Annotated in this window: 59 protein-coding genes (2 of these 59 only partly in view); 38 read left to right on the forward strand and 21 right to left on the reverse strand. The window is 69.8% G+C overall.

From position 1 onward, the window contains the following. From ABD333_RS28725 to ABD333_RS28760, 9 genes are all read left to right on the forward strand, one after another. Positions 1–109: the 3' portion of an LmeA family phospholipid-binding protein gene (locus ABD333_RS28725; protein WP_344545631.1), read on the forward strand. 587 nt of this gene lie to the left of the window's left edge; the window shows 109 of its 696 coding nt (coding positions 588–696); its start codon lies beyond the left edge, outside the window; the stop codon is at positions 107–109. Between the two features lie 120 nt (positions 110–229). Next, positions 230–718 carry a sigma-70 family RNA polymerase sigma factor gene (locus ABD333_RS28730; protein WP_425546944.1) on the forward strand — a complete coding sequence of 163 codons (489 nt, stop codon included), beginning with the start codon at positions 230–232 and terminating at the stop codon, positions 716–718. Beyond that, positions 715–1,449 (forward strand): anti-sigma factor family protein, encoded by a 735-nt coding sequence (locus ABD333_RS28735; protein ID WP_344545633.1) that lies wholly within the window; start codon positions 715–717, stop codon positions 1,447–1,449. Before ABD333_RS28730 ends, ABD333_RS28735 begins: the two co-directional genes overlap by 4 nt. A gap of 86 nt (positions 1,450–1,535) precedes the next feature. Beyond that, on the forward strand, positions 1,536–1,979 hold the full coding sequence (locus ABD333_RS28740; RefSeq protein ID WP_344545634.1) for a TlpA family protein disulfide reductase: 444 nt from the start codon (positions 1,536–1,538) through the stop codon (positions 1,977–1,979). Between the two features lie 116 nt (positions 1,980–2,095). After that, positions 2,096–2,161, forward strand: coding sequence for a putative leader peptide (locus ABD333_RS47615; RefSeq protein WP_360610734.1), 66 nt, complete (start codon positions 2,096–2,098; stop codon positions 2,159–2,161). A 76-nt stretch (positions 2,162–2,237) separates the two neighbouring features. Next, positions 2,238–2,675: a DUF4395 domain-containing protein gene (locus ABD333_RS28745; protein ID WP_344545635.1), complete on the forward strand. Its 438-nt coding sequence runs from the start codon at positions 2,238–2,240 to the stop codon at positions 2,673–2,675. Beyond that, positions 2,672–3,511, forward strand: a complete 840-nt coding sequence (locus ABD333_RS28750; RefSeq protein ID WP_344545636.1) for a sulfurtransferase — start codon at positions 2,672–2,674, stop codon at positions 3,509–3,511. The genes ABD333_RS28745 and ABD333_RS28750 overlap by 4 nt, the downstream gene beginning before the upstream one ends. Before the next feature lie 58 nt (positions 3,512–3,569). Further along, positions 3,570–3,878, forward strand: a complete 309-nt coding sequence (locus tag ABD333_RS28755) for a DUF1416 domain-containing protein (protein WP_344545637.1) — start codon at positions 3,570–3,572, stop codon at positions 3,876–3,878. 136 nt (positions 3,879–4,014) lie between these two features. Further along, positions 4,015–5,322: a hypothetical protein gene (locus ABD333_RS28760; RefSeq protein WP_344545638.1), complete on the forward strand. Its 1,308-nt coding sequence runs from the start codon at positions 4,015–4,017 to the stop codon at positions 5,320–5,322. Here ABD333_RS28760 and ABD333_RS28765 read toward each other — a convergent pair. Genes ABD333_RS28765 through ABD333_RS28780 form a run of 4 tightly spaced genes read right to left on the reverse strand, consistent with a single transcriptional unit; the run spans position 5,204 to position 8,359 of the window. After that, the gene (locus ABD333_RS28765; protein ID WP_344545639.1) at positions 5,204–5,932 is read right to left on the reverse strand and encodes a hypothetical protein; all 729 of its coding nucleotides are present in this window, start codon (positions 5,930–5,932) and stop codon (positions 5,204–5,206) included. The genes ABD333_RS28760 and ABD333_RS28765 overlap by 119 nt on opposite strands. After that, entirely contained in the window at positions 5,929–6,534 is a 606-nt protein-coding gene (locus tag ABD333_RS28770) for a hypothetical protein (RefSeq protein WP_344545640.1), read from the reverse strand. Before ABD333_RS28770 ends, ABD333_RS28765 begins: the two co-directional genes overlap by 4 nt. After that, positions 6,531–7,160, reverse strand: a complete 630-nt coding sequence (locus ABD333_RS28775; RefSeq protein ID WP_344545641.1) for a hypothetical protein — start codon at positions 7,158–7,160, stop codon at positions 6,531–6,533. Before ABD333_RS28775 ends, ABD333_RS28770 begins: the two co-directional genes overlap by 4 nt. A gap of 50 nt (positions 7,161–7,210) precedes the next feature. Continuing rightward, entirely contained in the window at positions 7,211–8,359 is a 1,149-nt protein-coding gene (locus ABD333_RS28780) for a S8 family serine peptidase (RefSeq protein ID WP_344545642.1), read from the reverse strand. Positions 8,360–8,560: 201 nt separating this feature from the next. Between ABD333_RS28780 and ABD333_RS28785 the strand changes: the two genes are divergently transcribed. The 8 genes from ABD333_RS28785 (at position 8,561) to ABD333_RS28820 (ending at position 14,186) form a co-directional block, all read left to right on the forward strand. Further along, positions 8,561–8,926, forward strand: a complete 366-nt coding sequence (locus tag ABD333_RS28785; RefSeq protein WP_410557557.1) for a hypothetical protein — start codon at positions 8,561–8,563, stop codon at positions 8,924–8,926. Between the two features lie 31 nt (positions 8,927–8,957). Continuing rightward, entirely contained in the window at positions 8,958–10,268 is a 1,311-nt protein-coding gene (locus ABD333_RS28790) for a hypothetical protein (RefSeq protein WP_344545643.1), read from the forward strand. Further along, a complete protein-coding gene (locus ABD333_RS28795; RefSeq protein ID WP_344545644.1) occupies positions 10,265–10,960 on the forward strand; it encodes a hypothetical protein in 696 nt (231 codons plus the stop codon). Before ABD333_RS28790 ends, ABD333_RS28795 begins: the two co-directional genes overlap by 4 nt. Positions 10,961–10,962: 2 nt before the next feature. Continuing rightward, positions 10,963–11,247, forward strand: coding sequence for a hypothetical protein (locus ABD333_RS28800; RefSeq protein ID WP_344545645.1), 285 nt, complete (start codon positions 10,963–10,965; stop codon positions 11,245–11,247). Positions 11,248–11,285: 38 nt separating this feature from the next. Beyond that, positions 11,286–11,900 (forward strand): hypothetical protein, encoded by a 615-nt coding sequence (locus ABD333_RS28805; RefSeq protein WP_344545646.1) that lies wholly within the window; start codon positions 11,286–11,288, stop codon positions 11,898–11,900. 2 nt (positions 11,901–11,902) lie between these two features. Continuing rightward, entirely contained in the window at positions 11,903–12,520 is a 618-nt protein-coding gene (locus ABD333_RS28810; RefSeq protein ID WP_344545647.1) for a hypothetical protein, read from the forward strand. A gap of 161 nt (positions 12,521–12,681) precedes the next feature. Continuing rightward, positions 12,682–12,975, forward strand: coding sequence for a hypothetical protein (locus tag ABD333_RS28815; protein ID WP_344545648.1), 294 nt, complete (start codon positions 12,682–12,684; stop codon positions 12,973–12,975). Next, entirely contained in the window at positions 12,975–14,186 is a 1,212-nt protein-coding gene (locus tag ABD333_RS28820; protein ID WP_344545649.1) for a hypothetical protein, read from the forward strand. Before ABD333_RS28815 ends, ABD333_RS28820 begins: the two co-directional genes overlap by 1 nt. 56 nt (positions 14,187–14,242) lie before the next feature. Here the strand turns inward: ABD333_RS28820 and ABD333_RS28825 are convergent, their stop codons facing one another. After that, entirely contained in the window at positions 14,243–14,725 is a 483-nt protein-coding gene (locus ABD333_RS28825) for a YbaB/EbfC family nucleoid-associated protein (protein ID WP_344545650.1), read from the reverse strand. Positions 14,726–14,766: 41 nt separating this feature from the next. Next, complete coding sequence (gene eccCa, locus ABD333_RS28830; protein WP_344545651.1) at positions 14,767–18,726, reverse strand: type VII secretion protein EccCa; 3,960 nt, start codon at positions 18,724–18,726, stop codon at positions 14,767–14,769. A gap of 414 nt (positions 18,727–19,140) precedes the next feature. Here eccCa and eccD point away from each other — a divergent pair, with 414 nt between their 5' ends. The 10 genes from eccD to ABD333_RS28880 all read left to right on the forward strand — a co-directional run bounded on the left by eccD (position 19,141) and on the right by ABD333_RS28880 (position 27,775). Then, positions 19,141–20,538 (forward strand): type VII secretion integral membrane protein EccD, encoded by a 1,398-nt coding sequence (gene eccD / locus ABD333_RS28835; protein WP_344545652.1) that lies wholly within the window; start codon positions 19,141–19,143, stop codon positions 20,536–20,538. 12 nt (positions 20,539–20,550) lie between these two features. Next, the gene (gene eccB, locus ABD333_RS28840) at positions 20,551–21,978 is read left to right on the forward strand and encodes a type VII secretion protein EccB (protein ID WP_344545653.1); all 1,428 of its coding nucleotides are present in this window, start codon (positions 20,551–20,553) and stop codon (positions 21,976–21,978) included. A 239-nt stretch (positions 21,979–22,217) separates the two neighbouring features. Then, positions 22,218–22,508: a WXG100 family type VII secretion target gene (locus ABD333_RS28845; protein WP_344545654.1), complete on the forward strand. Its 291-nt coding sequence runs from the start codon at positions 22,218–22,220 to the stop codon at positions 22,506–22,508. A 231-nt stretch (positions 22,509–22,739) separates the two neighbouring features. Next, on the forward strand, positions 22,740–23,054 hold the full coding sequence (locus tag ABD333_RS28850) for a WXG100 family type VII secretion target (RefSeq protein WP_344545655.1): 315 nt from the start codon (positions 22,740–22,742) through the stop codon (positions 23,052–23,054). 46 nt (positions 23,055–23,100) lie between these two features. Then, on the forward strand, positions 23,101–23,391 hold the full coding sequence (locus ABD333_RS28855) for a WXG100 family type VII secretion target (protein WP_344545656.1): 291 nt from the start codon (positions 23,101–23,103) through the stop codon (positions 23,389–23,391). 140 nt (positions 23,392–23,531) lie between these two features. After that, positions 23,532–23,975: a hypothetical protein gene (locus ABD333_RS28860; RefSeq protein ID WP_344545657.1), complete on the forward strand. Its 444-nt coding sequence runs from the start codon at positions 23,532–23,534 to the stop codon at positions 23,973–23,975. A 61-nt stretch (positions 23,976–24,036) separates the two neighbouring features. Next, positions 24,037–25,320 carry a WXG100 family type VII secretion target gene (locus ABD333_RS28865; RefSeq protein WP_344545658.1) on the forward strand — a complete coding sequence of 428 codons (1,284 nt, stop codon included), beginning with the start codon at positions 24,037–24,039 and terminating at the stop codon, positions 25,318–25,320. 107 nt (positions 25,321–25,427) lie between these two features. Then, positions 25,428–26,759 (forward strand): S8 family serine peptidase, encoded by a 1,332-nt coding sequence (locus ABD333_RS28870; protein ID WP_344545659.1) that lies wholly within the window; start codon positions 25,428–25,430, stop codon positions 26,757–26,759. Positions 26,760–26,832: 73 nt separating this feature from the next. Continuing rightward, positions 26,833–27,228 (forward strand): hypothetical protein, encoded by a 396-nt coding sequence (locus ABD333_RS28875; RefSeq protein WP_344545660.1) that lies wholly within the window; start codon positions 26,833–26,835, stop codon positions 27,226–27,228. A 79-nt stretch (positions 27,229–27,307) separates the two neighbouring features. Further along, a complete protein-coding gene (locus tag ABD333_RS28880; RefSeq protein WP_344545661.1) occupies positions 27,308–27,775 on the forward strand; it encodes a hypothetical protein in 468 nt (155 codons plus the stop codon). 7 nt (positions 27,776–27,782) lie between these two features. Here the strand turns inward: ABD333_RS28880 and ABD333_RS28885 are convergent, their stop codons facing one another. The 7 genes from ABD333_RS28885 to ABD333_RS28915 are packed head-to-tail and all read right to left on the reverse strand — an operon-like array spanning position 27,783 to position 31,165. Next, positions 27,783–28,307: an SUKH-4 family immunity protein gene (locus ABD333_RS28885; protein WP_344545662.1), complete on the reverse strand. Its 525-nt coding sequence runs from the start codon at positions 28,305–28,307 to the stop codon at positions 27,783–27,785. 1 nt (position 28,308) lies between these two features. After that, positions 28,309–28,824: a hypothetical protein gene (locus tag ABD333_RS28890; protein WP_344545663.1), complete on the reverse strand. Its 516-nt coding sequence runs from the start codon at positions 28,822–28,824 to the stop codon at positions 28,309–28,311. After that, positions 28,821–29,414, reverse strand: coding sequence for a hypothetical protein (locus tag ABD333_RS28895; RefSeq protein ID WP_344545664.1), 594 nt, complete (start codon positions 29,412–29,414; stop codon positions 28,821–28,823). The genes ABD333_RS28890 and ABD333_RS28895 overlap by 4 nt, the downstream gene beginning before the upstream one ends. 19 nt (positions 29,415–29,433) lie before the next feature. After that, entirely contained in the window at positions 29,434–29,928 is a 495-nt protein-coding gene (locus ABD333_RS28900; protein ID WP_344545665.1) for a WXG100-like domain-containing protein, read from the reverse strand. Further along, on the reverse strand, positions 29,928–30,257 hold the full coding sequence (locus ABD333_RS28905; protein ID WP_344545666.1) for a hypothetical protein: 330 nt from the start codon (positions 30,255–30,257) through the stop codon (positions 29,928–29,930). The genes ABD333_RS28900 and ABD333_RS28905 overlap by 1 nt, the downstream gene beginning before the upstream one ends. A gap of 24 nt (positions 30,258–30,281) precedes the next feature. Next, entirely contained in the window at positions 30,282–30,704 is a 423-nt protein-coding gene (locus tag ABD333_RS28910) for a YbaB/EbfC family nucleoid-associated protein (protein ID WP_344545667.1), read from the reverse strand. Next, a complete protein-coding gene (locus ABD333_RS28915) occupies positions 30,701–31,165 on the reverse strand; it encodes a YbaB/EbfC family DNA-binding protein (protein WP_344545668.1) in 465 nt (154 codons plus the stop codon). The genes ABD333_RS28910 and ABD333_RS28915 overlap by 4 nt, the downstream gene beginning before the upstream one ends. 255 nt (positions 31,166–31,420) lie before the next feature. Here ABD333_RS28915 and ABD333_RS28920 point away from each other — a divergent pair, with 255 nt between their 5' ends. Further along, the gene (locus tag ABD333_RS28920; protein WP_344545669.1) at positions 31,421–32,272 is read left to right on the forward strand and encodes a hypothetical protein; all 852 of its coding nucleotides are present in this window, start codon (positions 31,421–31,423) and stop codon (positions 32,270–32,272) included. A gap of 37 nt (positions 32,273–32,309) precedes the next feature. Here ABD333_RS28920 and ABD333_RS28925 read toward each other — a convergent pair whose 3' ends face one another. Next, entirely contained in the window at positions 32,310–32,780 is a 471-nt protein-coding gene (locus tag ABD333_RS28925) for a YbaB/EbfC family nucleoid-associated protein (RefSeq protein WP_344545670.1), read from the reverse strand. Positions 32,781–32,962: 182 nt separating this feature from the next. Between ABD333_RS28925 and ABD333_RS28930 the strand changes: the two genes are divergently transcribed. Together ABD333_RS28930 and ABD333_RS28935 are read left to right on the forward strand one after the other, a co-directional pair. Next, complete coding sequence (locus tag ABD333_RS28930) at positions 32,963–34,597, forward strand: MinD/ParA family ATP-binding protein (RefSeq protein WP_344545671.1); 1,635 nt, start codon at positions 32,963–32,965, stop codon at positions 34,595–34,597. After that, positions 34,594–35,034, forward strand: coding sequence for a hypothetical protein (locus ABD333_RS28935; RefSeq protein ID WP_344545672.1), 441 nt, complete (start codon positions 34,594–34,596; stop codon positions 35,032–35,034). Before ABD333_RS28930 ends, ABD333_RS28935 begins: the two co-directional genes overlap by 4 nt. 61 nt (positions 35,035–35,095) lie before the next feature. On the opposite strand, the gene ABD333_RS28940 is transcribed toward ABD333_RS28935, so the two are convergent. From ABD333_RS28940 to ABD333_RS28950, 3 genes are all read right to left on the reverse strand, one after another. Next, positions 35,096–35,539: a MarR family winged helix-turn-helix transcriptional regulator gene (locus tag ABD333_RS28940; RefSeq protein ID WP_344545673.1), complete on the reverse strand. Its 444-nt coding sequence runs from the start codon at positions 35,537–35,539 to the stop codon at positions 35,096–35,098. A 121-nt stretch (positions 35,540–35,660) separates the two neighbouring features. Further along, entirely contained in the window at positions 35,661–36,482 is an 822-nt protein-coding gene (locus ABD333_RS28945; RefSeq protein ID WP_344545674.1) for a hypothetical protein, read from the reverse strand. 393 nt (positions 36,483–36,875) lie between these two features. Continuing rightward, positions 36,876–37,826, reverse strand: a complete 951-nt coding sequence (locus ABD333_RS28950) for a DUF6177 family protein (RefSeq protein ID WP_344545675.1) — start codon at positions 37,824–37,826, stop codon at positions 36,876–36,878. A gap of 184 nt (positions 37,827–38,010) precedes the next feature. Here ABD333_RS28950 and ABD333_RS28955 point away from each other — a divergent pair, with 184 nt between their 5' ends. Together ABD333_RS28955 and ABD333_RS28960 are read left to right on the forward strand one after the other, a co-directional pair. Beyond that, complete coding sequence (locus ABD333_RS28955; RefSeq protein ID WP_344545676.1) at positions 38,011–39,381, forward strand: LCP family protein; 1,371 nt, start codon at positions 38,011–38,013, stop codon at positions 39,379–39,381. Positions 39,382–39,639: 258 nt separating this feature from the next. After that, the gene (locus ABD333_RS28960; protein ID WP_344545677.1) at positions 39,640–40,572 is read left to right on the forward strand and encodes a glycosyltransferase; all 933 of its coding nucleotides are present in this window, start codon (positions 39,640–39,642) and stop codon (positions 40,570–40,572) included. Between the two features lie 459 nt (positions 40,573–41,031). Here ABD333_RS28960 and ABD333_RS28965 read toward each other — a convergent pair whose 3' ends face one another. Beyond that, entirely contained in the window at positions 41,032–43,938 is a 2,907-nt protein-coding gene (locus ABD333_RS28965; protein ID WP_344545678.1) for a beta propeller repeat protein, read from the reverse strand. A 100-nt stretch (positions 43,939–44,038) separates the two neighbouring features. Continuing rightward, positions 44,039–45,169 (reverse strand): alpha/beta hydrolase, encoded by a 1,131-nt coding sequence (locus tag ABD333_RS28970; protein ID WP_344545679.1) that lies wholly within the window; start codon positions 45,167–45,169, stop codon positions 44,039–44,041. A gap of 127 nt (positions 45,170–45,296) precedes the next feature. On the opposite strand from ABD333_RS28970, the gene ABD333_RS28975 reads away from it, so the two are divergent. Further along, positions 45,297–46,760: a family 43 glycosylhydrolase gene (locus ABD333_RS28975; RefSeq protein ID WP_344545680.1), complete on the forward strand. Its 1,464-nt coding sequence runs from the start codon at positions 45,297–45,299 to the stop codon at positions 46,758–46,760. Here ABD333_RS28975 and ABD333_RS28980 read toward each other — a convergent pair. Both ABD333_RS28980 and ABD333_RS28985 read right to left on the reverse strand, forming a co-directional pair. Then, the gene (locus ABD333_RS28980; protein ID WP_344545681.1) at positions 46,708–47,685 is read right to left on the reverse strand and encodes a glycosyltransferase; all 978 of its coding nucleotides are present in this window, start codon (positions 47,683–47,685) and stop codon (positions 46,708–46,710) included. The two genes, ABD333_RS28975 and ABD333_RS28980, sit on opposite strands and share 53 nt — an antisense overlap. Further along, positions 47,682–48,962, reverse strand: a complete 1,281-nt coding sequence (locus tag ABD333_RS28985) for a sulfotransferase family protein (RefSeq protein ID WP_344545682.1) — start codon at positions 48,960–48,962, stop codon at positions 47,682–47,684. Before ABD333_RS28985 ends, ABD333_RS28980 begins: the two co-directional genes overlap by 4 nt. A gap of 163 nt (positions 48,963–49,125) precedes the next feature. On the opposite strand from ABD333_RS28985, the gene glf reads away from it, so the two are divergent. The 5 genes from glf to ABD333_RS29010 form a co-directional block, all read left to right on the forward strand. Further along, positions 49,126–50,292 carry a UDP-galactopyranose mutase gene (glf, locus tag ABD333_RS28990; protein ID WP_344545683.1) on the forward strand — a complete coding sequence of 389 codons (1,167 nt, stop codon included), beginning with the start codon at positions 49,126–49,128 and terminating at the stop codon, positions 50,290–50,292. Further along, positions 50,289–52,373, forward strand: coding sequence for a glycosyltransferase (locus ABD333_RS28995; RefSeq protein ID WP_344545684.1), 2,085 nt, complete (start codon positions 50,289–50,291; stop codon positions 52,371–52,373). Before glf ends, ABD333_RS28995 begins: the two co-directional genes overlap by 4 nt. Continuing rightward, the gene (locus tag ABD333_RS29000) at positions 52,370–53,239 is read left to right on the forward strand and encodes an ABC transporter permease (RefSeq protein ID WP_344545685.1); all 870 of its coding nucleotides are present in this window, start codon (positions 52,370–52,372) and stop codon (positions 53,237–53,239) included. The genes ABD333_RS28995 and ABD333_RS29000 overlap by 4 nt, the downstream gene beginning before the upstream one ends. 3 nt (positions 53,240–53,242) lie before the next feature. After that, positions 53,243–54,007: an ABC transporter ATP-binding protein gene (locus ABD333_RS29005; protein WP_344545686.1), complete on the forward strand. Its 765-nt coding sequence runs from the start codon at positions 53,243–53,245 to the stop codon at positions 54,005–54,007. A 172-nt stretch (positions 54,008–54,179) separates the two neighbouring features. Continuing rightward, positions 54,180–56,138, forward strand: the 5' portion of a protein-coding gene (locus ABD333_RS29010) for an HAD family hydrolase (RefSeq protein WP_344545687.1). 678 nt of this gene lie beyond the right edge of the window; only the first 1,959 of its 2,637 coding nucleotides appear in the window; its start codon is at positions 54,180–54,182; its stop codon lies off the right edge, out of view.

A 56,138-nucleotide genomic window follows, 5' to 3' on the forward strand; every position in this document is an offset into this window, starting at 1 on the left:
CAACCTGCCGGTCGGCTCCCGGATCAGCGAGATCCAGCCGACCCCCGACGGCCTGCGGGTCTCCGCGACCGCCAACGACGTGCGATTGAACGATCTTCCGAACGCGTGATCGGCGTTTCGCGGCGCCACGGGGAAATTCGCCGCACAACAGGGAAAAAGACCGAGCGCTTGTGAACCCGGCGCGATCGGCGTACGTGTCTGTGGTGTGGGTCCAACCGCGGATGAAGGGTTGCTGCGCGCCCTGTACAGCGAGCACGGCGGTCCTCTCCTCGGTTACGTCCTGAGGTTGACCGGGGGCGACAAGCCGCAGGCCGAGGACGTCGTCCAGGAGACGCTGCTGCGCGCCTGGCGACATCCCGAGGCCCTGTCCGGGCGCCCGGTGCGGCCGTGGTTGTTCACGGTGGCCCGCAACCTCGTGGTCGACGCGCACCGGGCACGGCGGGCACGGCCGCCCGAGACCGGCATCGACGACCAGATCACGCAGACCGCCGGGGTGGACGACATCGACCGGGCGCTGGAGTCGTGGACGGTCGCCGAGGCGCTGGCCGATCTCAGCGCGCCGCATCGGGCGGTGCTGGTGGAGACCTACTACCGGGGCCGTTCGGTGGCGGAGACGGCCAAGGCGCTCGGCATCCCGCCCGGCACGGTCAAGTCGCGGACCTACTACGCGCTGCGGGCGCTGAAACTCGCATTGGAGGAGCGGGGGTTGGCGCCATGACGGGGTGCGGTGAGCTGCGGGCGGCGCTCGGGGTGTACGTCATCGGCGCGATCGATCCCGCCGAACGCGGCCGGCTGGAGGCCCATCTGGAGTCGTGCCCGTCGTGCCGGGACGAGCTGGCCGGGCTGGCCGGGCTGCCTGCGCTGCTCGGCCGGGTGAACGAGGCGCAGATCGCCCAGGTCGCGGGTCCTCCGGAAGAGCTCCTCGACGGCCTGCTCGCGCGGGCGGCGGCGGAGCGGAAAGGCACGTGGGGCCGGCTGTTCGGCGGGGGAGTGACGCGCTGGGTGCCGCTCGCTGCCGCCGCCGCGGTGCTGCTGGCGGCCGGGACGCTGATCGGCGTACAGCTGGCCGGCGGGCCGGACGGCGGGTCGCGGCGGCCCACGGCGGAACGGACGGTCACGCCACCGCCCCCACCGCCGACCAAGCCCCCGAAGGCGGAGGAGATCACCGCCAGCTCGCCGGACCGAAAGCTCAGCGCGCACGTGATGCTGATCAAGAAGCGATGGGGCACCAGCGTGGAGCTCTACCTGCGCGGGGCGCCGTACGGGGCGAGCTGCCGCCTGGTCGCCGTCGCCAAGGACGGCCGCCGTGACGCGCTCGGCAGCTGGCACGTCGCGTACCGCCGGGGTTATGGCGCCTACCACGGCTCCACGATGTTCCAGCGGGACCAGCTGTACTCGTTCGAGGTCGTCACCGTGGACGGCCAGCCGCTCCTCACGATCCCCGCCTGACCGCGTCATGCCGCGTCCTGCCGCCCGAGCCGAGTGGGTCAGGGCGGCGGGGAATCTTTCGCCGGCCGGGGTACTTTCATTGAACGATGGAGGGTGCACTCGTCGCGATCGCGGTACTGGCGGCGGCCACGGTCTTCGGGGTCGTCCGGCGGCGCCGTGACGGCGTGCTGCGCCGGGAACGGGCGGCTGGAGCGCGTGGCGTGAACGGAGCGGACGAGCGGCTGAGCGCCGCCGATCTCGGTGGCGGGGAACTCGGGGAGCGCGCCACCCTCGTGCAGTTCTCCAGCGCGTTCTGCGCGCCCTGCCGTGCGACCCGGCGCGTCCTCGGCGAGGTGGCCGAGCTGGTGGACGGTGTCTCACATGTCGAGATCGACGCCGAGCGGCATCTCGACCTCGTCCGCCGCCTGAATGTGATCCGTACCCCGACCGTCCTCGTGCTGGACGGCGCGGGGCGGGTCGTGCGCAGAGCCGCTGGACAGCCGCGGAAGGCCGATGTGATCGCGGCTCTGGGCGAGGCGATCGGCCAGTGAACGGCGGCCCGGTGACCTGCGCGAAAAGCGGCACCGGTGTCTCGAAAGCCGAGACAGATGTGACAGCCCCGCGGTAGTCGGCTTACCATCGACCCGTGCGTTACTGGACAGAGCAGATGCTCACGAAGCGCCGCGCGGTCGATTTCTGCCGCCTGGCCGCTTCGCTCTGTCGCATGGCCTGAGGCATCGAGCCCGTTTTAGCCCCTGAGCATTTCTGATCTTGCTCGTACGCACTTTCCTCCGCACAGGAGCATCCCGATGCAGGTTGACCCGAGAGGGCAGCGCTTCGCCGCGGCCGTCACGACCGTCGTCCTGATCGGTGTCCTGGTGCAGGGGAGCTGGGTGATGCTGGCCTGCCAGGCGCTGGTGTTCGCACTCGGCACCTTCTTCGGCCTGCGGTACGCCCCGTACGGGATGATCTTCAAACTGCTGATCCGGCCCCGCCTCGCCCCGCCCAAGGACACCGAAGACGCCGCCCCGCCCCGGTTCGCCCAGGGGGTCGGGCTGGTCTTCGCCCTGGTGGGAACGGTCGGTTACGCCTTGGGGATCGAATGGCTCGGCATCGGTGCCACCGCCTTCGCGCTGGGGGCGGCGTTCCTGAACGCGGCGTTCGGGTTCTGCCTCGGCTGCGAGATGTATCTGCTGATCCGCCGCATTTCTCCGAAGAAGCATTCCGACTGGGAGGTTCCCGCATGAGCCGCTCCGATGTCCTGGTGGACGCCGAATGGGTCGAGTCCAACCTGGACGCCCCCGGCCTTGTCCTCGTCGAGGTCGACGAGGACGTCTCCGCGTACGACAAGGGCCACATCCGTGGCGCCGTGAAGATCGACTGGAAGACCGAGCTGCAGGACCCGGTCCGCCGCGACTTCGTCGACAAGACCGGGTTCGAGCAGCTGCTGTCGGCCAAGGGCATCGCCAACGACGACCTGGTGATCCTCTACGGCGGTAACAACAACTGGTTCGCGGCCTACGCGTACTGGTACTTCAAGCTCTACGGCCACGACCAGGTCAAGCTGCTCGACGGCGGCCGCAAGAAGTGGGAGCTCGACTCCCGCGAGCTGGTCACCGACGTGCCGAGCCGGCCGGCCACCGACTACAAGGCCAAGGACCAGGACCTGTCCATCCGGGCCTTCCGCGACGAGGTCGTCGACGCCATCGGCACCAAGAACCTCATCGACGTGCGTTCCCCCGACGAGTTCAGCGGCAAGCTGCTCGCCCCCGCCCACCTGCCGCAGGAGCAGGCGCAGCGGGCCGGCCACGTGCCGACCGCGCGCAGCATCCCGTGGTCCAAGGCGGCCAACGACGACGGCACGTTCAAGTCCGACGACGAGCTGCGCCAGATCTACGGCGAGGCCGGCGTCGACCTGAGCAAGTCGACCATCGCCTACTGCCGCATCGGCGAGCGGTCGTCGCACACGTGGTTCGCGCTGCGTGAGCTCCTCGGGCTTGAGGACGTGAAGAACTACGACGGCTCGTGGACCGAGTACGGCTCGCTGGTCGGCGTCCCGATCGAGCTCGGCGAGGCCCGGTAAGGCAGTCCGTCTCCCAGCGGAGTCGATCACCCCGCCTCGCGGCGGAGAAGGAGGAGAAATGACCCAGGGCTGCGCAGCGCCCGCGCAGACGGCGCACCTTCCGGCGACCGTCGACCTCAACAACGAAGCCGTCATCCAGGGCACGGTCACCCGCGACGGTGCCCCGGTGTCCAGCGCCTACGCCCGGCTGCTCGACTCGACCGGTGAGTTCACCGCCGAGGTCGTCACCGGCGACGAGGGCGTGTTCCGGTTCTTCGCCGCCGACGGCGACTGGACCGTCCGCGTGCTCGCCGCCGGCGGCGTGAGCGTGGACAACACCGTCACCGCCAAGGTCGGCGAGGTCGCCGCGCTTGAGGTCGCCATCTGAGCCGATCCGGCCGGCCCGTCCGGCGGGTCGTCAGGTCCATCGCCGAACCCCGTTCCCCGCGTCCCGCGGGCGGCGGGGTTCGTCGTGTTCATGGTTGTTCGTCCCCTTGTCGCGGCTGCTCGGTACCATCTCCGGAATGTTCGAACTGTCGGCGCGCTCTCCGCTCGTCCTGCCGTGGGCCACGCTCAAGCTCGCGGCACGCTTCGCGCTGCCGCTCGCCATGTGGTTCACCGTCGGCGAGCTGCTGCGGTACGGGGCGATGTACGGCGGATACAAGGCCGGGCAGATGAAGGGCGTCGTCGCGACGGTCACGCCCCTGCTCACCATCGGCGTGCTGGTGATGCTCAGCCTCGCCATCACCGTGGCGATGGTGCACTGCGTGCGCGAGGGCCTGGACGTGGTGCACGCCCGCGAGGCCGGCGGCGACCTGACCTCCTGGGCGGTCGGCAACGACGAGTCGGCGATCGACGCCCTCAACCGCGCCGTCCTGCCGTTCGTGATCTTCTATCTCGCGTGGGGGATGATGCGCGACGACGCCCTCGACTTCGCCGAGGCGGCGGTGAGCCGCGGCTTCGCCGAGGGCGGCGTCCAGGGTGCCACCAAGGGCCTCGGGCTCGCCATCGAGGTGGGCGAGCACATGGAGCTGGCGATCGGGCTCACGGTCGGCTTCATCGTGCTCAAGATCCTTGGTGAGTGGCTGCTACGGGACCGGCTGCGGCGGGTGTCGGGTGTGCTCCTGGCGTTCATCGAGATCAACTTCGCGCTGGCGGCGCTGTTCACGATCGAGCACCTGCGCGGCAAGGTCGGCGACTGGATCACCCAGCGCGAGGTCTGGCGATGGATCAACGAGGTCGCCGGCGACGTCCTGGCGTTGTGGCCGTCGTTCAAGCACGCGGTGCTGGGCGGCCTGATCTGGCTCGTGATCGCCGGTGTGATCCTCGGCCTGGACGCGTCCGACGAGCAGGTCGTGCTCGGCCGCAGCCGGGCCGCCCGGCGGCTGGCGCGGGCCAGCGGCCTGGAGCGCACCAACAGTTTCCGCGAGCTGGTCACCCGCGGTTTCCGCGAGATGTGGCTGCCCGCGTGGTACGGGCTCCGGCTGGTCAGGCGGTCCGGCCTGGTCCCGTTCGCGACGTTCGCCGCGATGTTCACGGGCCTGAACGTGGTGGAGGTCATGACCCGGCGGGCGATCTATGAGCTGCTGGGACCCCACGACGCGGCCTGGTGGGCGGTGACCCTTCCGTTCGTCGGATTCGGTGCCGGCCTCGTCTTCGAGGTGCTGCGGATCTGCCTGCTGGCCGCCGCGTTCAACCTCGTCGTGACCAGGGTCATGGTGCAAACCGCAGCAAAGGCCGGGGCGCCCCCCGCTGCTTCAGATCTCGCGGAGCCTGTACCTCAAGTGACAGCGAGCCCGCCTTGGAGCGGGGCACCGTCGCCCGGACGGTGATCTGGTACGGCGCGTTCGGCCGCGCCATGCCCGCCGCGTCCCACACGCGGTCGTCGGGGTCACGGAGCCGGTAGCCGATCCCGAAACCCTTGATCGTCTTCATTCCGGCGGGGCCCAGCGGCCGTGCTATCAGCGTCAGCCGCAGCTCGGCGACCTCGGGGTCCTTCCCGCCGAGCGCCTGCCCCACCGTCCGGTTCGTCACGCGCCACTCGATGTCGGCCAGCACCCCCGAGCCCCCGCCGGCCACAGAGGTCACCTTGTCGGGGGGCTCGAACGCCTTGCGGACGGTGTCCTGCGACTCCACCCACCGGAGGCTGAGCAGCAGCGAGGCCAGGCAGACCAGCACGATCACCTCGATGAACCGCCGCTCGCCGCCGCGCAGCCACTCCCGCCGTGGCGAGGTCTGCTCACCCTGGTCGCCCTCGTCCTGCCGAGGATCGGGCCTGGTCTCCTCGTACGGATCTCGCTCCGTTCGCCAGTCCTGCGGCTGTGGCGCCCTGTGCGCGCCGGTCCGTGCTCCGTAGTGCCCGCCTTGGGGTGGGGCATTCCCCGGCTGGCGATGCCTGCCGGGCGGCGGTGGCTCAGACGGCCAGGGAGGCTGCGAGGTCATGAGCGTCTCCCCGAGAGGTCATAGTTCTGGGCGGCGCCGCGGATCATCTCCTCCGCCCGTGCCCCGCTGATGCCGAGGTCGACCTCGGTCGCGGCGTCCGGGGCGAGGAACAGGCCGCTCCGGCCGACCACGACGCGGGCCCCGGCCAGGCGGTCCTTCGGTATCTCGAAGTAGAAGTCGAGCTTGTTCCAGAGCAGCGGCGGGAAGTCCGACGGGCCGAGACCGCCGTAGACGCCGGGACGCTGTGCCTTCTTGTACGTATAGCCGTCGCGGGTCTCCAGGATCGCCGTGTTGAGGCTCAGCGGTTCCTTCTGGCTCATCGCGCGGCCCGACACCACGACGAAGACGCCCTCGGTGCCGACCGGTGCCTGGGTGCTGCTGGAGATGCCCTGCTTGAGCGAACGGGCCACGACCACCCGTTCGATCTGGAGCTTGAAGTCGGGGTTGGAGATCACCTTCCCGACCTTGCCGGAGGCGCGGATCGGATCGAGCACGTCCGCCTCCAGCCTGGGCTTCAGCGAGTGGAACCACATGGCCGCCGCGAGCAACGCGCAGCCGACCACTCCGGCGCCGCCCCGGACGAGCACGGCCTGCGCCCTCATGGCCCCGCCACCGGGAGCGTCACGAGGCCCGCGAGCCGGTCTTCCGCCTTGTCGACCACGCGCCACTTGTACTCGTTGTCGGTGAAGCCGGTGCCGTACTCCCAGTTGAGCACTCCCACGGTGAACCGCGTGGGCGAGTCGGCCGGCCCCATCCGCCACTTGGCCGACGCCTCGACGGGCAGCCCCGGCTCGATGGCGCCAATCTTGCCGCCGGACGCGGTCCCGTCGACGTCGTCCGGAGGAAGCCACTTGCCGGTCTTGGTCCGGGCCGCGAGACCCTCCTTGAGACCGCCCGCTCCCAGCGAGGCGGTCGACTTGTCGTTGTTGGCCACGCGGACGCGCACCACGACGTACCGTTCCGGCTTCGTGTCGAAGATGGTCTTCGCCGTCTCGACGCGTGCCTCCCGCACCGTGACGGTGAACTTGCCCGCGTTCACCGCCTCACCCGCCGCCCGCTCCGGCTGCTGCGGCGTGCGGTCGAGCCCGCCGGTCAGCCACAACGCGGGAAGCAGCAGGGAGACCGCCCCGGCCACGGCCGCGGGCACCACGAAGCGCCGCCGCGCGGGTTCGTCGGCAGCCTGTTCGGAAGCCGGGGGGAGCGGCGCAACCGGAGGAGAGGGCTGCATGCCGCCAGATGGTAACGCCTGCCGGCGACACCGGTGCCACGGTGAGCGGGTCAGCGGACGCGGCGCGTGGGGGTGGGAGCCTCGCCGGAGAAGTCGGCGCGGCCCGGCTTCCAGCCGCGGCGGCGGCCCGCGGGGATCACCATGCCGGCGGCCACGACCAGTCCCGCCAGCGCGAGGGCGCCGCCGCCGATGCCGAGCGCGACGTTGCGGGTGACCGGGTCGACCTTCTCGCGCCTCGGCAGGGTCAGCGAGCCCGGCTCCTGGAGCGGGGCGGCGGGCGCGTTCACATCGACGACATCGGTGACGGCCGCCAGCGGATTGATCTGCCCCGCGCCGCTGCCCGGGCCCTTGTTGCCCAGGGCGGTCTCCTCGATGCGCCTCTTGATCTGCGCGGCGGTCAGCTTCGGATGGGCCTGCTTGACCAGGGCCGCGACCCCGGCGACGAACGGCGCGGCGAAGCTCGTCCCCTCGCCTTTGACGATGTAGCCGCCGTCGGGCGCGATGGTGATGATGTCCTTGCCGGGGGCGATGACCGAGACGCGGGTCTGCGCGTTGGAGAACTGGGTGACCTGGCCGTCCTGGCCGAACGCGCCGACGGAGATGACGCCGGGGTACTGGGCCGGGAACGCGGGCGTCGGGCGGCCCTTGCGCTCGGGGTCGATGTTGCCCGCCGCGGCGACGACCACGATGTCGCGCGACAGCGCCTCGTTGATGACGGCCCGCAACTGCGGATTGTTGCCGTGGGTCTCGGACGAGATGTTGATGATGTCGGCGCGGGCGTTGATCGCCGCCCGGACGCCCTTGATGAGGAGGCCGTCCTCGTTCTTGGTCGCGCTCGCCGCGTACTTGATCGGGATGATCGTGGCGTCGGGCGCGACGCCGACGAAGAGGCTGTGGCCCTTCTTGGCGCCGATGATGGCGGCGACCTCGGTGCCGTGCCCCACGCAGTCGGCCTTGCCGGTCTTGGTGACATCGATGGTCGGGGCGAACTTGAGCTGGGGGTTCCTGGCGTCGGCGCCGCTGTCGATCACGGCCACCCGGACGCCGCGGCCGGTGGCGTGCTCATGCGCCTGCGCGATGGGCATCCGGTCCTGCGGCCAGGGCTCCTGAGTGATCTGGTTCTTCGGCAGGTTGCCGCGTTCGGGCTCGCACCGTTCGGGCGCCGCCTGCGCCGCCGCCGGCATGGCCAGTTGTGACATAAGACACACGGCCACGGCCGGGACCGCCGTCCACCTCATGTCCAGCCTCCGCATCAGAACCCTGTCGATCCCAGAAGACTCTAAGGGATCGGGGCCGTGAATCGCGGTGTAGGCCCCGGAAGAGACGTATTCGGCAGGCGCGTGAACATTTGATCACTCTCGTGAAGGATCGGCACGCCATGCCATATCCTGCCTGGTGCATTGGAAGTGATCTTCCGCGGCCCGGGGACGCGGTCGGCGCACGGACGCAGTGAGGGGTACGGGGTGGGCGGCGAACTACAGATCGACTCGCAGCGGATCGCGCAGCACGGCAAGGATCTGAAGGAGACGTTCGTCCCCGCGCTGGAGAAGATCGGCGAGGACATGAGCAAGGACGGCGTCTTCAATCTCGAAGGCGGCGCGTTCAGCGTCACGTGCACGATGGCGTCGGTGACCTACCCGGGCGCCATCCAGTTCCTCTTCGAGGACCTCAAGACCCACATCGAGATGCTGGGCGGCTACGCCGCCAACATCGAGACGACGGCGAAGAACTACCAGGGCGCCGAAGACGGCAGCAAGGTCGTCTGACCCGGACCACAGCACGGAGGAGACTGAAGCCATGGGAGCCGGGAGAGCGCTCGGAGCCGTCGAGACCATGATGGACACGGCCACCACCGAGGCGGGGACGGCGGCGTTCGTGCTCCCGCCGGCCGCGCTGATCACGTTCGAGTTCAAGATCTCCACCGGGGACGCGCCCGCGCTGGACGTCGCGGGCCAGGCCTGGCGCGACGCCTCGGCGGCGATCCAGAAGCTGATCTCCGAGCTGCCGCAGAGCGTGCAGGCCATCGCGGCGGACGCCTGGACCGACACCGCCCGGCCGCAGTACGAGGCGAAGATCCAGGAGTTCTGCTCCCAGCTGGAGGCACTGGAGGCCTACTGCCAGGCCGTCGGCATCGCGCTGACGACGGTGGCCTACGCGCTCTTCACCTACGCCATCTTCGCGATCGCCATGGGAACGTTCCTGGCGGGCCTCGCGGTCGCGGTGATCGCGGCGGCCGCGTCGGTCGTCGGCTCCCCGGCCATCGCCGGCATGCAGGCCATGGCCGCCACCTGCCTCACCGTCACCCACGTCGCCACCGCCATCCTCGCGATGTGCGGGCAGATCGTCGCCGCCGTCCTGGCCGGCGGCGCGCTGCTCACCGCCCTCACCGAGAAGGGCCGCGGCAACGACCAGGCCCTCGGCGACTTCTTCCAGGCGCAGGCGACCGGCGCGGCGGGCGCCGCGGCCAACCTCGCCCAGAACGCCGCGAACGCGGGCCTGTCGTTCGTCAACCGCTACCAGGACGCGCTCGTGCCGAAGGGCAAGAAGCTTCCGGCGGGCATGAAGGGCACACCGCTGCAGGAGGTCGACTTCGACGCCGACCGCAGCTTCGACAAGACCTGGAACGTCGGCGCGGGCGCGACCATCGAGACCGGCGCCGGCGGCACGCATGAGGTCGGCGTCAACGGCAAGAAGGGCGACGGCCAGGCCTGGGGCGTCGGCGGCGAGTACAAGTACGAGGGGCCGCTCGGCAACTCCGGCGAGGTCAAGGGCGGCTACGAGCAGGACAAGGAAGGCAAGCCGACCTGGAAAGTCGAAGGCCAGGGCCAGAACAAGGTGGGCGTCGGCGGCAGCGCCGGATACGAGCACGACGACAAGGGCCACGACAAGGTCAAGGGCGGCGTGAGCGTCGAAGATCCCACGGGCAGCGTCAAGGGCGGCGTCGAGGGCAACGTCAACGCCGACACCGGAGAGTGGGGCGGCAAGGCCAACGGCCAGTACGCTCCCGGTGGGGCCCAGGTCGCCCAGGGTTCCGGTGAGGTGTCCGGTCAGGGCTGGAACGTGAACGACACCAAGGGCGACTTCCAGCCGCCTTGGGAAGTGCAATGACAGACCTCTACAACTCGCCCGCCCTGCGGGTCGAGCAGCCGGAGGACGAGAACGGCTACGTCATCACCGACCCGGAGGGCGGACTGCTCGGCCGCGGCACCCGGGTGATGGGCGAGCAACCCAAGAAGAGCTGGCTGCGACGCAACTTCGAGGGCCCGCAGGCCCTGGCCCGCGCGGTCGTACGGGTCGAGGGCCCGGACGGCGCGCCGCTCTTCTTCGCCGACCGGGCGGCGGAGTCGAACGACCCGACGGACTTCCAGGGCCCGCCGTGCGCCGTCGTCGCACCGGACGGCACGCTGGTCGGCCGGTTCGAGTTCAACCTCCAGGTCATGGCGAGCAGCCTCCAGGAGGGACGCAGCGGCCTGCCGGGCGGTGGCGGCACCTACACCGACGCGCACCGGATCTTCGACGCGAACGGGCAGCTGATCTGTGACGTGGTCTGGGAGGAGACCACGTACGGCGCCGTCCAGACCCGCTTCATCTACGAAGATCTCGAACGGCCCATGGGCGGCCGGTTCTGCACGTTCTACGACCGGGACAGGACGGCGCTGGCCCGGCTCGACAGCCACACGCCGACGTGGTCGAACAAGGACCGGTACGACCTGCAGATCAACTACCGGCTTCCCGAGCCGCTGCGGACCCTGATCCTCGCGGCCCCGATCGCGCTCGACCTGCTGCGCAGCTCGGAGTGACCATGGGCACCCCACCCGGCACCCCGCCCCAGGAGCCCTACCCCGGCTTCACCGACAACGTCCACGCCCAGTACGACCAACAGGTTCAGCGACGCGAGCAGCAGGCCGCGGCTCAGGCAGGCCGGCCCGTCCAGCGCGTCACACCGATGGATCTGGTGCGCGGCGACCTGCCAGGACACACCGCCCACGCCCAGGGCAAGCTCAGGCAGAAATTCGTCCTCCTGGGCGTCTTCTTCGGCATCCTCCTGCTCATCGGCGTCGCCGCCCTGATCGGCATGCTGATCTGACCCTCGTCCACGCCTGACCGCCCGTAGGGTGACGTGTCATGACCGATCTGTACGGTTCCCCCGTCCTGAAGATCGAGCAGCGGTCGTCGCAGCTGGAGTACCAGATCGCCGACGCGAACGACCAGGTCGTCGCCGTGGCCGGGCAGGTGTCCGGCCCCAAACCGCGCAAGGGCCTGCGTGCGCTGCTCGGCTCGGGCCTCGGGAACGCCCGCGTCGTCGTCCAGGTCAGCGGAGCGGGTGGAGCGCCGCTCTTCTACGTCGACCACCAGACCGGTGCGCCGGTCGCCATCGTCGCTCCCGACGGAACCCTCATCGGCCGATACGATCACCAACCGGCCGCCGAGGCGCACCAGATCGCCGCCGCGCGCCTGACCGGCCAGGTGCCCACCATGACCCACCGTCTCGTCGACGCGCATGACCGCCCGGTGTGCGAGATCGCCTGGACATTGAGACTCGGCGGCGGTGAATACCAGGCGTGGGCGCCGGTCGCCTGCGACTTCACCGACCTCGGAGGCCGGCGCGTCGCCCATGTCGACGTCCACGCCGCCACGTTCAAGGACCGCTACGACCTCCAAGTGATGTTCCAGCTCGACGAGCCCCTCCGCACGCTCGTCATCGCCGCCCCGCTCGCCTACGACCTGACGAGGAGCTGAGCATGGCGCACCTCTACGAGGCCCTCACCTGGACCATCGACGAACCCGACCGCCCGTTGGAGTTCGTCTTCCATAACGACGGCGAAGTCCTCGCCAAGGCTGCTCCGGTGGCGCCCCGCCCTAACGATTCAGCGGGACTGCCCTATGCGAATCCGCACGCGGCTCAACCGGACTCTCCGCGAACGCTTCTGTGCGTGGCCGGGCCTGATGGCGCTCCCTATTTCTATGTCGAGCATTGGCGCAGCACGGCGAGCTACAACGATCCGTCCGTCGTGGCTGCGAACGGCCAGCGGCTGGGCTCGATCGTCGCCAAGAGTGAAGGAGGCCTGAAGGGCATGTTCAGGTTGCGCTCCGGTCGTCAGCAGTTCCGTTATCTGCTGCGGGACGAGGGCGGGGCGACGATCGTGGTCATGAGGCCTCCACCGATGGAGCAGCCGTTCGGCGAAGGCACGCTGACCGGCGCCGAGGGCGACGAGATCGGGCGCTTCCGTACGGACCGGTCCCCGCACGGCGATCGCCGGCGCCGTCACTCGATAAGCCTGACCAGGCCACTCGCCGAGCCGGCCCGGACCTTGACCCTCGCCTCGATGCTCGGCCTGGAGATCGTCATACCGAGGTGACGCGCCGGGCCGGCACACCAGAGACGGCACCAACGAGGCGGAAGGGACGACTTGGAGACGCCTTGCCCCTATGCTTCCGGACCACAGTTCCAAAGCAGGCATCTCCGGCCCTGTCGCTCCCTGCCGACCTGTGCTGATGAAGCTCCGGAAGGACCCTCTTCATGACCCTTGAGATCAACACGAAAGTGATCGCCGATCACGCCAAGGACCTGGAGACCGACGTCAAGACGCACGTCAAGAAGGCCGGGGACGAACTCGGCAAGGACGGCGTCTTCAACCTCGAAGGCGGTGACTTCAGCATCACGTGCACGATGGCCGCCATGGCCTACCCGGGCGGGATCCAGTTCGCCTTCGAGGACCTGAAGACCCACCTGGGCATGCTTGAGGACTTCGTCACGAACGTGAACGCCACGGCCAAGAGGTATGCCGCGGCCGAGCAGAACAACAAGATCTGATGGGCGAGTTCAGCGCGCTGGGCGCCGCGGAGAGCCTGATGACCGCGGCCGTTCCCATGGCCGCGGTGGCGGGTCTGGTGCTCCCCCCGGCCCTGATCATCTCCTTTGAGTTCAAGCTGAGCTCCGGCAAGCCCGCCAACCTGGACTCGGCCGGCCAGACGTGGCGCAAGGCGGCACAGGAACTGCAGGAGGCCAGCACCAAGATCAAGCAGCTCGCCGCGGGAGTGCCGAAGCAGGCGTGGTCGTCCACCGACCGACCCGCCTACGAGAAGAAGGTCCAGGAATGGGCCTCGCAGATCGACGTTCTCGAGACGTACTGCCAGGCGGCGGGCATCACCTTGACGGCGCTCGCCTACGCGCTCATGGTGTACGCGGTCTTCGCCATGGGCATGGCGGTCTTTCTGGACGGCCTCGCGATCGCGGCGGCGGCCGCACTCGCCGGGGTGGTCTCCGCACCGGCCTATGCGGGCATGCTGGCCACCGCCGGGACCGCCGCCACCGTGACCCATGTCGCGACCGGCATCCTCGCCGCCGGTGGCAGCATCGCGGCAGCGGTCATCGGCGGGGGCACCCTCGTCAGCGCCCTCGCGGAGAGGTCACGCGGCAACGAGAAGGCGCTGGGCGACTTCATGAAGGCGCAGGCCACCGGCGCGGCGGGCGCGGCGGCCAACCTGACCCAGAACGCGGCGAACGCGGGTCTCGCCTGGATCAACCGGTTCGACCCCTCGGGTTACCTCCCGACTGGGCACAAGGGCAGCCCGCTGAAGGAGATCGACCTGGACGCCGACCGGGGGATCGACAACACCTGGAACGTCGGTGCCGGGGCGAAGTTCCAGACGGGGCCCGCCACTCCCGAGCACGAGGTCGGCATCCGTGGCAAGTACGGAGACCAGGGCTTCCAGGGGATCGAGGGCGAGTACAACCAGAAACGCAACCTGCCGGGTGCGGCGGGGGCCGCCGGAGGACAGGGCACGTTCGGCGGAAAGATCGGCTGGGAGCGGGACGAGGACGGCAGCGGCGGGGACTTCTACGCCGGCGGCAAGGCCGGCGCCGAGCACGCGCCCACGGGGAGCAAGGGAAACGTGGAAGGCCAGATCAACGACGACGGTGACTGGAAGGGCAAGGGCGAAGGGACGACCTGGGGCGGCCAGGGCAAGTGGCAGGGCGGCAAGAAGGACGAGACGCCGCCCTGGGACAGCGACGGCAACTGAACCCTGACAAACCGAAAGGCCCCGGAACGCGCGTTCCGGGGCCTTCGTCGCGTGGGTCAGCTGTAGTTGCCGGGGTGGCCGGGACCCCGGTAGTTGTCCATGGCCTCCTTGGCGCGCTGCTGCTGGAGGCCGAGCTCGCGGGCCAGATCCTTCATCTGGCCGGCGAAACCGTTGGCGATCTTGTCGAGGGAGGCGAGGGCCGCGGAGGGGTCCATGGCCTTCTGCGGGTCGTCCGACATCGTGAACATCGACTCGCTGGCCTCCCGGACCTTGGTCTGGAAGTCGGCGGAGGCGGCGTTGACGGCGGCCTTGATCTGCTCGGTCAGCTCGAACGACGGCAGCCGCATCGCGCGCGGGTCGATGTCCAGGCGGGTGAGACCGCCCTTGGCCGTGAACTCCGCCTGGATCCGGCCGTCGGCCGCCTCGCCCTTGCCCACGGCCGCGTCGATGCGCTCCTTCATCTTGGTGAAGTCGCCCATGTTCTGTTCCATGTCGCGCTGGAACTGCTCGAAGCCGTTGCCGAGGCTGAAATCGGCCATCTGACCAAACCTTTCTAGGGGAGCGTGCGGAAGATGTCGGATCACTCTTGGTGGACGGTCTGCACGAGGCGGGTGCCGCCGCGGCGGTCGATGAAGTAGCCGCGGCCCGGCGGCAGCGCGTGGGCCTTGATGTTGCCGAGGACCACGCCCTCGTCCTTGTTGCCGGACATGAGCAGGCCCGGCGAGCCCATCTCCTTGATGCGCTGCATGATCGGGTCGTACATGCCACGGCCGGCACCGCCGAACGCGCGGGACACGATCACATGCAGGCCGATGTCGCGCGCCTGCGGGAGCAGCTCGGCGAGCTGGGTGACCGGGTTGTTGGACGTGGCCACCAGGTCGTAGTCGTCGATGACCAGGTAGAGGTCCGGGCCGCTCCACCACGACCGGTCCCGGAGCTGGTCGGGGGTGAGGTCGGCCGGTGGGAGCCGGTTCTTGAGGGCGCCGACGATGTCCTTGACCAGCGACGCCGCGGCGGTCGAGGACGCGGCGTACCCGATGCGGTGCTCGGTGTTGGCGTGGTCCAGCAACGACCGGCGGTAGTCCAGGAAGATCATCCGGGCCTGCTCCGGCGTGTACCGGTCGACGATGCCCTGGACGATCGTCTTGAGCATGTTGGACTTGCCGCTCTCGGTGTCGCCGATGACGAGGAAGTGCGACTCCTGCGAGAAGTCCAGGTAGACCGGCGACAGCGAGTCCTCGTCGATGGCGAACGGGATGCGGTTGCCGCTCTCGGCCGCCGCGGGCAGCTGGCTGACGGGCAGCACGGCCGGCAGCATCCGGACCTTCGGCGCTCCGGGGCCCTGCCAGTTGCCGGCGACGGCGCCGACGAACTTGCGGACGCCGTCGGCGATGTTGTCGCCGTTCGGCTCGCCGTCCAGCCGCGGCAGCGCCGACAGGAAGTGCAGCTTGTCGCGCGTCAGACCGCGGCCCGGCCGCCCCTCCGGCACGTTGGCCGCGAGCTTGCGGTCGACCTCGGACTCGTAGGGGTCGCCCATCCGCAGTTCGAGCTTGCTGCCGAACAGGTCACGGATCGTGGTGCGGAACTCCGACCACTTGTTGACCGTGGCGACCACGTGGATGCCGTAGCCGAGACCGCGCGCGGTCAGGTCGGTGATGACGGGTTCGAGGTTCTCGTAGTCCTGGCGGAGCGTCATCCAGCCGTCCACCACGAGGAACACGTCGCCGTAGCCGTCGCCCGGGATCTCGCCCGCGTCGCGCATCCGGCGGTAGCTGGCGATGCCGTCGATGCCGCGCTCGGCGAACTCGCGCTCGCGGCGTTCGAGCAGCGAGGTCACCTCGGCGACGGTCCGGCGGACCCGGTCGGTGTCCAGCCGGTTGGCGACACCGCCGACGTGCGGCAGGTCCTCGAACGCGGCGAGCGTCCCACCACCGAAGTCGAGGCAGTAGAACTGCATCTGCTGCGGCGTGTGCAACATCGCCAGCGAGGCGATGAGCGTGCGCAGCATGGTCGACTTTCCGCTCTGCGGGGCACCGGCGATACCGACGTTGCCCGACGCGCCGGACAGGTCGACGTACATCGGGTCGCGGCGCTGGTGGAACGGCCGGTCGATGATGCCGACGATCGCGTGCAGCTTGTTGCGCCACGCGTCGTTCTGCGTGGTCAGGCCGAGGCCCGGGACCACCGCCAGCGTCGGCAGCAGCTCGTCGAGCGTCGGCGGCGCGTCGAGCGGCGGCAGCCAGATCTCGTGCGCGGGCGGGCCGTGCCCCTCCAGCTGCTTGACGACCACGTCGAACAGCGAGGCCGTCGGCTCGTTGTCGTTGCTCTGCTGCTCCTCCTCCGGCTCTTCGATGATCTGCGGCCGGATGTAGTCGGGGATGTACGGCACGATCTGCCGGACGACGCGCTTGTTCCCCTTCTTGGCGGCGGGAGCGAGGTCTTCGGTGGCCGGGCCGGAGACGTACGCGGCGCGGAACCGGGTCATCGACTCGGTGCCGAACTTCATGTAGCCGTGGCCGGGTGCGGAGGGCAGCTCGTACGCGTCCGGGGAGCCCAGGACGACGCGCGACTCCTGCGCGGAGAAGGTGCGCAGGCCGATGCGGTACGACAGGTGGGTGTCCAGGCCGCGCAGCTTGCCCTCTTCGAGGCGCTGCGAGGCCAGCAGGATGTGCACGCCGAGCGACCGGCCCAACCGGCCGATCATCACGAACAGGTCGGCGAACTCGGGCTTGGCGCTCAGGAGCTCGGAGAACTCGTCCAGCACCAGGAACAGCGTCGGCATCGGCGGCAGCTCCGCGCCCTGCTCGCGCGCCTTGTTGTAGTCACGCAGCGAGGCGTAGTTGCCGGAGGCGCGCAGGTATTCCTGGCGGCGCACCATCTCGCCCTCCAGCGCCGCGTACATACGGTCGACCAGAGGGAGCTCGTCTTCGAGGTTGGTGATGACGGCCGAGACATGGTTGAGGTTGTCCATGCCGAGGAACGTCGCGCCACCCTTGAAGTCGACGAGCACGAAGTTGAGCTCTTCGGAGGAGTGCGTGACGGCGAGCCCCAGCACCAGCGTGCGCAGCAGCTCGGACTTACCGGAACCGGTGGCCCCGATGCACAGGCCGTGCGGGCCCATGCCGCCCTGCGCCGACTCCTTGATGTCGAGGGAGATCGGCCGGCCGTCGGGGTCGATGCCGATGGGCACGCGCAGCCGGTTGCGCGGGGCGCGCGGACGCCAGACCTCCCGAACGTCGACGGTGAACGGGTTGTCGATGCCGAGCAGCGAGGTCATCGTCGTCGCGGACGCCAGCGCGTCCTCGTCCAGGCCGCCCTGGGCGGCGCTGGCCCGCAGCGGGGCGAGCTGGCGGGCGAGCGCCTCGGCCTGCTGCAGCGTCATCGAGTCGGGCTTGCCGAGGCGGGTGCCGACGTCCTTGCCGGTGCGGTCCTTGGTGAGGCGGGCGATGCGCTCCTTCTGCACGGCCAGCCGCAGGGTGATCGACTCGTGCACCTGGGCGGCGGACCCGGTCAGGTCGATGATGCAGACGCCCTCGATGGCGTCGGCGGCGAGCTGGGAGTCGTAGGAGGCCTGGCCGCCGTCCATGATGATGATGTGGTAGGGCAGGTCGTCGGCGGAGAGGCCGGGCTGGAACCGCGGCCGGTCCTTGACCGACTGGCCGAACATCGCCTCCAGCGTCGTCATGGTCTCGCTCATGAGCCGGACCTGGCCGGCGGCGTCGTGCTCGGTGGGGTGCTGGGTGTGCGGAAGCCACTTGACCCACTGCCACCAGGGCATGCGCTCGCGCGAGGCGCACACCGAGATGTGCACGTCGTCGGGGGAGTGGAAGGCCGCGACCTGCATGAGCATGGCGCGGACCATGCCGTAGACCGCCTCGGGGTCGCCCTGCGGGATGATCCGCGCGAACGACCGGATGTTGGCCGCGATCGGCAGGTTGGGCACGTTGGCGTGCGTGCGCATGAACCGGCGGAGCGCACCGGCGCTCATCGGCTCCAGGTCCTCGACCGGCTTGGTCTCGGGGGCGATCAGCTCCACGGCCAGCTTCTGGGCGCCGGTGCCGAGGCGGACCTGCCCGAAGTCGTCGTCGGAGGGGCGGCGCTCCCAGAGCCGGGCGCTCATCACCAGCGACCACAGGCCCGCTGGGTCGGGGCTGCCCCACTCCAGGGCCTCGCGCTGCTGCTTCGCCGCGTTCCGGACCTTGCGCCGCACCTGACCCAGGTAGCGCAGGTAGTCGCGGCGCTCGTTGTTGAGCTTGACCTTCCGCTCGCCGCCGGTCCGGCCGACCTGCCCGAGCATCATGCCGAACATGGAGATCGCGAACATGCCGCCCGCCGCGTACTGCAGCGGGCCGCCGCCACGGCCGACCATCATGAAGACCATGGCGCCCGAACCCGCGAGCATGGGCAGGTACGTCATGACCGCCGAGAATCCCTGGGGGACCACCTCGGGGAGCTCGGGCGGAGACTCCAGCAGAATCTCGCCCCGCGGCATCGCAGGGGGTTTCCGCCGGTCACGACGGCGGACGAGAACCGTGCTCACGCTTCGTTTCCTTCCACCGGGGACCCGGAGTGGGAGCCCTGCCCGCCTCCCGCCCGGCAGGGACCGGACGGTCGCGACGCCGGCGTCTCCAGGTCACCTGCTTGCGCACGCATCAACCAAATCAAGCAAATGGTAGTGGTCCGGACTCACCGGTGAGAGCCCGATTCGTCACCTTCGTGGCTGATCATGAGCGATTCGCCAGTGGGATGGGCGGATCGGGGCGGTTTTGTGTCCCGAGACCGTTCATTGCGTAATCTTGGCGCGATCACATCCCCGGATGTGATCAGCGGCCACGCGATGTGATCAGCGGCATCTCACGGCCGCTGGCGCCACCCGCATGCCACCATGCAGAGTGGTCGTCCCCCGCCCATCGGTGGTCCCTGTCCACCCGTCCCGGACAACTGCGAGGAAGTCGTGAGCGCGCCCCCTGGAGCCGACATCTGCAGGATCACGGTCGTCGGACCGAAACGGCGAGTCGACATCGCCGTTCCTGCGGACGCCACGTTCGCCGAGCTCTACCCCACGATGCTGCGTTACGCGGGCCAGGACCTGGCCGACGCCGGTCTGGCGCACGGCGGCTGGATCCTGCAGAAGCTCGACCAGGCGCCGTTCGACCCGTCGGCCACACCTGGCCAGGCGGGGTTGCGGGACGGCGATTTGATCTACCTGCGGCCGCGGATGTCGCAGCTGCCCGACCTCGCCTTCGACGACGTTCCCGACGTGGTCGCCACGGCGGTCAACGACCGGCCGGGCCGGTGGCGGCCCGAGAACGCCCGCACGTTCGCCCTGGGCTGGGGGGCGACGGGCCTGGGCGTCGGTGCGGTAACACTCCTGCTCACCGGCCCCAGCTGGATCGTGCCGGCCGCGGCCGCCGGCGGCATCGCCCTGCTCCTGCTGATCGGCGCGATCGCCCTGTCGCGGGCGCTCGGCGACGCCGGGGCCGGGGCGATGCTCGGCTACGGGGCGATCCCCTACGCCTTCCTCGCCGGAGTGCTGGCGCCCGCACGTGACGACGCGCTGTCGGAGCTGGGGGCGCTGCACCTGACGGCGGGCTTCGGCGCCGCCGTGCTGGCGGCCACGATCTGCGCCTTCGCGATCTCCGACGGCATGCCGGTCTTCTACGGCGCCGCCGCGGCGACCCTGCTGGGCGCGATCACCACGGGGCTGGCGCTGGTCTTCGACTACGACGCGGCCGGAGTCGCCGCGATCACCATCGCGGTCTCGCTGGCCCTGACCCCGTTGCTGCCGGGCGTCTCGTTCAAGCTCGCCCGGGTGACGCTCCCGCCGGTCCCGAGCAGCGCCGAGGACCTGCGCCGCGACACCCTGATGGTGGACGGCCAGCAGGTCCTGGCCCGGTCGGCCGCCGCCGACCGCTTCGTCACCGGCGGCGTCTCGGGCATGGGCCTGATCGCCCTCGGCGGCTCGATCCCGCTGGCGCTGGAGAACGGATGGGTCGCCCCGACGATGGCCGTGGTGGTGGCGCTGGCGATGTTGCTGCGGGCCCGGATGTTCCGCGGCCGGGCGCAGAAGCTCTGGATGCTCGTCCCCGGCGTCATCGTGCTGGCCGTGCTCGCCGTCGGCACGGCGTTCACGACCGAGTCCGAGACGTTCCTGCTGGCGGGCGTGCTGGCCCCGGCGCTCGTCGTGTCGGGCATCGCGGTCGGCGTCGGCATCTGGCTGCCCAAGAACCGGCTCACCCCGTTCTGGGGCCGGGCCGGTGACATCATCGAGATCCTGCTGGTCGTCGCGCTGATCCCGCTCGCGCTGGGCGTCAGCGGCGTCTTCGAGTGGGTCCGCGGCCTCGCGGGCTGAGGGGGCAGGTAGATGCAGACCAAACGCGATCTGCTGCAGGCGCACCAGCTGATGACCCAGCGCGCCGCCCAGGCACTGATCCTGGGTGAGCCGGACAACCCGGAGCAGCCCCTCAAGCGGCTCAACGTCGGCACGTTCTCCGGAATCATGGCGGCCGTCCTGGTCGCGGCCGGGTTCGGCATCGCCGGGCTGCTCATGGGCAGTGGCGGCAAGGGCCTCGACGACCCGCAGATGCTCCTGATCGAGAAGCAGACCGGCACCCGGTACGTGTGGTGCCTGCCGCAGGGACAGAAGGAGAAGGCCCTGTGCCCGGTGGCCAACTACGCCTCCGCCAAGCTGGCGGTCGGCGGCCAGGGCAAGCAGAAGTCGGTGTCGTCCAAGTCGCTGTCGAAGTTCCGCCGCGGACCGGTGATCGGCATCGCCGGCGCGCCCGACAGCATTCCCGACCGCAAGCGCCTGGTGGGCGGCCCGTGGTCGGTGTGCGTGCGCACGACCACCGGCCAGAGCGGCCAGCTGCGGCCGGTCGTCTCACTGGTCGGCGGCCAGAACGTGGGCGGCCGCGCGCTCGACGCCAACGCCGCGGTGGTGGTCACCTCCGCCGGATCGGACTGGCTCGTCTACAACAACCAGCGGCTGAAGGTCAGTGACGGCGGCCGTACCGTCCTCGGCAACACCCAGCCGGTGCCGGTCTCTCCGGTCTTCATCAACGCGATGCCCGAGGGCCCCGCGTTCGGCCCGCCGGACGAGGTCCGCAACGGCTTCGGCCGCCAGATCAACACATCGGGCGGCGCGGCCGGCAAGCAGGGCCAGGTCTTCCACGACAAGACCAACGACCGCTACTACGTGCTGATGCCGGACGGCTATGCCTCGATCTCCAGGATTCAGGCCCAGCTGATCCAGGCGATGCCCGAATACCGGACCATGCCGCCCGAGGCGCCCGTCCAGCCGGCCCAGGTCACCTCGAACCCCTCGCGGCAGGTGTTCTCTTCGCGTGGTCTGCCGGACAAGCAGCTCCAGCCCGTCCGGTACGACGCCAAGGAAGCGCTCTGCGTGGTCTACAAGAACCTGGGCAACGGCATCGCCACGCCGCAGCTCACCGTCGGCGGTGGCGCCAACCTGCCGCTGCCCACGACGCAGGGCAACGGCGGCGTCGACAACGTCGTGCTGCCGCCGGGCAGCGCGGTGCTGGCGGGCGCCCTCACCACCAACGAGCAGGCGATCAGCAGCTACTACTTCGTCTCCGACACCGGCCGTAAGTACGCGGTGAAGAACGCCGACGCCGCCAAGGCACTCGGCTACACCATCTCAAGCGACAGCAGCAGCGATGTGGAACCTGTCCCCGCGGCTCTCCTGCGGCTGCTACCGGAGGGTCCGGCGCTGGCTCTCCTCGACCCCAACAACCCGCCACAACTCAACACGCAGGGAAACATGGGCCAGTAACCGGCCCCGAAGGTGCCAAGGCCGCGTGTCCGGTAGCGGGCGTGGCCGGATGCGGCATCACCCGGTGTGCCGGCTTGCGCCGATGGACGGTCCGTCGCGTCGCCGTACGACTTGGACGGAAACCAGCAGCTAGCCGGACGTTAGTCCGAATGTAGCCAAAAAGATCACATCGTCCCGGGTCGGCTTGGTAGGTTGGCCAGCCGTGTTCCACCGGGCTTGACATGACGGAGGTGTAGAGCGTGGGTCAGGCGTTCAGCACGACGTACTCGACCATGCAGCAGGCAGAGGCTCTCTTCAAGAACAAGCACAAGGAGATGACCACGCTGCTGGACTCCCTGGAGGCCGACCTGCAGAGCGGGCTGGCCCGGTGGGAGGACGACGCGCGCGACGCCTACTTCGAGCAGCAGGCCAAGTGGGACAAGGCGGCCCGGGACGCGGCGAAGGCCGTGGACGAGTTTTCGCAAGCGATCCGGACGGCGCACGACAACTACAAGAAGGCCGAGAACTCCAACACCGGCATGTGGGCGTAAGGCATTCGCCCCATATCGCACCAAGCTGTCACTGTGTGTGGTTTGGTGGCAGAGCCCCTCTTGGGGTAGATCGACAGTGATGCGGACGTTGCCGTAATCTGGTAAAGCCCTGGCGGCTTTGTCTGCCGGGCACGCCGGGCAAGGTGTGGCTCCCGATTTTTTTGATCAGCTCGGCAACCGACGGGGCCCGCGCCGCATCAAAGAACCTAGAGACACTGGGAAGGGTGACTGATGAGTCAGAAGTCAGCGGTCGACAGAGCAGAAATGGCTCAGGCGGCCCAGCGGGTCGAGTCTGCGGCGCAGGACCTTCACAAGATCAAGGGCGACCTGAGCTCGGAGCAGCAGCAGCTGCAGGGGCAGTGGGTCGGTGAGGCCTCCAGCGCCTTCACCAAGGTCTACACCGAGTTCGACAGCGAGCTGAACAAGGTCATTCAGGCCCTCGAGACGCTGCACGAGAAGATGACGCAGGCCAAGATCAACTACGAGGCCAGCGAGCAGCAGCAGACCGAGGACGTCAACCGGCTCAACTCCCTGCTCAACGGCTGACGCGCCGGCCTGAGTACACAGACCTGAGGCTACGGAGGAACCCTCGATGAGCTACAGCTCGATGAACTTCGGCGCTATGCAGCAGGCATACGCCGCGTTCCAGCAGAAGTACAGCGCCATGCAGGCGGAGCTCGACGACCTTGAGAAGTCGGTCGAGTCCAAGCTGGCGCAGTGGGAAGACGACGCCAAGAACGCCTACATGGACGCCAAGCGTCAGTGGGAGGCCTCGGCGGCGGACATCGGCCGTGTCATGAACGCGCTCGGCACGGTCATCAACTCCTCGTCGGAGACCGGCCAGTCCACCATGCGGGCCAACACCCAGATGATCGGCGGCTGACCGCGGTCGGCATCCCGGCCGCCCGCCCGTTCACGGGGCGGGCGGCCGATTCGGGGATCGTCCCGGGGTCAGCGGACGGTTCCCAGGCAGAGCAGGCAAGTAAATAGAAGCGGGCGCGGTTCAGCCCGCAGGAGGCTGACATGGTTTTGGACGGCGGCGGAGGCGGCTACGGGGGCTTCTACCTGGACTCGTCTTGGCCAGGACTCGAGGCGACCAAAGACGTCGACATCGACAAGGACGAGGTCGAGCGAATCCTGAAGGAACTGCGGGCCGACTACGAGGGCTACTCCAGCGGGAGCGGCACCGTCAACGACCTCCAGTCCAAGGGCAACATCAACACCGCGCACCTGGGCAACTACCCCGCGGCTCAGAGCCTGCAGGCGAGCACCCAGGCCACGTACAACCAGTTCACCGCTCAGTACAACAACTTCCTGAACAGCTACGAAGCGATCATCACGGCCCTCGAGAACGCGGTGAAGGGCTACAAGGACATGGAGACCAACAACACGGCTTCGGCCAATGGTGTGACCACCGGCAACTCCAGCTCCAAGCCCACGACCGGCAACACGCAGTCGTACGCCTAGGCACCACGTAGCGCGCCCCTCGCAGCGAGCCTTCGTAACACCAGGAAGTGAGACCAGAACGATGACCGAAAGCAGGCCGCAGACTACCCCGCTGCGTGTCGAGGCCTCCCCGCCGGGCGAGTGGGACGGTGGCCTCGATGAGATGAAGCAGATCCTCGAGAACTTGCAGCCCGGCAAGGTCAAGGAGGCAGGCGCCGCGTACACCGCCGCTGCCGCCAAGTTCGAGACGACCGCCGGACTGCTCCGCTCCCGCGCCGACGCGCTGTCCAAGGTCTGGAAGGGCGAGGACGCCGCTGCCGCGCAGAAGCAGATGCAGCGTCTGAACGCCACGGCCAAGGAGATGGACGCGCGGCTCGGTCAGGCCGGCACGGCGCTCGACCACCACGCCAACCAGCAGATCGAGTTCCAGAAGACCGCTCCCGGCGGCGGCGTCATTCCCAACTTCACCTACACCGACGCCACGGTGTTCGCGGTCGGCGCCACCATCGCGGGTCCCGCGGGTGGCGTTCTGGCCGTCGGTGGCAAGAAGGTCGCCGATGTCGTCGGTGACCTCACCGGCTGGTGGGACAGCGAGGAGAAGGCCCTCGCCAAGGAGCACATGAAGAAGCTCCAGGACACCACTATCAACACCAACAACAACTGGATGCCCAAGGAGGTCACCACCGACCTTCCCTACGGCGGCGGCAACGACAAGTGGGAAAGGCCGCCGACGGAGACGGGCAACTACGGCAAGCCACCCGGTACGGGCGGTACTCAGGGCATCCCCGGTGGCGGTGGAAGCATCCCCGGTGGTGGCGGCGTTCCCGGTGGCGGCGGCATCCCCGGTGGGGGAGGCGGCATTCCCGGTGGCGGTGGCGGCGGTATCCCCGGTGGCGGTGGCGGCGGCGGTGGCGGCATCCCCGGCGGAGGTGGCGGCATCCCGGGTGGGGGTGGCGGTATCCCCGGTGGCGGTGGCGGCGGTAGCGACCTCGCCGGCCTGCCCAAGAACAACGGCGGCGGTGGCGGCGGCCTTGGCGGCGACCCGTTCGGCCGTGGTGGCGGCGGCGCCGGTGGCGGCGGTATCCCCGGCGGTGGCGCCGGCGGCGGTGTCCCCGGTGGCGGTATGGCCGGTGCCATGCCCGGCGCGGGCATGGGCGGCGCCGGTCGCGGTGCCGGTGCCGGCGGCGGCCGCGGACTCGGCAAGGGCGGCATGCGGGCAGGTGGCATGGCCGCGGGACCGATGGGCGGTGCCGGTGGCCGCGGCGGCGGCAGCGAGGAAGAGAACGAGCGTTCCACCTGGCTGACCGAGGACGAGGACATCTGGGGCGGCAGCGACGGCGACGCCGCGCCTCCGGTAATCGGCTGAGCCGTAACAGCACGGTTTCCGTGAAGATGGACAAGGCGGTGTGAACGGCCCGGTATGCTCCGGGCCGTTCACACCGCTTTCGCATTAGTGAGGTAGTTGTGCGACGGATGACTAGGTTCCTGGCCGCCGCCGGTGCGAGCTCACTGCTCGCGCTGTCGGTCGCGACCCCGGCCGGGGCGGTCCCGGGCCCGCGAAGCGAACAGTGGTGGTTCTCCGCCTGGGAGATCCAGAAGAAGGTCTGGCCGGTCAGCCAGGGTGCGGGTGTCACCGTCGCGGTCATCGACACTGGTGTGAACGCTCAGCTGCCCGAGTTCGGCGGCGGTGTCGTCGTCCCGGGCGTCGATCTGGATCACGGATCAGGCGACGGGCGCACCGATACCGACAACGAGAAGGGCGGCCACGGAACGGGTATGGCCGCGCTGATCGCCAGTCAGGGCGGGCGTACGGGCTTCGTCGGCGTGGCCCCGCAGGCGAAGATCATGCCGATCGTGGCCAAGGGCTTCGTGGAAATGCCCAAGGGCATTCGATACGCCGTGGATCACGGTGCAAAAGTGATCAGCATCTCGCAGGGACGTGTCGCGAACCGCGGTTGTGACCCGGACACCCAGAAGGCGGTGGGCTACGCACTGCAGAAGGACGCCGTGGTCGTCGTGTCCGCCGGCAATGAGGGCAACAAGGGCAACCCCTCCAACGCTCCCGCCAACTGTGCGGGTGTTCTTTCGGTCGGTGCCGTCGACAACAAGAAGAAGGCGTGGATCGGTACGCAACGGCAGCCGTACGTGGTCGCGGCGGCGCCGGGAGCGCCGGTCACCTCGGTCGGCAGGGACGGCAGGCTTGTCGGAGATGTGATCGGGACGAGCCAGGCCGCCGCGCTCACGTCGGCGGTCGTCGCCCTGGTGCGTTCGAAGCATCCGCAGCTGTCGAACCGTGAAGTCGTACAGCGGATTCTCGCGTCGACGGTGGACGCCGGACCGCCTGGCAAGGACAACATGACCGGCACCGGTGTCATCATCCCGGAGCGGGCGCTGACCGCCAACGTGCCCAAGAGCGCGCCCAACCCGGTCTTCGCGAGATACGACCAGTGGGCCAAGACCCAGCCGCAGGGACAGGGTGGACAGACGGGCACCCAGACGCCGGGTATCACCGAGCCGAAGAACAACGACGACCGCAACAGCATCATCACGCTCGTCATCGCCGTCGGTGCGATCCTCGGGGTGCTGCTGCTGGCAGTTGTGATCTTCGTGTTCGCCAGGCGCGGCGGTAAGGGCGGCCCGCCCTCCGGTGGCTTCGGCGGCGGTCCCGGTGCGGGGCCGGGGCAGCAGGCCGGTGGTCCGCCGCCTGGCTGGGGAGCCGGAGCTCCCGGGCAGAGCGGTGGATATCCCATGCCGCCCCAGGGGCCGCCCGGACAGCAGGGCCCGCCGCCCGGATACCGGGGCTGAGGTTGGCTAGCATGCAGGTTCTGTCAGACGACAGGCTCCCCAGAGAGGCAATGCGTTGAAGAAGCTGTTGGTCATGCCCGCAGCCGTGCTGGCGCTCGCGCTGAGCGTGAGCGCGTGCGGTTCCGACGACAAGGACCCGAAGAGCGCGGCGTCGGGCAGCCCGTCGAGCGGTGCGGGTTCCACGGCGCCGAGCGCTCCGGCGGTCATCACGCCGAGCAACAACCCGGCACCCGGAAGCGGAGCGGGCGCCGGCAACGGAAGCGGCGGCGGCACCGGCAACCTCTCGCCGGCGCAGAAGAAGTCGCACGCCAAGCTGGTCAAGGTCGCCGCGTGCATGCGCGCCAAGGGCTACACGGTCGACGACCCGAAGCCGGGTGACTTCGGCGTGACTCCCAAGAACGTCACGGACGCCGACAAGGCCAACAAGGACTCCGCTGACTGCGTCAAGCAGGCGAACGCGGGAGGCTGAACCAGCTCGACATAACGCCCGGGCGAACGCAATCACCTTGTGATGCCGGTTTCGCTCGGGCGTTACTAGTGTTCTCCCCATGAGAAGCGTGGGAGCGATCCTGTTGATGGTCGTCGGCGGTTTCACGCTCGCCGTGGGTCTGGTCATCGCCCTGGCATCGGCGAAGAAGTGCTCGACGACCGACACATCATGCCCGCTCAAGCGCGAGGCCTCCCGGAACTTCGCCCTGTCGACCACGATCGCGGGCACCGGCGTCCTCGTGGCCGGTTCGGTCATCTCGCTCGGCCCGAGCATCCAGCGTGCCGGTCAGGCCGCGCCCGCTCCGGTGGCGATGCACACGGCCGCCGCCGGCGGGCCGTGGCCGGGCACGCAGGCTCAGGCGGCGCCCCCCGTGCAGCCCGGTTATCCGTACCAGCCGCAGCAGTCAGGCCCGCAGCAGCAGCCGCCCCAGCACTCAGGTCCGCAGCAGCAGGCTCAGCATCCGGGGCAGCAGCAGCACTCAGGTCCGCAGCAGCCGCCTCAGTCTCCGGGACAGCCGCCTTCGTAGGCTCGGGTCAGGCTCGCCCTTCGAGCTGGGCGAACGCGACGTTCCACCATGACTCGGGGTCGGTGAAGGCCTCAAGGTCAAGCGTGGTCAGCTCCGCCCGTAGCTGGGCAGCTGGGATCGTGCGCGTGGCCTTGCCCTGGTCGGCGCGGATGAACAGGTCGAGCCTGTACAGGAACTCGACGAAGGCGGCGAGGCTGGAGTTGACGGTTTCGAGGCCGACCGTCGGCCCGAGGTCGAGAAGAACGACCTTCCCGTTGTCGCCGTCGAGGCAGTAGTACATCTTCTCGTCCGGCACGGCGCCGATCACGATCAGGGCGCGTGCCGGCTCGCTGCCCGCCTGGATGTCCAGCACGTTGAAGAGCTCGAAATCGCCCTCGACGTAGGCGGTGAAGACCGGCGCGACCTCGGCGGGAATCGCGGCCTCGGGAGACAGCGCCCGCAGGTCGAACTGCAGATGCTCGACACGGTCCTGCGGAAGGTAGAGCAGCCCGTTCTCGCCCCAGAGCGTGAGCATTTCCTGATATGACAGCACGCTAGTCTCCCAGGAAGCCTTGGTCGCGGAGGAACTCGTACCACCAGTCCTCGGCGCCGGACAGCCGGAGATAGCCGCCGCCGAGAAGATAGTCCGTCACGAACTCGTCGACGTCCGGAGTGAGCCGCTCGAAACGGCTGTCGAGGTAGGTCTCCCGGTCCAGTTCGGGAAACCACCAGACCGCCGCGGTCGACTGCTCGATCACGAGAGGGAAGTCGACGTGCACGCCGAAGCAGAGCCAGTCGCCGCGGTCGCCTCCCAGCTTCTCGATCGCTTCGGGGTCGTCGAGGTAGTACTGGTTGCGGTCGAGCTCGCGGTCGGTGAACAGGCCGACCTGCCCGACGCGCAGGCCGTTCGAAAGCTCGTAGAGGTCACGCAGGTCCGCCGGTAGCCCGGACCAGCGTTCGGCGGAGCCCTGGCGGCCGCCGGGCGGGAGCTTGGCGAACATGTAGGAGTCCGGTGCGTCCTCGACGGCGCGCCGGACGTTGTCGAACTTCTCTCGCGTTTCCTGTCTCATACGATGATGTTGATCCTCAATGGAGTGCCGTCGGGAAGGTTGCGGATCTGCTGCCGGATCTGGGTTCCGACCCGGCCGTTGGTGAAGGAATCCAGATATCTGAGGTTGTTTCTCAGGTCCGCACCCGCCGTCTGAAGCTCATTGACGTGGTCGAGTTGCATCCGTGTCGGATCGGTGATCCGGTCGATCAGGCGTCTCGAAAGCGCGGGATTCCGAGTGCCGTACTGCTGGTGAATTCTGCGGATCAGATCCTGCTGGTGGGCCACCCGGCGTGTACCGTCGCGCGGCCGGACCGGGTTGATGGCCTTGAACAGGTTACCGTCGTCGCCCAGCCGCTGCAGTGCCCTGGCCTTGCGGAGGAACTCCGCCTTGGGCATGCCGGGCTCGTGCCGCAGGTCGATCGTCACCGGTCGCTGCGGGCCATGCCTGCGCGACCACCGGATGAAGCTCGCCGCCGCCTTGAAGACGCCGCGCGCGTTGTTCTGGCCCGCCGCGCGGGGCGCCTGGTAGCGCCTGAGGACGAGGAAGAGCAGCAGCAGCGAGAGCACGGCCCCGAAACGGCTTCGGTCACTCCGGACGGCGTCATCCATGGAGGCGCTCCGGACGGCGTCATCCATTGAGGATCGCCTGGAGGGCCATGTCGATGAGGATGTCGATGACGGCACCGGCGATCTCCTTGAAGATGGGGATCTCGGCGAGCGAGGCGCCGAAGGTGACGGGGGCGGTCGCGATGGCCTGCGCGATCTGGATGGCCAGGATGACCAGCTGCACGATCACGTTGATCTTCAGTGCGAGCACGATGCCGCCGCAGACCATCAGGCCGGCGCCGATGATGTTGGCGGCCGTGGTGAAGTCCTGGAGGCTGGACTTGGCCGAGTCGTCCGCGGTCCAGGTGGTACGGAACGCGTCGATGTCGGCGCCCTTGTTGACCTGCCACACGCGCCCGGCGTGCGCGTCGAGGTCGCCGAGCGGCCCACTCTGCTTCGCGGCGAAGCCCAGCCAGGCGTTGCCCATCTCCATGAGCTTCATCTCGTCGGCCTCGGGCCAGGTGTAGCCCAGCATCGACAGCAGCGAGCGGAGTTCGCCGGGTAGCTGGAGTCCCATCAGCCCAGCACGTCCCTGACCCGGTTGACCTCCACGACGTTGTGCTCCTCCGCCTTCACGTAGTTGGTGCCCACCGCCTGGACCTTCTCGGCGTGCTCGTCCAGGCTCTGGACGTTGTCGTTGTAGCACTCCACGGCGACCTCGTAGATCGCCAGATAGCAGCCGCCGATCAGCGAGCCGATGTCGTCGGTGCCCCAGGGCTCGCCGAAACCGGCGAGCTCGCCCTGGAACGCCTCCCAGTCGGCCTTCAGCTGCTGTGCGGAGGACTGGATGCCGCGGCCCGCACCGCGAATCTGCTCCGGGTCGACCTCATATCCCGGCATGCCCATGGGACCACCCCCTTGTTCACGTGTTCAGCGACTTTCGAAGCCGTTCATCAGGTCCTGCAGCGACCGGGTGTAGGTGCGCAGCTGCCGCATGCTGAGATCCTGCGCCTCGCGAAGTCGTTCCGTCAGCTCGGCGCCCGCCACGGCCCCGGCGGAACGGGCCGCCGTCGCCCGTTCGAGATCCTCCAGAGCTGCGTTGATCGCGGCCATCGCGCGTTCCGCGAGCTCGTGGGAGGCGAGCCGGTGGGCGCGCGGGCCGATCTCGACGGTCTCGATCCGGCCGCCGGCGGCGACGGACGCCCGGATCAGCCGATCGGGGTCGTGGCCCTCGCCCCGGAGCTCGGTCGCCCGGTCGCCGGTCTCGTCCCGGGGACCGCCGGCCTCGGCCGCGGCGCTGATCGTGCTGCTCAGCAGCCGGTCGAGGTCCTCGGTGGCGGATTCGTGGCTCATCGCCTGCTCCCCTGGATGCGGGCGGTCGCCTCGCTTAGCGACTGGCTGATGAGCTCCAGTTGCCTGAGGCCCTGCTCCTGTACGTCGCGCAGGGTCTGGGCGAGCGCCGCCGGGTCCGGCGGCTGCTCGGTGTCGGCGGTCTCCGCGCGGGCACGCAGATCGTCGAGCGCGGCGTTGGCCGCCGCCGCGATGTGCGCGCCCAGCTGGTCCGGCGGCTGCCGCAGCGTACGGGGGTCGAGTTGGAGGCCGACCAGACGGCCGCCCGCCGCCGTGGCCCGGACCCGCTCGTCGTCCGCGGTGCCGGTGCCGCGCATCGCCGTCCGCGGCGCATCGGCGTCGGCCCGGTCGGCTCCGCGTCCGGTGTCGCGTCCGGTGCGGCCGTCGCCCGTTCGCAGGGAGGCGAGCCGCTCCCGTGCCACCCGTAGCCGCTCGTATGGATCGTCGCTCGATGAATCGCCCACGCGCACTCCCCGTTGATCAAATGGCGCAGATGGCTCAGTACGATACCAATCCGCCCGTTTCGCAGGAGGAGCGCGCGAGCCGCGCCCACGATCAGCAGGCCTCTCGGTCACAGAACACAGGCCCGGCCGATGGAGAGCGGCGGGCCCGGTGTCCTTGATCATTTGGTGCGTAAAGAGCAGATCGGGGCGGAACGGCGTAAAAAAGAACGATATTGTGCGCGCAACGTCCCCCCGCCTTCTGACGAGGAAGCCGAGTTGAGCACACCACCACCGCCTGGAGGGCCCTACCCGCCGCCACCGCCCGGTGTGCCCGGAGGCCCGCCCCCCGTCTACCCGCCCTTCCCGCCCGGTGGGCAGGCGCCGCCGCCCTTCCCGCCGCCGCCCCCCGGCATGCCGGGCGGCCCGCGGCCGCCCAAGGCGAACCCGGCCGCGTTCCTGATCGTCCTGATGCTGGGGCTGCTGGTCCTCGGCGGCTGCGGTGTCGGCGGATTCATCCTGCTGTCGGACGACGATGACGACCCGGGGAGCAACACGACTGCGGGGTCGAGGCCGTTGTTCCCGACCTCGGTGCCCACGCCGACGTTCTCGGCGCCGTCGTTCCGGCCGAGCACGCCGACCACCCCCAGGAAGGCCGAGGTCGGGCCGTCCTTCTTCGCGAGGTCGCTCTCGACGAGCAGCGGCACGTACCTCCAGTCCAGCTCGTGGCAGCGGAGCTGCACGGCGGGGACCAAGCTCAAGCCGCGGCTGGCCTCGCTGCTGCGGCAGGAGGACTGCAGGGGCCCGCTGTACGGAGCCATGTACCAGGGGCCGAACAAGCGCACCTACGTCCAGATGACGCTCATCCGTTTCCCCGACTCGTCGACCGCCAGGTCGGTGTCGCGGCGCGTCAACGCCTCGACCGCGCCGGTCATCCGGGTCGCGTACGGGAACGAGCCCGGCCACTGGTGGTCGAGCTCGTCGGTGGGCGAGTACGTCCTCATCCGGCAGTCGTTCAACAACGAGGCCCGGTATCCCGGTCCGCGCAGCGGCCCGGCGCAGGTCCTCGGGGACGTCCTCATCCGCCGCTTCCAGGCCGAACTGTCGAACGTCTACGTCTGGTCCAACTGACGCCCCGGCGGGGACGGCGGGGACGGCGGGGACGGCGTCAGCGGCGGGGGTTGCCGATCTTGGCGATGGTGTCGTTGAGCGCCTGGGTGATGAGCTCCATCTGGCGGAGGCCCTGGTTCTGGATCTCCTCCACCTGCTTGCCGAGGGCATCGGTGTCGACGCTCTCGCCGGTCGCGGCGCCGGCGGCCTTGGTGCGCAGGTCGTCCAGCGCCGCGTTCACCGCGACCACGATCTGCTCGCCCAGCTCCGCCGACGCGAGCCGCATGGCGCGGGGGTCCAGGTCGACGCTCTTGAGCCGCCCGCCCGCCACGACCGTGGCCCGCACCCGGCCGTCGGCGGCCTGCCCCGCACCCTCGACCGGCGTCCCGCCGCGCCCGGCGGTGCCCGAGCCGGCGGCCCCCGCCGCCGCGGCGGGCCGGTCGGCCTCGCCGCCCTTGCGCATCGACTCCAGGGTCTTGCGCGCGTCCGTCAGCATGCGATCCAGCTCGGCGCCAGAGAAGTCCGCCACGCCCCCGGTCCTTTCATGATCATGAATATTGCCTGTAGGGAGGATAACGAGATCCCGCGGACACGGGTATGGCGCGGGGTGCCGCTCCTGTCATCATCATGGGTCGCGGATACCGGGCGGCACAGAGGGGATACGGGGGTACCCGGCGTCTCGTAGGCTTGCGAGAGACGAAAGGGAGGCAGGTGTCCGACTCGAGCTGGCAGCACGCCGTACTGCGTGATCTTGGCGCGTCCCAGCGGGGGCTCGCGACGCTCGAGCCCACGTCAGAGGGCACCGCGGAGGGCGCCTGGGGAGCCGACGCCGCGCCGCGGCCCGTTCCCGAACCCGCCGCGCCGCTGGCCGCGCCCGCCGTGATCCCGGGCACCGGGCCCGAGGTCATCCAGGGCACCGGACCCGCCGTCATCCAGGGCACCGGGCAACCCGACGTGATCCAGGGCACCGGGCAACCTGACGTGATCCAGGGGACCGGACAGCCCGCCGTCATCCAGGGCACAGGACCGGCCGACGTGATCGGGGGCACCGGTCCGGTGCTGCCGGACAGCGAGCCGGCGATCCAGGGGACCGGTCCGGTCCTGCCCGGGCCGCCGCCGGCGCCTCCGGTTCCGCCGTCCGCTCCCGTTCCGCCGACGTACGAGCAGCAGACCTACGAGCAGCAGACCTACGAGCCCGAACCCGAGCCTGAGGTCGAGGCCGCCGGGGAGGCCTTGGCGGCGCCGCTCGTCAACGAGGAGTACAGCTGGGACGCGGCCATCTCTCCGGTCCCGACCGGTCAGGCGCCGGGTGTCGTGTCCGAGGACGAGCACGACGACCAGGGGCACCCGGGCGGTTCGTACGACCAGCCCGCCGCCGTGCAAGGCCCCGCCACACCGCATGCCCCCGCCCCAAATCCACAGCACGCCGCCGGTGGCGTGCCGATGGCGGACGAGTTCGTCCGCAAGAACGTCCACGGCGACCCGCTGATGCGCCGTGTCGGCCGTGGCGTGCGCAAGGCCGTCGGTGCCTCCGGCTCGGCGGGCGTGAAGACCCAGGCGGAGATCGTCGAGCTGTTGCAGCGCCCGGTGTCGAGCTACCGCCAGCTCGCCGTGGCCAGCGTCCGCGGCGGGGCGGGCAAGACCACCATGGCCGCGCTGCTGGCGACCCAGCTGGCGCGCCACCGCGCCGACCGGGTGCTCGCCATGGACGCCGACGCGGAGCTCGGCTCGTTGCCGCTGCGCCTCGGGGTCCGTTCGGAGCTCTCGTTGTTCGACCTGGCGGCGCAGCAGCCGCGCACGTTCGAGGAGGCCGCGCGCTATCTGATGCGCACGAACGACGGCCTGTGGGTGTTGTCGTCGACGCGCGGCGGCCGGATCGCCGGCGAGTTCAACCTGGAGACCTTCCAGACCGCGCTCTCCTCGCTCGCCCGCTACATCTCCACCGCGGTGGTCGACTGCGGCGCGGGCATCCTGACCGAGCTGCACCGGGGCATCCTGTCCACCACGCACGGCCTGGTGCTCGTCACGCCCGGCACGGTCGACGGGGCGCTGAGCGCCCGCGGCGCGCTGGAGTGGTTCGCGAACAGCGGTCAGCAGGCGCTCATGTCCCGTACGGTGATCGCGATGGTCATGCATGCTCCCCAGGTCGGCGCCGATCTCGAACGCGCGGCGCAGATGCTCGGCGCCTGGGGGGTGCCGGTCGTCCGGGTGCCGTACGACCGGCATGTGGCGGCGGGCGCGGCGCTCGACCTGACCAGGATCGGCGAGGCGACGCGTGCGGCCGTCGACCGGGTGGCGTACGAGGCGTTCGGCCGTGCGCTCGGCATGCCGGGGGTGGCCCGGTGAGCTGCGACCTGGTCGTGCTGGCCCGCCGGCAACCCGACGTCCACGCCGTCATCGACGGCATGGTGGCCTTGGGTGAGGCCGTGCACATCCGTGGCGGCGACCCCAAGCCGACCCTGTTGTTCGACGCCGACCGGCGGCTGCTGGTCTCGATCGAGGACCCGGTGCTCGTCGCGGTGCCGGGCGAGGTCGGGCGCCTGCTCGGCCCCGAGTTCGGTGCCCGCGCTCCCGCGCCGGTGTGGTGGGTGGACGTACGTGTCGTCGCCGACCTGCCGGACGCACAGAGGGTGGCCCGCAAGTTCGCCGAGGCCCTCGTGCACTGGGTCGGCGGCACCGTCTATCCGGACGGCGCCCCCGAGGCCCAGGTGCGCAGCTGGAAGGCCACCGACCAGCCCGCCGGCGGCGCCGCGTCCTACTCCGGCGGAGTGATCCAGAGTTAGGGCACGCCCTGGGGTGAGTCCCGGGATCGGTCTGCGGCCTGGCTGTCGGAGACGCCCCCGGTCACCTTTGGCCGTGGTGGGCGAGGACGCGCGTCAGCAGCCGGACGAGCTGGTCGCGTTCGGTGGCCGACAGCGGCGCGAGCAGGTCGTCCTGGACGCCCGCCAGCACCTTGTCGAGCCGGTGGAACTGCTCCCGCCCGGCCGGCGTGACCGTGACGATGTTGCGGCGGCGGTCCGACGGGTCGGGTGAACGTTCGATCAGCCCGCGGTCGGCGAGGTCGTTGAGCGCCGCCACCACGTCACTGCGGTCGATTCCCGTGCGGCGGCCGAGCGTCGCCTGGCTGGCGGGGCCGAACTCCTCCAGCGCCGCCAGCAACCGGTAGTGGTAGCCACGGGAGTCGGTGGCGGCGAACGCCTCCGAGAGCAGCCGGTGGGCCTGCATGGACGTCTGGCTGATCAGCCAGGTCGGCAGCCCCATCAACCGCGAGGGCGTCTCGTCAGTCATGCGCGGCAGTCTAGTGGGCTTGTTGGTGGCGCCCACGATCTCGGCCCGGGAACGCGAAACGGCGCCCGCCGGATCGGCGGGCGCCGCCTCGGTCGACCTTTGACCGGCCGGTCTGGACGAGCTAGTTGGACCAGCTGATCACGTTGGCGATCTCGATGCCGAGCTCGCCGGAGGTGTTGTAGACGGTGCCGTTGCGCTCGCCCGCGTCGCTGCCGCTCGCCCAGTAGCCCTGCGAGTAGACGACGAACTGGCCGCGCGTCCAGCTGCGGGTCCAGGAACTGGGGTTGCGGGTCAGGGTCGGCAGGCCGCTGCCCGAGGGCGGCAGGAGCAGCGTCGGGTCGGCGCCCTCGCTGGTGTCGTCGTTGACCGCGGCGGCGGCCGACGAGTCGGCGAAGCGCAGGACCGACACCACGGTGACGACCGTGCGCGACGGGTTGGTGTAGAGCGCGGACTGCATGTCCTGGGTGCAGGAGTTGGTGCGCAGCGCCTTCTGCAGCTCCGCGCCCGCGCGGCTGACGCAGCTGCCCGAGCGGATGCCGCCGGCCCGGGTGAAGGTGGTCCCGGCGGAGGTGGTGACCGTGGACTTGAGGATGGTGCTCAGGTCCTCGGTGGTGGTCGACTGCGAGGCCGACGGCGTGATCGGCGTCGCGGTCGTCGGCGACAGCGTGACGGGCTTGTAGTCCTTGTCGTCGCCGTCGAGCACGACGAAGGCCCCCACCGCGACGACGATCACGACGAGGACCGCGCCGATGATCAGCAGCGGGATCAGCGGGCCGCCGCCGCTCGGCGGGCGCGGCGGCATGGGCGGGGGCGGATAGCCGCCCGGCGCGGGGCCGTAGGGCGGCGGTTGCCCGTAGGGCGGCGGGCCCTGCATGGGGCCTTGCGGAGGAAATCCCGGCTGGCCGGGCGGGGGATTCTGGCCAGGCCATTCAGGAGGGTTCATCACAGCTCCAGGCCGGTAGTCATGAAATAAGAGTAAAGGTCGGGCAAGACTACCGAGGACCCAGCCTAGGACACACTAGAGATCGTTCACCTTGCCGCCAGGGATGGTCATTCCGGGCCGCGCACTCAGGGGAAACCTTCAACTTACGCCCAGGCCAGGTTGGGCAGGCGCCTCGGAAAGGCTTCGTATTCGCCTGGCGGCGGGGAGCGCGTGGAACGACGCCTTTGGCTCTCTGTTACTGCTGATCTTGATGTGTCGTACGGGGCCAGGTCCCAGATAGTGGACGGTGCCGGAGTGCCGGTTCCCATTCACGCGGGACCGTCGGTCTCGGCGGCGCGCCTACGCCTGGTTGCCCGCCTACGCCGGGGCGCCCGCCTACGCCTGGTTGCCCGCTTATGCCTGGCTGCCTGCCTGCAGGTGCTGCATCAGGTGGCGGTGGCGCTGCCATCCGTCCGGTGAACGACCGTCGCCGAGCGGGAAGAGCGTCAGCGGCGTGCGCGGGGGACCGACCTGCTGGCCCGCGATCCCGGCCGGGCCGGTCACGTTGCCGCTGACCGCGAGGGCGACCGGAGCGGGGGCGCCGGTCCAGCGCGGCTCGGTGGTGAGGTCGGCGCGGCCGGGGGTGAGCTGGACGAAGAGCGAGGCCACGGGCTGATCGGCCGCCATCCCGCCGACCAGGGACGGCAGGTGCTGGAGCGGCGGCGGGTCCTCGGGCGCGTAGCCGACCGTGACGGTGCTCACTTCGGCGAAGCCGCCCGCTCCGCTCGCGGAGAACTCGCAGACCGCCTGGGCGGCCCGCGGGCCGTCGCCGCCGACGATGAGACGGGCGCTCGAACGGCCCCGCACGTACTCGGTGAACCGGTCGTTCTGCCAGCGGTGCTCAAGCGGCTCCGCCGGGCCCCAGCCCGCCGGGGTCTTACCGGTGAGAAGCTGCAGAAGCCGCTCGACCGGGCCGCCGATGTTGCCTTCGCCGCCGTGCCGCATGCGGTAGACGAGGGTGAGCTGCGCGCCGATCGGCGCCGCGGGCCGGCTGGTGAAGCCTGGCGCATAGTCGCGCGCCTCGGGCACCGGGGTGAACGCGCGGCCGTCCCATCGCAGGGGCCGTCCCGTCAGGCCCTCGTAGTAGCCGTCGCCGTCGCGGACGACCCACTGCACCCCGGTGCCGGTGGCGGCCGTGCGGAGGGGCAGCGACAGGCGCGAGTCGAGGGGCGTGACCACCTGCAGGACGCGGCCTGATCCGGCGCTGTCGTCGATGGCGTCGGCCAGCCATGGGTGCAGCGCGACCACAGGCCGGTCCTGCAGTACGACCATGGCCTGATCGGTCATCGCGTCGACGGTGCTCATCCTGCGAGCGAGTCTAGTGGGGATCGACTTTTGCCGTGATGGCCGTGACAGGTGTCCCAAGTGTGCTGAAATGTAACCGATGCAGCGATTGGCCGCGCCAGACAATGCGTTCTGGGACGAAGACCCGGCTCCGCAGTCGCCGCGGCACCAGCCGCGTCCGCCGACACGGGGCCGGGGCTGGCGCGTGCTCGGATGGTTGTCGATCGTGATGTCGGCGCTCATGGTCATCGGCAGCATCGGCGCGTACATGACCTGGCGCAGCCTCGACGGGCAGATCGACCGCGAGAACGTGGACGACAAGCTCGGCGACAAGCGTCCCGCCAAGCTCAACAACTCGATGAACATCCTGCTGATGGGGTCGGACACGCGGGCCGGTGAGAACGCCCGCTACGGCGCCGAGGGCGGGGAACGTTCCGATACCACGATCCTTCTGCACATCTCGCCGGGCGGCGAGCGCGCCATCGGCATCAGCTTCCCCCGCGACACGATGGTGCAGATCCCCTCGTGCACCAAGCGGGACGGCGGCAAGTCGGTCCCGCAGCTCACCATGATGAACGCCGCGTACTCCATCGGCGGCCCGGCCTGCACCTGGAAGACGATCGAGGCGACCACCGACATCCGCATCGACCACTACGTCGAGGTGGACTTCTCGGGCTTCAAGCGCGTGGTGGACGCCCTCGACGGCGTCGAGATCTGCGTGCCCAAGGCGATCAACGACCCGAAGGCCGAGCTCGTCCTCAAGAAGGGGCGCCAGACCGTGCGCGGCGACCAGGCGCTCGGCTACGTGCGGACCCGCACCGGCGGGCTGGGCGACGGCTCGGACCTGTCGCGCATCCAGCGGCAGCAGACGTTCATGGCGTCGGTGGTCCAGAAGGCGACCGCCAGGGGCATGCTCACCGACCCGGGCAAGGCGTACGGGTTCCTCTCCGCCGCCACCAAGTCGATCAAGGCCGACGACCGGCTGACGCTGTCGGTCATGCAGAAGCTCGCGGGCAGCCTCAAGGGCATGAGCGCGGGCAAGGTGAGGTTCGTCACCGTCCCCGTGCAGGCGTACCCGCAGGACAAGAACCGCGTGCAGTTCAACATGGCGCTGGCCAAGCCGCTCTTCGAGGCGGTCAAGCAGGACAACACCCTGCCCGAGCCCGCGCCGCCGCCCATCCCGGCGCAGCGGCCGGGGGCGAAGGTGCCGGCGCGCCCCGTCCAGCCCAGCAAGGTCCAGGTCGCGATCTACAACGCGACCAAGACCGACGGGCTCGGCCAGCGCACCGCCGACCAGCTGGAGGAGAAGGGCTTCAAGATCGCCAAGGTGGGGACGAAGAAGGCGTCCGCCGGCTTCCGGACCCAGATCCTGTACGGCACGGGCGCCGAGCGTCAGGCGGCCGCCCTCGCCGCCGCCCTTCCAGGCCATCCGCCCAAGCCTTGGGCGGGCGGCAAGCCGGGGCTGGTCTATCTGGTCATCGGCAAGGACGGCGCCGTGATGCCCGGTGAGGGCAAACCGCTTCCCAAGATCAACGGAGAGGTCCGGGCCGACCGTGACGTCTGCGCCCAGACCTGAGGACACGGCTGGCCGGGTGCGGCCGAGGCCCGCCCGACCAGATGAAGAGCAGATGAAGATAGCCCGCGAGGAAGGTGGATCCGGCATCGCCACAATCGGCCCACGGGTATCTTGGCGGCACGCAAACCGATAAGGCCACCAAAGCGTCATATGTAGGACAAGTACCACTGGCTTGCCAGCTCCCCCTCGCGTCGTCCCCCACGGTGCCGCCCCCCGGCCCGTGACCCCCGCAGACGGCCCCTCCCGGAAATGGACCGCATGCAGCCCGAACCCTTCGCCCTGCTGATGACCGTGTACGGCGGTGATCGCGAGGAGTACGTCCGGGCGGCGTTCCGAAGCGCGGTGGATGCGCAGGAGCTCCGCCCCGGCCAGGTGGTGCTGGTCCAGGACGGCCCGGTCTCGCCCGACCTCGCCGTCTGCCTCAAGGAGCTCGTGGCGACCAGCCCGGTCGAGGTGACCTTCCTGCACCTGGAGGCCAACCGGGGGCTCGGCCCCGCGCTCGACGCCGGACTCCAGGCCAGCCGGTACGACATCGTGGCCCGCATGGACGCCGACGATGTGGCGATGCCGCACCGGTTCCGGCTTCAGGTGCCGCTGGTCCAGGCCGGGGCGGACCTGGTCGGCGCCGGCCTGCTGGAGTTCGGCGCCGACATCGACGACGTGGTCGGCCAGCGCACCCCGCCCAGCGACCCGCTCGACATCGCCCGCTACTCGCGGCTGCACGACCCGTTCAACCACCCCACCGTCGTCTACCGTCGCAGCGCGGTACTGGCTGTCGGCGGCTACGGAGATCTTCCGCTGATGGAGGATTACTGGCTGTTCGTGCGAATGATCGCGAACGGCGCCCGTGTCGTCAACGTCGCCGAACCTCTCGTCTACTACCGGGTCGGCGCCGGAGCCTACGAGCGTCGCGGGGGCCGTGACTTGCTCCGCTCCGAGCTCCGCCTGCAGCGTGAAATGCGCCGGGAGGGCTTCCTCACCCGGACGCAGTACTGGCGGAACGTAGTGATCCGAGGCGGCTACCGGCTCGTCCCAACCGCAATCCGCCGCCCCGTCTACCGCCTGCTGGTGGCCCCATACGGCGCCCGCCGTAACCGCTCCCGAGAGACGACGACCGCGGTCAACCACGCCGCCGCTCCCCAGCGCACCGAAGCACCGACATACATCCCCCGCCACGCTCGCGACCGCTGACCTGACGCTCTCCCACACCCCGCGACGGCCGCCGCTCCCGACGGCTGGCAACAGCCGCGTACGGCCCGCCACAGCGGCGTACAGTCTGCGACGCCCACGCACGGCCCGCGACGGTTCCCTACCCTGGTAACGGCTGCGCACGGCCCACGACGGCCGTGCCCACGACGGCCGTGCTCACGTACGGCTGCCTACACCCGCGCCCGCCCACGATGGTTGCCTACGCTCGCGACGGTCGCCTATGCCCGGGTGACGGCTGGCTACAGCCGCGTACGGTCTGCGACGGGCACGTGCGGTCTGCGACGGCTGCCTAGTTCGCGTGATGGCTGCTTGCGGTGTGCGGTGGCTGTCTACGGCCGCGCGGGGCGTTTACGGCTGGGTGCGGTCTGTCGTGGGTGGTTTGCTTTGGGTGGTATGAGTGACCGCCGTCGTGGGTCACGTGATTCACGACGGCGGTAGATCTCATGGGACTGGGCGGGTCCAGAGGATGGGCTGGTCGGCTTGCGGGGTGGTGCTACGGCCTACGGCCACAAGGGTGTTCTTGAGGGTGGCCTGGCCGGTGATCTGCTGGTCGCCTGGACCTGTCAGGGCTTCGCCGCTTGGAGAGGTGGCTACCCAGGACGAGCCGTCGGTGGACGTCCAGGAGACGACCTCGGTCGCGCCTTGGTTTCCCTTCGCGCCGGTGGCGACGAATCCCTTCGGGGTCGCGGCCAGCGACGTCACGGTGACGTCTGGAGCGCTGGTTGGAGCTGGGCTCTCGCGCCAGGTCTTGCCGCCGTCGGAGGAGGTGTAGCCCAGGTAGCGAAGGCCCTGGTTCGTCGCCGCGAGGCCGGTCGCCACTAGGGAGCCGCCGTTGGCGGCGACACGGGTCAGGTGGCCCTCGGTCACTCCGCCGCTCTTGGGCAGCTTCTGAAGCGACCAGCTCTTGCCGTCGGCTGATGTCCAGACGGCGGGCACGTTGCCGGACTTGTCGCGTACGCCGCCTACGGCGACATAGCCGGAGGCCGCGCCGGTGATGCCGCCGATCCAGCGGGTGTTGCCGGGCTTGCCCTCCAGGCCGTCCGAGCCGGCGCTCTTGCCGCGTTCCCAGTTCTTGAGATCCGGCGAGAACCAGACGGCGGCCGAGTCTCCTTCGGCACCGGCGACGACGTATCCGGCACCGGATCCGACCGCGCTGAGTGCGGCCGATCCGAACTGCTGTGAGCCGGCGGCCTGCCAGGCGCTGCCGTCGGGGGACGTGGCGACGAGCGGGCGGCGCGGCGAGGCCTGGTCGTAGCCGACCGCGAGCCATCCGGACTTGCCGCTGGTCACGTCGATCAGCCGTTGCGGTCCCGGGCCGGTGAGCCCGGTGCCGCTGACGCGGCCGGGCTTCCACGTCCGGCCGTCCTGGGACGTCCACGCCGCGGCCTCTCCCGCCGCGCTGCCCACGGCCACCGCCTGGGAACCGGTCGCGCCGACGGCGACGACCATGTGGTCGTTCCGGATCGCGCCGGGCCCCTTCGACAGGTCGATGGGAATCTGCGCGCCGCGTCCGTCCCAGACGTTGAGCAGTGGGTCCACGTCTCCGCCGCCGGGCTCCTGACCCACCAGGACCGTCAGGTCGCCGGCGAGGGCGGCGTCGTTGAGCGCGCGCCCCGCCTGGAACGGGAGGGAGCCCGCGTCCTGCCAGGACTGCCCATCGGCACTGCGGGAGATGAGCAGGTCCTGGCCGCGGGCGATGATGGCGGCGTAACCCTTGTCGTCCGCGAGGAGGCGGGACGTCCGGCGGTAGTCGGACGCTTCGAGCTTGCCCGCCTGTGTCCAGGACTTGCCGTCCTTCGACGTGTACACCTGGCCGGACAGCTTGCCGCCGTCGGCGATCTCGCGTACCGCCACGAAGCCGGCGGGGCCGCCTCCGATCATGAGCCCGCGGTTGTTCTTAGGCACCGGGATCTTGGAGGGCGACCAGGCGCGGCCACCGTCTCCGGACGTCCACGCCACCCGGCGGGCGGCGGGCTTCTTGGGGTCGGGGGTGTGCACGCCCTCCAGGAGGATCGAATCCCCGCTGGCCGCGACCGTCAGGAGGGTGAGTTTGCCCTTCTTGACGTCCAGGCCGATCTTGTCGCCGACGCGGGTCTCCCAGGACCGGCCGTCCTTCGAGAGCCAGACGGCGGGCTCGGCGTCACTGGTGCCGATCGCCAGGAAGCCGCCGTTGGTGCCGACGACCCGGGACACCTTGGTGTTCGACCCGAAGGCGCCGGCCGCCTGGTCCGGCAGCCGTTGCCAGCTCTGCCCGTCGCCGCTGGTCCAGACGGCGCCGCCGCCGGGGCGGGTGCCGATCGCCACCCAGCCGTGGGACGAACCAGTCACGGCGACGGGCACCGCGCCGCCGTCGCCCTGATTCACCTCGGCCGGCTTGAACGTGCGGCCACCGTCGCCGGACACGAGGAAGAGCACGCGGGAGCTCTGCGCGTCGGTCTCGCCGCCCACCGCGACCGTGGTGGCGCCCTGGGAGGAGACCGCGGTGATCTTCTGGTCGCGTCCGTCGGTCCGTGCGGCCGGATCCACCGGGAACACCGTCCGCGCGAGGACGGCCCCGTCCTGGCCGCCCTCGGAGCCGTCGTCACCGCCCAGCACCATGAAACCGCCGACGGCGACCACGGCGGCCGCTGCCAGTGCTCCCGCGGTGATGATGACCGGCTTGCCGATCTTCCGCCGCTTCGCCGCGGGCGTGCGCCACGGCTCATCGATGACAGGCGGGGCGGCGGCCGGTATTGCCGGGCTGGGAACGCCGGGGATCTCCTGGGCGTACGGGAACGGAGGAGGAGCGCCGGGTGCCGGGCCCGCCTGCGATCCGGGGATCTCCTGCGCGTAGGGGAACGGCTCGGAAGGCTGAGGTTTGGTCTGCCCCGGGATCTCCTGTGCGTAGGGGAAGGGCTCGAGGGCCGGCCGCTGCGCGGGAGCCTGCGGCTGGGCCGGGGGGATGTCTTGGGCGTAGGGGAAGGGGGTGGGCGCGGACGGCTGTGGCGCAGGAGGCTGCTGAACGAACATGGTCGCGTCGGTCAGAGTGACGTCCGCTGGTGGTGCCGGAGAGGGGCCGGGCGTGTCTGACGTGTCATCGTCGGGTGCGCCCGGAGCCGGAACGAACGCCGTGCGTTCCGCATCGGCCGAGCGGCTCTGAGATTTCTGCGGGACGACCTGGGTGCGCGTCGCATCGTCGGCCTCGTCATCGCCTTCGACCTCGGTCGGCGGTTCCGGAAGCAACTGGCCCGGAGACGCCTCCGCGCCCTCCAGCCACTGCGGTGGCGGCGGGCCGACCGGCGGATCGGGGTGCTCGGCCCGGGTCCGGTCGTCGCCCGCTTCGTCGTCGGGGGTCCTGGGTGGAGTCACGCCCGTCTCCTGTGGTCGCCTCGTGGTCGCCTTGGATCATATCGATGCCTTCGAGGTGAAAATCCCTCGTCAGCGCTCATGCCCCGCGGTGTCCGGAGCATCAGCCGTCCGCGCGTTGCCGCGCGCTCAGCCACCGCATCGTCTCCGGCATCATCCGCCGGAACGTCGTGAAATTGTGGCCGCCCTCGTCGAGGGTGAGGCGGTCGACTCTCAGCGGGGGCCTGGCGAGCGAGGAGAACCGTTCCGCCTGCGGGAAGTTGATCTCGCCCACCCTGGAGGAGGCGACGAGGATGGAGACGGGTGGTGGCGGGAGGTGCTGGAGCCGCCAGATGAGGTCGTTGTCGTTGCGGACGGCCTGGCTGCCGCCGTAGAGGTCGCGCGTCGAAGAGTCCTTGATGGCGGTGAAGTAGCCCGCCTGCGTCGCGGCCGCGCCGAACCTGTCCGAGTGCAGCAGCGCGAGCTTCGCCGCGCAGTAACCGCCGGTGGACTGCCCGGCGACGGCCCAGCCCTCCTTCTTGTCGGAGAGCCGGTAGGTCACCTTGAGCGACTCGGGCACGTCCTGCGAGAAGAACGTCTTCACCTGCGGTCCGGACGGGATGTCGGTGCATTCGGTGTCACGCGGAGGAACGACCGTCGAGCGGGTGATGATGTAGATGGTCGGCTGGACGCGTCCCGCCTTCATCTCCTCCGCGGCGGTGCGCACCAGGTTCTGCCGTACGATCAGCCCCTTCGCGTCCCCGGGGTAGCCGGTCAGGAAGACCACGACAGGGAACCGCCGCTTGGCGAACTCCGGCCGGAAGTACTCGGGCGGCAGGTAGGCGAAGGCCTTGACCTCCAGCCCGGTGCGCGGCCCCTGGATCTTCACCTCCTCCAGCTGCCCGTCCTTCGCGGGCACGCGGAGATCGACGTCCGCGTTCAACCGGGACACCGTTCTGGCGAGGGGACGGCCGGCGGCGCTTCCCGCGGGGCTCTGTCCCTCTCGGATCTTCCCCGTGCCCTTCTGGGTGCCGAGGAGGTCACTCCAGGTCACGTAGAACGAAAAGTATGAGTTCACCGCGCTGAGCAGGGCGAGCAGGATCGCGAGCTGGCAGGCGAGCAGCAACGTGAGCCTGGCGATCACGGCCTGCACGCTGCGCCCCGAGAAACGCGGGAGCAGCCAAACGGTGACCGCGAGTCCCAGTACCGCGGTAACGGCCAGCGCCCCCAGTAGTGCATCGCTGGTCAGTTGCACTCGAAGTACCTCTCATTGGATTATCGCGTCATATCGGTCGCAGCAGTCTCGTTCATACCGCATGTCCACGAGCCGACCGGCATGGGTACTGTTGGTCCGCAACGGGGACCAGGGGTGGAGGGATCGGGTGCTGTCGCGGCAGCTCGCCAGCGTGCTGATAGGCGCCGGGCTCAGCACTCTGGTGGCCCTGATGGTCATTTTCGTCGAGGGGGACGCCGGGCCCGCGGGTCCGCCGGGCCGGGCCGTGCCACCCGTCGCGACGACGAGCGTTCCGCCGCCGATACCGTCGCCCAACAGCGCCCCGCTCACCAGCCCGGCGACGGTTCCGGCCCCGACCAAGCCGGTGATCGGTTCGGACTTTCCCGATCCCGACATCCTCAAGGTGGGCGACGTCTACTACGCCTACTCGACCAACAGCGGCGGCAAGGAACTGCCGATCGCGACCGCCCCCGCACTGACTGGGCCGTGGACGAAGCAGAGTGGCGACGGCCTGCCCGACCTGCCGTCGTGGGCGTCGGACGGCCGTACGTGGGCCCCGGAGGTCGTCGCACGGCAGGACGGCACGTACGCGCTCTACTACACTGCGCGACGGAGCGGCACGGACAAGCAGTGCATCGGAGTGGCCACGTCGGTCTCGCCCGGAGGGCCGTTCAAGCCGGTGGGCGACGCGCCGCTGATCTGTCCGCTCAACCTGGGCGGGGCGATCGACGCCGCGGCGTTCACCGACTCCGACGGCGCCCGCTACCTGCTCTACAAGTGCCGCGGGTATGACGCCCGCAAACCGGCGACGATCTTCATCCAGCGGCTGACTCCCGACGGCCTCGCGAGGCTGGGCCCGCCGCGCTCGCTCCTCACCCGCGACAAGCGCGAGCCGTCCCTGATCGAGGCGCCGGCGCTGGTCCAGCGGGGCGGCAAATACGTCCTGTTCTACTCCGCCGGCTCTTACTACAAGAGCGAGTACGAGACCTGGTACGCGGTCGCCTCGTCCGTCAACGGGCCCTATACCAAGATGTCCGGCCCTCTCCTGTCGACCGAGCGCTACGGCGAGCGTGTGCGGGGACCCGGCGGGGGGGACGTGTTCAGTGAGGGCGGCGCCGACTATCTGATCTTCCACGGGATCCTGAAGTCCGGTGGCGGCAAGGACGTCACCCGCGGCATGTTCGCGGCCTCGCTGGGGTGGGACGGCGCCCGTCCGGTCGTGCACGGTTCTCCCGTGCGGCTTGAGGCGGAGAACGGGCGGACGAGCAACTGCGGGACCGCCCTGAGCCGGCGAAAGGCCTCGGGGGGCAAGGCGCTCGCGGCGGTCGAGGGCGATGGGTGCCGACTGGATCTGGACGTGTTCGTGCCGGTCACCGCCACCTACGACGTTCGCGTCAGGTATGCCAACCGCTCCGGCATCGACGGCTATCAGGAGCTCACCGCCAACTCCCTCACCCCGACCGCGGTGACGTTGGCCCGGACCAGCCGTTCGCAGTGGCGCACCACCACGGTGAGCATCCCGCTGAAGGCGGGTTGGAACATCCTGTCCCTCCGCAGGGTCAGCGGGATGGGCGAGGTGGACTACCTGGAAGTGCTCGAAGCCCAGGGCTAGCCCCGGGCGGAGTGACTTCGCCCAGCACGTCCTCGGTGCTGCGCGGCCCCCTCCGTACCCCGGCCCACAGGCCGCGCCCCGCCGCGCGGCGCAGCGTCCGGCGGTCTTCCGACTTCGCGACGGTCCGCCCCCAGCGCCGGAGCGTCGACCCGGCATAAAGCGCGCGCTCGGGCAGCGAGAGGCCGCTGCTGCGCGTGAACAACCAGATCTTGTTGCGCACCTCGAAGTAGAAGCGTTCTCCCGGGTCCACGTCCGTCGATCCGAAGACCTTGGTCTTGTGGACGACGACGCTGTGGTCGCAGAGGAGGCCCCGGCGGCCGCGCAGCATCCGCGTGGTGAACTCGAAGTCGTCGTTCCAAAGGAAGTAGTCGGCCACCGGAAGGCCTCGCTCGCGGATCACCGCGGCCTCCACCAGCACCGAGACGAACGACGCCGAACGTATGGGGACGCCGCCTGCGGCCCGGGCGGCGTCCCGCTCGGCCTTCGAGGCACCCGGCTTGGCGCGGGGCGTGTTCATTGGATGGTCACGGCCGTCCGTCCACACGACCCGGCTGGCGATCAGCGCGGGAGTCTCGCCCCCCGGCGCGCTCCCGGCCTTCTCGCGCGCGCTCAGGAGGGCGGCCAGGGCGCCCTTCTCAGGGACGGTGTCGTCGTCCAGAAGCCAGACCAGATCGGCTCCGTCGGCGAGCGCGCGGGCGATCCCGGCGGCGAATCCCCCCGCTCCGCCCACATTGCGGCGCAGGCACACGAGGTCGGTGTCGGGGAATGCCGTCCGGACGAGGCCGGCGGTACCGTCGCCGGAGTCGTTGTCGACGACGATGATCTTGTCGGGTCGACGGGTCTGCGCGCGCAGGGCCGTCAGGGACTCGGTCAGCAGATCACGCCGGTTGAAGGTGACGACGACCGCCAGCACACGCGGGCTCACGCCGGACCCGAACCCTTCGGCCACTTCGCGCCGGACCACAGCGAGGGGCGGGGCTTGTGCGCTTCGGACGCGGACGTGCCGTTCGTCCCGCGGACCCGTTCGACCGCGTGCCAGTAGGCCACCCGGGCCTTCATCACGGTGGGATTGGTCTCACTGAAGTGCTCGACCACGGTCTTGTAGAGAGGCTTGGTCCGATCCTTGGCGATCTCGCCGCGCAACTGCGCGACCTCGCCCCGCAGCCGGTAGATCTCGTCGAGCAGGGCCAGCGTGCTGCCCGCAGCGGCGTCGAGCAGTTCGTCGTGCGTGGCCATGTCCTTGGCGTGCCCGTGGGGGGCCCGTCCGACGAGCTCGTCCAGGTCACCGATCATGTCGTAGCCGCCGGCGCGCAGGGACTCGATCATCTCGAGCTGGCGCCGGTCGACCCAGTCCCTCCTGTCGGAGGGGAAGTAGACCTTCCGCCCCTTGCGCAGGGACAGCACTTCGTGGGCGTAGGCGCCCTTGACCGCGATGGAGTACAGCCACTGCGGGGTCTCCGGATCGACGGCCGCGTTGACCCGGCGGAGCAGCTCGGCCTCCACGAATCCCAGCGAGGAGTTGGAGAATGCCTGGTCGAGGTCCACCTCGTCAGGACTGACGCCGACGAGGTCGGCGAACCGCCGCCACAACAGGTCACGCGGGGCCCCCGGCGGCGGCACGGTGATCAGGTGGATGCGCTCGGCCGGCACCGCGGTGGACCAGCGGCGCAGCACCTCCGGCGCGTCGTGGACACGCCAGAACCACTGGCCGACCCCGACCTCCGGCCCGCCGTCGATGACCTCGGAGATCCACGCCTCGTAGTCGAGCAGGCACCGGTGCTTGACGTACTCCTGCCATTCGGAGGGCAGCAGCCCGGCCAGGTCGCGCATCGTGTAGACGACGTGCACCTCGGCGGGGTGGAACGCCTCGACGGCGCGCTTGATCTGCCGCTCGTCGAGCGACGCGAGGGTCTCGTGCGAGACGATCGCCGTCGGCTGCGGCGACTTGAGGACCTGCTGGGCGAGGCGGTCCCACAGCCCCGTCCAGGGCGGGGCGGGGTCGGCGGGGTGCTGCTCCAGGTCGCGCAGGTCCCAGACGGCACGCTGTTGGCCCTGGAACGAACGAGCGGGCAGGAGCACACCGGCCCTGCCGAGCTCAGCACGGTTACGCCACAGGATCTGCTGGAGGAAGGTCGTACCACTCTTGGGCGAGCCCACGTGGAGGTAGACCACAGACCTCGCGGGGTCCGGGATCGGCGCCAACGGGAACCTCGTTCTCGAACTTAGATCATCATCGGTGGATCGGCATCGCGACAGTCGATCATCGGATATCTTACGAGCATATGCCCCTCCAGAGCACCTCCTGCTCCATTTGTGGCAATGGGGCACTTTCTCCTCTGGGGTTCAACGAGACGGATGTTGTCCTGTGAATTTTGACCTAGTGGTCGTCGGGGCCGGGTTCTTCGGGCTGACGGTGGCCGAACGCTGCGCGGCCGAGCTCGGCCTGCGCGTGCTGGTGCTGGATCGTCGCGACCACATCGGTGGCAACGCCTACAGCGAGCCGGAGCCGGAGACAGGCATCGAAGTCCACCGTTACGGCGCGCACCTGTTCCACACCTCCAACGAGCGGGTGTGGGAGTACGCCAACAGGTTCACCTCCTTCACCGGCTACCAGCACCGGGTGTTCTCGACCTTCAAGGGGCGGGTCTACTCCCTGCCGATCAACCTCGGCACCATCTGCGAGTACTTCGGCCGCGCGATGAGCCCGGACGAGGCGCGCGCGCTGATCGCCGAGCAGGCGGCCGAGGTGTCGGATCCCGGCAACCTGGAAGAGAAGGCCATCTCGCTGATCGGGCGCCCGCTGTACGAGGCGTTCATCCGGGGCTACACCGCCAAGCAGTGGCAGACCGAGCCCAAGGACCTGCCCGCCGAGATCATCACCCGGCTCCCGGTCCGCTACACGTTCGACAACCGCTATTTCAACGACACCCACGAGGGCCTTCCCGTCGACGGCTACACGGCGTGGCTGGAACGGATGGCCGACCACTCCGGTATCGAGGTGCGGCTCGGCACCGACTTCTTCGACGTCCGCGACGACGTGGCAGGCAACGTGCCCGTCGTCTACACCGGAGCGCTGGACCGCTATTTCGACTATGCCGAGGGTGAGCTGGGCTGGCGCACCCTCGACTTCGAGATGGAGGTCAAGCGGACGGGCGACTTCCAGGGCACTCCGGTGATGAACTACGCCGATATAGACGTTCCCTATACGCGCATTCACGAGTTCCGGCACTTCCACCCGGAGCGCGCCTACCCGTCGGACAAGACCGTGATCATGCGGGAGTACTCGCGGTTCGCGGCGCGGGGCGACGAACCGTACTATCCGATCAACACGGCCCAGGACCGCTCCCGGCTGCTGGCCTACCGGGAGATGGCCCGCCGCGAGGACGGCGTGCTGTTCGGCGGCCGTCTCGGCACGTACAAGTACCTCGACATGCACATGGCGATCGCCAGCGCGCTCAGCATGGTCGACAACAGGCTGCGTCCCCATTTCGTCGAGGGCGAGCGTCTGATCAGCGGAGGGGTGGACGAGTGAACGTCGAGAGCATCGAGCCGTCCGGGCTGCGGGTCCTGCAGCGCGTCGTGATGCCGGTGGACCGCGACCTCGACGTACTGAAGCTGTACGTCGAGGGAGAGATCGGCCGCGGCGCGGAGGCGGTCGCGGCGGAGGCGGCCGTCGAGGCGGCGGCCGAGGCCGGTGTCGCGGCCGCGCGTGCGGGGGACGCGGACGGCGCGGGCGAGGCCGGCCAGCCGGAGGACATCGGCCGGCCGGAGGACATCGGCCGGCGCAGCGTGCTCGTGCCGATCGGGGAGCGAGTCTCCTTCGCCACCTACTTCAACGCGTTCCCGGCAAGCTACTGGCGGCGCTGGACCTCGGTCGACGAGGTGATCCTCCGGGTCCGGGTGCGCGGCCAGGCCAACGTGATCGTCTACAGGTCCAGTGCCAAGGGGCACATCCAGCGCGTCGCCTCCGTCCGGATCGACTCCGACGAGGCCCAGGAGGAGACCTTCCGGCTGTCGCTCCAGCCGTTCATCGACGGCGGCTGGTACTGGATGGACATCCTGGCGGGGGAGACCAACGCCCTGCTGGAACGGGCGGAGTGGTGCGCGGCGGCGAGTCAGGTGCCGCAGGGCCGGGTGAGCCTCGGCATCACCACGTTCAACCGGCCGTCGTTCTGCGTCGACCAGCTCGTCGCGCTCGGCCAGGCACCGGAGGTGCTGGAGGTGGTCGACGCGATCTACGTCGTCGACCAGGGCACCGAACGGGTGAGCGACGACCCGAACTTCCCGCGCGCGGCCGAGTCGCTGGGGTCCCGGCTGAAGCTCATCGACCAGGCGAACCTCGGCGGCTCCGGCGGGTTCTCCCGGGCGATGGACGAGACGCTCCGGGCCGGTACCAGCGACTACGTGCTGCTTCTCGACGACGACGTGGTCACCGAGACCGAGGGGATCCTGCGCGCCGTCGCCTTCGCTGACCACGCCCGCACGCCCACGATCGTGGGCGGGCACATGTTCAACCTCTTCGTCCGTTCACAGCTGCACGCCTACGGTGAGATCATCCAGCGCTACCGCTGGTGGTGGGAGGAGGCGCCGAGCACCCGCCGCGAGCACGACTTCGCCCTGCCGGCTCCGGCGGCTCCCGCGGTGGCGGCCCAGGCCAAGTCCGGGCAGCTGCCCAGCACGGGCAGCCTGCGCAAGACCAGCTGGCTGCACCGCCGCGTGGACGTGGACTACAACGGCTGGTGGATGTGCCTGATCCCCACCGACGTCATGCGGAAGATCGGCCTGTCCATGCCGATGTTCATCAAGTGGGACGACGCCGAATATTGTGTCCGCGCCGGTGAGGCCGGCTTTCCGACCGTCTCGCTGCCCGGAGTGGCCGCATGGCACGTCCCGTGGCAGGACAAGGACGACGGCATCGACTGGCAGGCGTACTTCCACGAGCGCAACCGGCTCGTCACCGCGCTGGTGCATTCGCCGTACGACCGCGGCGGCAACTTGGTCAAGGAGAGCTTCATCATCTCGGTGAAGCACGCCCTCGCCATGCAGTACTCCACCGCCGAGCTGATGCTCTCGGCGATCGAGGACGTGCTGAGCGGCCCGGAGCACATGCATGCCGGGATCGCCGCGAAGCTCGCGGAGATCCGCACGTTCCGCGCCGACTTCGTGGACGCGCAGAACCGGGCGAGCCACGAGGAGTTCCCCCAGGTCCGCCGGCGCAAGCCGCCCAAGCGCGGTCGCAACCCCAAGCCTCCGAGCGACCGGGTGGGCATGCTGACGACCGCGGTGCTCGGCTCGCTCAAGCAGCTGCGTCCGGTCGACGCCGACGCGCGGAGCAATCCCCAGATCGTGGTTCCGCACATCGATCGGCACTGGGGGCTGCTGTCGAAGTTCGACAGTGCCCTGGTGTCCTCGGCCGACGGCACCAAGGTCGCCTGGTACCAGCGCGACCCCGCCCGCTACAAGAAGATCATGAAGCGTACTGCGCTGCTGCACGCCAGGCTGAGCCGCGAGTGGCCGGAACTGAGCGACAGGTATCGGGCGGCCATGGACGAGCTCGTCTCGCCCGAGGCCTGGCGTCGCACGTTCGACTCCACGGGGTCGCAGCGGGGATGACCACCACTCTGATCTCCTCCGACGACCTGCTCCGGCCGCCGGGGGCGGACGGCGGGCTGCGGCAGGCCGCCCGACGGCGATACCTGCTGCGCCTCTTGGTCCGCCGGGAACTCAGGGCCCGCTACAAGGGGTCGTTGCTCGGACTGGGCTGGTCGTACGTGCGGCCGGCGGTGTACTTTTCGGTCTACTTCTATGTGATCGGCGTCTTCCTGGGCATGGAGCGCCAGGTCGAGAACTTCGCGGTCTACCTGTTCTCCGGGATGGTGCTGGTCAACCTCTTCACCGAGACGCTGCACTCGACGACGCGCTCGGTAACGGGCAACGCTCCGCTGGTCCGCAAGGTCTTCCTGCCGCGCGAGCTCTTCCCGATCGCCTCGCTGCTGGTGTCGCTGGTGCATTTCCTGCCGAGCATGCTGATCCTGCTCGGCGCCTCGGTCGTGAAGGGCTGGCGGCCCACGCCCGAAGCCCTGGGCGCGGCCGTGTTCGGCTTCGCCATCATCGTCGTGCTCGGCCTCGGCCTCGGCCTGCTGTGCGCGGCGATCAACGTCTTCTTCCGCGACCTGGAACAGGTCGTGGACATCTCGATGATCGTCGTGACGTGGTCGGTGCCGATGATCTACCCGTGGACCCATGTGCGCACCCATGCGCCGGGGTGGGTGGAGGACCTCTATCTGGCCAACCCGCTGGTCTCCGCCGTCTCCCTCTTCCAGAAGGCCTTCTGGTTCCCGGGGACGGGTGAGACGTTCACCTTTCCCCCGCACATGTATCTCCACGCCACCGCGTCCCTGGCCTTCGCCATCCTGGTCTTCGTCGCCGGGCGGGCGGCGTTCGCCAGGATGCAGAAGCGTTTCGCGCAGGAGCTGTAGCCGTTGACTTCTTCCATCGTCATCGACTCGGTGACCAAGCACTTCACCTTGCGGCACGCCCGCTCCATCAAGGAGATGAGCGTCCGGGCGCTCCGCGGGCAGACGCTGTCCGAGAAGTTCAGGGCGCTCGACGACGTGAGCCTCACCATCCACCAGGGCGAGACCGTGGCGCTGATGGGGCTCAACGGCTCGGGCAAGAGCACCCTGCTCAAGCTCATCTCCGGGGTGATGCAGCCGGACGCGGGCTCGGTGCTCGTCCGCGGGCGCATTGCCGGGCTGATCGACGTGGGCGCGGGGCTGCACCCCGAGCTGACCGGCCGGGAGAACGTCCATCTGAACGGCGCGATCCTCGGCATGTCCAGGGCGGAGATCGAGCGGAAGTTCGACGCGATCGTGGACTTCTCCGGGGTCGAGCGCTTCCTGGACGACCAGGTGAAGTTCTACTCGTCCGGCATGTTCATGCGGCTCGGTTTCTCGATCGCGGCGCACACCGAGCCCGACGTCTTCCTGATCGACGAGGTGCTGGCCGTCGGCGACCCGCCCTTCCGCGAGAAGTGCCTCGACCGCATTCGCGAGCTCCGGGGCGAGGGGCGCACGATGGTCATCGTGGCGCACGACATCAAGATGCTGACCGGACTCTGTGATCGCGGCATCACCATGCGTCAGGGAAAGGTCATCTTCGACGGCCCGGCGGCCGAGGCCGGCCAGCTCGTTCGGCGGGACCGCCAGGCGAAGCGCGCGGCGAACGGCGCGGTCCGGGGAGCCTGATCACACAGGGTGAGATGTCGGGCGTTGGTCCTCTTGATCCCGTTAATGTGGAAACGCCCTACCTGCTCCTGAGCTTGGATAAAGTGTTCCGAGCCGCGTCCGAGTGCTGCGCGGCGCCCATTCGAAACCGGGGAGAGGTGCGGCGTTGGCCCAGCAGGAAAGCGTTTGTCCGTTGCTCGACAACGTTCACCGCATAGTCGCCGACCGGGCGTGCACCGTCCTTTCCCTCGACATCTTCGACACCGTGCTCTGGCGCCGCGTGCCGCGGCCCACGGACGTGTTCGGGCTCCTCGGCGCCAGGCTGCGCGACGCGGGTCTCTGCCCGCCATGGGTGAGCGACGCGACCTTCCGGAGGATGCGGATCGGCGCCGAGGACCGGGCACGGCGCAGCCGCGACACCCTCGGCACCGAGGTCTCCCTCTTCGACATCTGGCGCGCCATGCCGAGCGAGGTGTTCGGCGGCGCCCTGCTGGAGCAGCTGGTCGAGGCCGAGGTGCAGGCCGAACGTGAGTTCACGGTCGTGGATCTGGACATCGCCGAGGTCGTGAACGCCGCCCGCAAGCAGGACATCCAGATCGTCCTGGTCTCGGACACCTACTTCACCGAAGATCACCTGTCCTACCTGCTCGACCGCCCCGAACTGGGCGCCATGCAGGACGCCCGGATCTTCCGTTCCAACCAGCACGGCACGGACAAGGCCTCGGGCCTATGGGAGATCGTCCTGCGCGACCTGGGGTGCAGCCCGCAGCAGGTCGTGCACATCGGCGACAACGAGGTCGCCGACGACGAGGTACCGGCCGAGCTGGGCGTGCGCACCGTGCTCTACCGCAGGCTCGACGACGACTACGAGGCCATCCTGAAGCGGGAGCGCGAGCCCGTCGAGCCGGCCGGGGACCACGCGCCGGACCTCGACGAACGCCACGGTGACTTCGGCCTGACAAGCCTGCGGGCGAAGACCGTCCACTCTGCCTCGGCGCACGCGACGTCGGCGCTGGAGGTCGCGTGGCGCTACGGGTCCGGAGTGCTCGGCCCGGTGATGACCGGCTTCGCGGAGTGGGTGGTCGCCAAGGCGGTCGAGGCCGGCACCACGAAGCTCTGGTGCCCGATGCGCGAGGGCGAGCTGCTGGCCCAGCTGATCAACAACGCGGCCCGGGCCCGTGGCGTGGACGTCGAGGCCAAGCCCGTCTGGCTGTCGCGGTTCGTGACCTCGCTGGCCGGTCTGGACTCCCTCGACACCGACGCCGTGCACGCGTTCGTCCGCAGCGGCTACCAGCTGACGGTACGGCAGACGCTCGCCGTTCTCGACCTCAGGGCCGGTGAGGTCCCGGGCCTCGCCGCCGAGCTCGACACGGTCATCGACAACGGTGAGATCGCCGACAAGGTCAGCCGTGCCCTCACCGAGACCCCGCACCTGCGCAACCGCCTCACGGTGACGGTCACCGCCGCCCGGGAGCGCCTGATCAGGTCCCTGCGGGCCGCCGGCGCGCTCGACGGCCCCGACCTCACGCTGGTCGACCTCGGCTGGGGCGGCACGATCCAGCTCCAGCTCGCCCGCGCCCTGAAGATCGCCAAGATCGACCTCGCCCCGGCCGGCCTCTACCTGGCCACCGACGGCCGGTCCGAACGGGTGTATCTGGCCGGCCTGCGGGCCGAGGGCTATCTCGCGCAGGCAGGCCATCCGGCGCGCCTCGCCGCCACCGTCACCCGCAGCCCGGAGATCGTCGAGCAGTCGATCAACGCGCTGTGCGGTTCGCTCATCGGGTTCACCGACGACGGCGAACCGGTCCTGGGGGCGACCGTCGACTCGCCGTCGCAAGACGCCGAGCGGCGGACGGTCCAGGACGGCATCCTGGCGTTCCAGGCCAACTGGAACCGCTACGTCGTCAACGCGGGCGGCACGTGGCCGGATCTCGTCGGGTCGCCGGCCGCCCGGGAACGGTTGTCCAGGATCCTGGTCTCCGCGCTGGAGTCGCCGACCCCCGACGAGGCCGCGGTCTTCGGCAACTGGGCCCACGAGGACAACTTCGGCTCCACCATGGTCACCACCCTCCTGCCGCAGGACCTGAAGCAGGCCATCCCCTACCTGTCCCTCAACGACCTCGACGACCTGCACATGCGGGACTCCTTCTGG

The organism is Actinomadura fulvescens, from assembly GCF_039533225.1.
Lineage (GTDB): Bacteria > Actinomycetota > Actinomycetes > Streptosporangiales > Streptosporangiaceae > Spirillospora > Spirillospora fulvescens.

Bases quoted from the DNA above. Each gene is read 5' to 3' on its own strand.
- ABD333_RS28850 (WP_344545655.1), top strand. From the start codon at position 22,740: ATGAGTCAGAAGTCAGCGGTCGACAGAGCAGAAATGGCTCAGGCGGCC.
- ABD333_RS28820 (WP_344545649.1), top strand. From the start codon at position 12,975: ATGGGCGAGTTCAGCGCGCTGGGCGCCGCGGAGAGCCTGATGACCGCG.
- ABD333_RS28910 (WP_344545667.1), bottom strand. From the start codon at position 30,704: ATGAGCCACGAATCCGCCACCGAGGACCTCGACCGGCTGCTGAGCAGC.
- ABD333_RS28795 (WP_344545644.1), top strand. From the start codon at position 10,265: ATGACAGACCTCTACAACTCGCCCGCCCTGCGGGTCGAGCAGCCGGAG.
- ABD333_RS28810 (WP_344545647.1), top strand. From the start codon at position 11,903: ATGGCGCACCTCTACGAGGCCCTCACCTGGACCATCGACGAACCCGAC.
- ABD333_RS28815 (WP_344545648.1), top strand. From the start codon at position 12,682: ATGACCCTTGAGATCAACACGAAAGTGATCGCCGATCACGCCAAGGAC.
- ABD333_RS28760 (WP_344545638.1), top strand. From the start codon at position 4,015: ATGTTCGAACTGTCGGCGCGCTCTCCGCTCGTCCTGCCGTGGGCCACG.
- ABD333_RS28790 (WP_344545643.1), top strand. From the start codon at position 8,958: ATGGGAGCCGGGAGAGCGCTCGGAGCCGTCGAGACCATGATGGACACG.
- ABD333_RS28765 (WP_344545639.1), bottom strand. From the start codon at position 5,932: ATGACCTCGCAGCCTCCCTGGCCGTCTGAGCCACCGCCGCCCGGCAGG.
- ABD333_RS28805 (WP_344545646.1), top strand. From the start codon at position 11,286: ATGACCGATCTGTACGGTTCCCCCGTCCTGAAGATCGAGCAGCGGTCG.
- ABD333_RS28940 (WP_344545673.1), bottom strand. From the start codon at position 35,539: ATGACTGACGAGACGCCCTCGCGGTTGATGGGGCTGCCGACCTGGCTG.
- eccB (WP_344545653.1), top strand. From the start codon at position 20,551: ATGCAGACCAAACGCGATCTGCTGCAGGCGCACCAGCTGATGACCCAG.
- ABD333_RS28740 (WP_344545634.1), top strand. From the start codon at position 1,536: ATGGAGGGTGCACTCGTCGCGATCGCGGTACTGGCGGCGGCCACGGTC.
- ABD333_RS28755 (WP_344545637.1), top strand. From the start codon at position 3,570: ATGACCCAGGGCTGCGCAGCGCCCGCGCAGACGGCGCACCTTCCGGCG.
- ABD333_RS28775 (WP_344545641.1), bottom strand. From the start codon at position 7,160: ATGCAGCCCTCTCCTCCGGTTGCGCCGCTCCCCCCGGCTTCCGAACAG.
- ABD333_RS28905 (WP_344545666.1), bottom strand. From the start codon at position 30,257: ATGGGCATGCCGGGATATGAGGTCGACCCGGAGCAGATTCGCGGTGCG.
- ABD333_RS28895 (WP_344545664.1), bottom strand. From the start codon at position 29,414: ATGGATGACGCCGTCCGGAGTGACCGAAGCCGTTTCGGGGCCGTGCTC.
- ABD333_RS28950 (WP_344545675.1), bottom strand. From the start codon at position 37,826: ATGAGCACCGTCGACGCGATGACCGATCAGGCCATGGTCGTACTGCAG.
- ABD333_RS28735 (WP_344545633.1), top strand. From the start codon at position 715: ATGACGGGGTGCGGTGAGCTGCGGGCGGCGCTCGGGGTGTACGTCATC.
- ABD333_RS28825 (WP_344545650.1), bottom strand. From the start codon at position 14,725: ATGGCCGATTTCAGCCTCGGCAACGGCTTCGAGCAGTTCCAGCGCGAC.
- ABD333_RS28890 (WP_344545663.1), bottom strand. From the start codon at position 28,824: ATGAGACAGGAAACGCGAGAGAAGTTCGACAACGTCCGGCGCGCCGTC.
- ABD333_RS28865 (WP_344545658.1), top strand. From the start codon at position 24,037: ATGACCGAAAGCAGGCCGCAGACTACCCCGCTGCGTGTCGAGGCCTCC.
- ABD333_RS28745 (WP_344545635.1), top strand. From the start codon at position 2,238: ATGCAGGTTGACCCGAGAGGGCAGCGCTTCGCCGCGGCCGTCACGACC.
- ABD333_RS28800 (WP_344545645.1), top strand. From the start codon at position 10,963: ATGGGCACCCCACCCGGCACCCCGCCCCAGGAGCCCTACCCCGGCTTC.
- ABD333_RS28880 (WP_344545661.1), top strand. From the start codon at position 27,308: ATGAGAAGCGTGGGAGCGATCCTGTTGATGGTCGTCGGCGGTTTCACG.
- ABD333_RS28750 (WP_344545636.1), top strand. From the start codon at position 2,672: ATGAGCCGCTCCGATGTCCTGGTGGACGCCGAATGGGTCGAGTCCAAC.
- ABD333_RS28770 (WP_344545640.1), bottom strand. From the start codon at position 6,534: ATGAGGGCGCAGGCCGTGCTCGTCCGGGGCGGCGCCGGAGTGGTCGGC.
- ABD333_RS28780 (WP_344545642.1), bottom strand. From the start codon at position 8,359: ATGTCACAACTGGCCATGCCGGCGGCGGCGCAGGCGGCGCCCGAACGG.
- ABD333_RS28870 (WP_344545659.1), top strand. From the start codon at position 25,428: ATGACTAGGTTCCTGGCCGCCGCCGGTGCGAGCTCACTGCTCGCGCTG.
- ABD333_RS28855 (WP_344545656.1), top strand. From the start codon at position 23,101: ATGAGCTACAGCTCGATGAACTTCGGCGCTATGCAGCAGGCATACGCC.
- ABD333_RS28900 (WP_344545665.1), bottom strand. From the start codon at position 29,928: ATGGGACTCCAGCTACCCGGCGAACTCCGCTCGCTGCTGTCGATGCTG.
- ABD333_RS28860 (WP_344545657.1), top strand. From the start codon at position 23,532: ATGGTTTTGGACGGCGGCGGAGGCGGCTACGGGGGCTTCTACCTGGAC.
- ABD333_RS28875 (WP_344545660.1), top strand. From the start codon at position 26,833: ATGCCCGCAGCCGTGCTGGCGCTCGCGCTGAGCGTGAGCGCGTGCGGT.
- ABD333_RS28945 (WP_344545674.1), bottom strand. From the start codon at position 36,482: ATGAACCCTCCTGAATGGCCTGGCCAGAATCCCCCGCCCGGCCAGCCG.
- ABD333_RS28960 (WP_344545677.1), top strand. From the start codon at position 39,640: ATGCAGCCCGAACCCTTCGCCCTGCTGATGACCGTGTACGGCGGTGAT.
- ABD333_RS29000 (WP_344545685.1), top strand. From the start codon at position 52,370: ATGACCACCACTCTGATCTCCTCCGACGACCTGCTCCGGCCGCCGGGG.